The sequence below is a fragment of the Bordetella genomosp. 10 genome, assembly GCF_002261225.1.
Classification (GTDB): Bacteria; Pseudomonadota; Gammaproteobacteria; order Burkholderiales; family Burkholderiaceae_B; genus Bordetella_C.
Map to the genome: position 1 here is coordinate 55205 of NZ_NEVM01000001.1, position 56785 is coordinate 111989.

Here is a 56785-nt window from a genome sequence, read left to right on the forward strand (position 1 = left end):
TTTTCTACCTTAACCCCGAATGGTGGCCGCGCGACGGCAGCAACTATGGCGCCCTGGTCGAGCCGCAGCGCGACCTGCCCGGGCCCGCGCAACTGCCGCTGGCCACGCTGGACGGCCAGCCCTACGACCTGCGCCAGTTGCGCGGCAAGTGGCTGCTGATGGCCGCCGACGGCGGCGCCTGCCCGGAATCCTGCGCGCGCAAGCTGTTCATCATCCGCAACACCCACGCCAGCCAGGGCAAGAACGTGGACCGCGTGGCGCGCGTCTGGTTCATCACCGACGACGCGGAGGTGCCGCGCAAGGTGCTGGACGCCTACGTGGGCACGGTCATGGTGCGGGCGCGGCCCGAGCAACTGGCGGCGTTCCTGCTGGATGCCGGCGCGGGCAGTGGAAAGGGCAACGGGACCGGCGGCGGCGCGGACGAAGCAGCGGCGGCCGGCGCGCTGGCCGGGCCGATGTGGCTGGTCGATCCGCTGGGCCACCTGATGCTGCGCTTCCCGCCCGACGCCGATCCGGTCAAGGTGCGCAGCGACCTCAGCAAGCTGATCTACAACTCGCGCATCGGCTAGTATGCCGATCACGACGCAATTCGAAGTGACCGCAGAAGTGAATGCCTCCGCCCTGGACGCCATCGTCCTCCGTTACCGCAAGCTGGTTTTCTTTACCTGGTTCCTGACCCTGGACCTGATCATGTTCGGGGCTTTCGTGCGCCTGACCGATTCCGGCCTGGGCTGTCCCGACTGGCCGGGCTGCTACGGCAGCGCCTCGCCCCTGGGCTCGCTGGCCGACATCCACCAGGCCAACCAGGCCATGCCGTTCGGCGCGGTATCGCTGTCCAAGGCGTGGATCGAGATGGTCCACCGCTATGCCGGCTCGCTGCTCGGCATGCTGATCATCGCCATCGTCTACATGGCCTTCCGCTACCGCGGCCGCCTGGGGCGCTCGCCGCTGCTGGCCGTGGCCGCGCTGGTCATCGTCTGCGTGCAGGGGGCTTTCGGCGCCTGGACCGTGACCCATCAACTCATGCCGGCGGTGGTCACGGCCCACCTGGTGTTCGGCATGCTCACCCTGACCATGATGACCTGGCTGGCGGCGCGCGAGCGTCCGTACCAGGCGCTGGCGGCGTCGGCGGCGCGCTGGCGCGGGTGGATGACCGGCGGCCTGCTGCTGCTGTTCATCCAGATCACGCTGGGGGGCTGGGTCAGCACCAACTACGCCGCCCTGGCCTGCATGGACTTCCCCATGTGCCAGGGGCACTGGGTGCCGCCCATGGACTTCGCCGGCGGGTTCTCGGTCTTCCGCGCCCTGGGCGAGCTGCCGTCGGGTGAGATGATCTCGCAGTACGCCCTGACCGCCATCCACTGGACGCACCGGAATTTCGCCTTCGTGGTGTTCGTCTACATGGGGATCCTGGCCTGGCGCATGCGGGCCGAACCGGGCCTGCGCGGGCCGGCGACGCTGGCGCTGGCCCTGCTGGCGGCGCAGTTGCTGACCGGCCTGACCACCATTTTCTTCGAATGGCCCCTGCTGATCGCGGTCCTGCACAACGGCGGCGCCGCCGGCCTGGTCCTGGCCGGGGTGACGCTGCGGGTGCGCCTGGCCACTGCCGGCCGCGCCGCCCTGCGCAGCGCCTGAGCCCGCCGCGCCATGGGGCAGCCGCGGCGTGCAGGAGGGGCGCCGAGGTGGAAAGGCGGTCGAAAGTGGGAAAAAGGGCTGAAAAGGGCGGCAAAAGCGGCCGCGCTAACCGTTCCTGGGACAATTTGTCCAATGTAAACAGGCTCTTGCAACCCGTCCCCGACGCCCGCGACGGCGCCGAGCGGAGTTAGAATAACGCCACCATGACCAGCCTTGCCGCCCCAGACCAGGGATTGCTCCGTCAATACCTGGTGCTTACCAAACCCCGCGTTACCCAGCTTGCCGTCTTCTGTGCCGTCATCGGCATGTTCCTGGCGACGCCCGGCCTGCCCGACCTGAAGCGCGTGGCTTTCGCCACCCTCGGCATCTGGCTGCTCGCCGCGGCCGCGTTCGCCATCAACTGCCTGATCGAGCAGGAAGTCGACGCTCGCATGCTGCGCACCGCGCGGCGTCCCACCGCGCGCGGCACCATCCTGCCGCAGCAGGTGCTGATGCTGTCCGGCTTGCTGGGGGGCGCCGGCATGCTGGTGCTGTACAACCTGGTCAATCCGCTGACCATGTGGCTGACCTTCGCCACCTTCGTCGGCTACGCCGTCATCTACACCGTCATCCTCAAGCCGCGCACGCCGCAGAACATCGTGATCGGCGGCCTGTCGGGCGCCATGCCGCCCGCGCTGGGCTGGGCCGCCATCGCCAATGCGGTGCCGGCCGAGGCCTGGGCGCTGGTGCTGATCATCTTCATCTGGACGCCGCCGCATTTCTGGGCGCTGGCCCTGTATCGCAGCAAGGACTACGAGAGGGCCGGGCTGCCGATGCTGCCGGTCACGCACGGGCCGGAATACACGCGCCTGCAGATCCTGCTGTATAGCTGTGCCCTGCTGGGTTGTACGCTGATTCCCTACGCCTTGCGCATGAACGGCCTGTTGTACCTGGCCGCCGCGCTGGTGCTGGGCGGCATTTTCCTGCGCTATGCCTGGCGGCTGTATCGCAACTACAGCGATGCCTTGTCGCGCGCGATGTTCCGATATTCCATCTTGTACCTGGCGCTGTTGTTCGGCGCCCTGTTGATCGATCACTGGCTCGGCCTGCTGCTGGCGTAGGCAGGCGGTGGCGCGGCGCGCGCCCCGCGCGCCGATTCGCCGTTGCGCACCCCGTCCCAGGCCTTACCGGAGACCTCCCCCATGTCCATCGTTCCCGCCCGCCGCGCCGCCTTGCGCGCACTTGGCAGCGTTGCCCTGCTCGCCGCCCTGGCGGCCTGCAAGGACCGCCCGGCCTTCCAGGGCAGCAGCATCGAGGGCACGCACCTGGGCAAGGACGTGGCCATGGTCGACCAGGACGGGAAGCCGCGCGCCATGGCCGATTTCGCCGGCAAGGTGGTGGTGGCTTTCTTCGGCTACACGCATTGCCCGGACGTCTGCCCGACCTCGCTGGCGGAGTTGGCCCAGGTCATGCAGACGCTGGGGCCCGACGCTTCGCGCGTGCAGGTGGTGATGATCACCGTCGATCCCGAACGCGATACGCCGGAGGTGATGAAGCAGTACGTCACCACCTTCAATCCCGGCTTCGTCGGCCTGACCGGCAGCCTGGCGCAGTTGAAGACGGCGGCGACGTCGTTCAAGGCCTATTACGCCAAGGTGCCGACCAAGGACGGTTCGGACTACAGCATGGACCACAGCGCCGCCTTCTACCTGCTGGACCAGAAGGGCGAAGCCCAGGTGCTGGTCAACAACAACGCGGGCGCCGACGTGCTGGTGCACGACATCAAGCTTCTGTTGGGGTGATGCCGGCGGCCTCCAGCCAGGCGGCATAGGCCAGGCGGCCTTCGTCGCCCAGGTCGGCGGCGCGCAACTCGTGCGCGCCGGCATATATGAGCAGCGCATAAGGGGTCGCCAGGGCGGCCGCCTCCCGGCTCAGCCGCGCTTCTTCGCCCGTCGACGGCGAGCGCGCGCGCCAATAGTTGATGGCCTGTTCCAGTTGCGTGATCGAGATCGGCGTGGTGTCGTCCATCGGCCCATTCTCCCAGTAGCGCCTGTCCGTGTGGGCGGCCGTCAGAGTCTGGTCACAGGTGTTTCCGACATCTCTGAATAGCCTTGCAAATCTTGCAAACGGTCACCTTGCGCACGGCTTGTAAGCGGATACCGATGCTATACATCCGCCATGGATGGCTTTGCAAGGAAAACGACATGAACACCCATACCGTTCCCTCCCAATCGGAATCGCGCCGCGGCCTGCATCCGCTGGTGGCGACCGCCGCGGTTTGCGTCATCGTGCTGTGCGGCGTCGCGGTCGCCGCCATCGGCGGCTGGCTGCCCACGTCGAGCGGCCGGCAGGATGCGGCCAACCCGGCCGTCACGGCGCAGGCCGACCCCGCCAACGCCAACCTGGCGCCCGTGCCCGGACAGGCCTCGCAGGGCGCGATACAGCCGCAGCAGGGCGCGGCGCGACAAGCGCCGGCCGCCGCCGCGCAGCCCAACGTCCCGCCGCAGTACGCGCCGCAGCAAGGCGTGCCGCCCGCCGCCCAGAACGACGCGGCCCAGTGCCCGCAATGCGGCACCGTGGTGTCCGTGGGCCAGGTGCAGGTGCCGGTGCAGGATCGCAGCAATCACATCGTCGGCACGGTCGCCGGCGGCGTGGTCGGCGGGGTGGTGGGCAACCAGTTCGGCGGCGGTGGCGGCAGGACCGCGCTGACCGTCCTGGGCGCCGTGGGCGGGGCTTTGGCAGGCAGGGAAATCGAGCGTAATATGAACCAAAAAACCGTGACGCGTTATCAATTGGTTGCCCGCACCAATGATGGCCGCACCCATACTTTCCGCAGTGATACGCCGTTCCAATATTCGACGGGCCAAGCCATACGCGTGGAAAACAACCAACTGCTGCCGCGGTGAGCGCCGGCAGCAGGCCACGCGGCGGGTCTCCGAACGCGCGGGACGGTCAGGCCCCACGAGAGAGACAGATGACCGACCCGCAAAACAATCCCTTCATCCTCCCCGGCTTGGGGCAATCCGGCGACGCGGCCGGCAACCCCTTGCTCGCCAGCATGGAAATGATGCGCAAGGCGTGGTCCGGCCTGATGGGGCCGGGCGGCCTGGCGCAGGTCATGCCGATGACGCCTCCCTTGAACCTGGAAGATCTCGACCGCCGCATCGCGGAACTGCGCACGGTGGAAAGCTGGCTGCGCCTGAACCTGTCCATGCTGGGCAGCACCATCCAGGGGCTGGAAGTGCAGCGCTCCACCATCAACACGCTGCGGTCCTTCGTCGATAGCGTGGGCAGCCAGGTGGCGTCCGGCGGGCAATGGGGCGATGCCTCGCCGCTGGAGGTGGCGCTGGGCCTGAAGCCGATGGGACAGCGCGCGCGGCCGGGCGCCGATGCGGCTTCCGGCACGGCGCCGGCCGGCGGCCGTCCCTATGGACAGGCCTTTTCCGCCGCCGATCCTCCGGGGGCCAACGACGAACCCGAGGACGAAGACATCGAGATGCCGGAGGATCACGCCCGGAACGCCGCCGCCGGACCGGGAACCATGGCTGACGAAAAGCTGTCCGCGGCCGCCGACAAGCTGGCCGAATCCGGCGCCGCCGCCGAGTCGGGCGTGGGCGCGACGCCGGCCTTCCTGGGCAACGCGGCGCAATCCGCCTCGGAGGCCTGGTGGAATCTGCTGCAGCAGCAGTTCGGCCAATTGGCCGCGGCGACGGCGGCTTCCATGCCGGCCGCGATGGCGGGCATGGCTCCCCCTGCGCCCGACGCTGGCGCCGCGCCTGCCGGCGATGGCGCCGGCGCGGGCAAGTCGGCCTCCAGGAAGGCAGGCGCCGCGAACGCGGCCCCTGCCAAGGCGGCTGGAAACAAAGCGGCTGGGACGAAGACAGCCGCAACGAAGGCGCCCGCCAGGAAGACCGCCGCCAAGCCGGGCGGGGACGCCAAGGCCGCCGCCGTCACCGGCACGCGGGCGCATGCCTCCGCCCAGCCTGCCCGGCCCGCCGGCGCCAAGGGTTCGAGCAAGCCGTCGCCGGCCGCGCGAGCGCCCGCGAAGAAACCCCTTTCCAAGACCGCGGCCAACGGCGCGCCGCGCAACGCGGCCCATGCCGCGGGCGCGCGCCGCCGGCCGCTTTCGTAAAATGCCATTCCGCCCGGGCCGCATCGCGGCCCTTCTCCCGCCCCGCCGCCTGCGGCACGGGGCGCTCTTGCGAAGTTTCTCCCTATGCTGAACATCGTCATTCTGGCCGCGGGGCTGGGTAAACGCATGCAATCGGACCTGCCCAAGGTCCTGCATACCCTGGCCGGACGGCCCATGCTCGATCATGTCCTGGACAGCGCCCGCAGCCTGCAACCCGCCCGCATCGTGGTCGTGGTCGGCCATGGCGCGGACCGGGTGCGCGCCGCCTATGCCGGCCAGGACGACCTGCACTTCGCTCTCCAGCAGCCCCAGCACGGCACCGGCCACGCGGTGGCGCAGGCCGCGCCGCTGCTGCTGGAAGGCGATGCGGACGACGCCACGCTGGTGCTTTACGGCGACGTGCCGCTGGTCCAGCCCGAGACCTTGCGCCGCCTGCTGCAAGCGCGCGGCCAGGGCATGGCCGTGCTGACCGAAACCGTGGCCGATCCCACCGGCTACGGCCGCATCGTGCGCGACGCGCAGGGTCAGGTGACGCGCATCGTCGAGCACAAGGACGCCAGCGAGCAGGAACGCGCCATCCGCGAGGTCAATACCGGCATCATCGGCGCGCCCACGGCCCGCCTGAAGAACTGGCTGACCCGCATCGGCAACGACAACGCCCAGGGCGAGTACTACCTGACCGACACCGTCGGGCTGGCCGTGGCCGACGGCGTGCCGGTCGGCGCCGCGCAACCGGCCGCGGCGTGGGAGACGCTGGGCGTCAACAGCCGCGTGCAGCAGGCCGAACTGGAACGCATCTGGCAGCGCGAACAGGCGCGCCGCCTGCTGGAGGCCGGCGTCACGCTGGCGGACCCGGCCCGTTTCGATCTGCGCGGCAGCATGGCCGTGGGCCGCGACGTCTACATCGACGTCGGCTGCGTGTTCGAAGGCCGCGTCGAGCTGGCCGACGGGGTGCGCATCGGGCCGCATTGCGTACTGCGCGACGTCAAGCTGGGCGCCGGCACCCAGGTCGAGGCCTTCAGCCACCTGCAGCAGGCCCAGGTGGGCGCCGAGGCGCGCATCGGTCCTTATGCGCGCCTGCGCCCGGGCGCCGACCTGCGCGACCGGACGCACGTCGGCAATTTCGTCGAAGTGAAGAACGCGGTGATCGGCACCGACAGCAAGGCCAATCACCTGACCTATATCGGCGACGCCGACATCGGCGCGCGCGTGAACGTCGGCGCGGGCACCATTACCTGCAACTACGACGGCGCGAACAAGCATCGCACCATCATCGAGGACGACGTCTTCGTCGGCTCCGACACGCAACTGGTCGCGCCGGTGCGCGTGGGCCGCGGCGCCACGCTGGGCGCCGGCACCACGCTCACGCGCGACGCCCCCGCCGAGCAATTGACGGTCTCGCGCGCGCGCCAGGCCACCATCCCCGGCTGGACGCGGCCCGTCAAGAAGAAACCATGAAGGACACCTCCGATTCCCCGGCCGGGACGGCGCCTGGCGCCGCGTCCGGCGGCCCGGCTTCGACCCCCCCGGGCAAGGCCGCCGTCCAGGACGGCCTGCCCACCCCGCGCCGCTACTGGGCGGCCAGCGTCGTGTTGTTGGGCATCAGCCTGTCGGTGCTGGACAGCACCATCGCCAACGTCGCCCTGCCGACGATTTCCCATGACCTCGGCGTCGATCCCGCGGATTCGGTGTGGATCGTGAACGCCTATAGCGTGGCCCTGGTGGTCATGCTGCTGCCCCTGTCGTCGCTGGCCGAGCGCGTGGGTTTTCGCCGCATGTTCGCCATGGGGCTGGGGTTGTTCACCGTGGCGTCGCTCGGTTGCGCCATGGCCAATTCGCTGGTGACGCTGACGCTGGCCCGCATCTTCCAGGGCGTGGGCGCGGCCTCGCTGATGTGCATGTTCGGCGGGCTGGTGCGCCATATCTATCCGCATGCCAAGTTGGGGCGGGGCATCAGCCTGAACGCGACGACGGTGGCCGTGATGTCGGTGCTGGGGCCGACCATCGGGTCGGCCATCCTGTCGGTGGCCGCCTGGCCATGGATCTTCGCCGTCAACGTGCCGCTGGGCATACTCGGCATGTTCTGGCTGCGTTTCCTGCCGGACGTGCCGCGCACCAATACGCGCTTCGACGCCATCAGCGCGCTGCTGAACATGCTGACGCTGGGCGTCTTCATCATCGGCGTCGACAAGCTGGTCGCCGACCCGGTGAAGGGCGTGGGCCTGATCGCGATCTCCCTCGTCACCGGCTATATCCTGGTGCGGCGCGCCACGAAGCAGACCGCGCCCCTGGCGCCGGTCGACCTGTTGCGCATACAGCCCATCGCCTATGCCGTGGCGGCGTCCGCCTGTACCTTCGCGGCGCAGATGGCCTCCTATGTCTCCCTGCCGTTCTTCTTCCAATCGGTGCTGGGGCGCCCGCAGTTGCAGGTGGGTATGCTGATGGCCGCCTGGCCCATCGGCACGGCCGTCGTCGCGCCGCTGGCGGGGCGCCTGTCGGACCGCTTTTCGGCGGCCACGCTCAGCGGCGTGGGGGCCGCGGCCATGGTGCTGGGCCTGGTGGCGATGACGCTGCTGCCGCACGACGTGGGCAACACCACCATCATCGTGGTCATGTTCGTGTGCGGCCTGGGCTTCGGCTTTTTCCAGACGCCCAACAACCGGTCGATGATCGGCTCGGCGCCGCGCTCGCGCAGCGGCGCCATCGGCGGCCTGCAGGCCACCACCCGGGTTTTCGGGCAGAGCTGCGGCACCGCGCTGGTGGCGACCGCCTTCGGTCTGAGCACGGCCCATGGCCCGTCGCTGGCCCTGATCCTGGGCGCCGTCTGCGCCGGCGTGGCGGTCCTGGTCAATACGGTGCGTTTCAAGGCGGTGGCGCCCGTGGCCTAGGTCCCTGGGTCGCGTCGACACGGCGTCACGCCGCGGCGACGCTGGAAAGCAGCGCGCGGGCGGACCTGGGCCGGCTCGCGCCGAGGCGGCTTCCGCGCGAGCCGTCGCCGCGAGGGCGGGCCCTATAATCCCGTGCATCGGGCGCGTGCTTCGTCACGCGCCATGTTTTCTAGGGCGAATGCGATGAAGATTACCGTGGTGGGTACGGGCTACGTGGGCCTGGTGTCGGGTGCCTGTCTGGCTGAAATGGGCAACGACGTCATGTGCCTGGACGTGAATAGCGCCAAGGTGGCCTTCCTGCGCGAAGGCGGCATCCCGATCTACGAACCGGGCCTGGAAGACCTGGTGCGCCGCAACGTCCAGGCCGGCCGCCTGCATTTCACGGACGACGTCCCCACCAGCGTGGCGCATGGCGACGTGCAATTCATCGCCGTCGGCACGCCGCCGGGCGAAGACGGCTCGGCCGACCTGCAATACGTCCTGGCCGCCGCCCGCGGCATCGCGCGCCACATGGCCGGCCGCAAGATCATCGTCGACAAGTCGACCGTGCCGGTGGGCACCGCGGACAAGGTGCGCGCCGCCGTCAGCGAAGTGCTGGCGGAGCGCGGCGTCGATCTGCCCTTCAGCGTCGCGTCCAACCCGGAGTTCCTCAAGGAAGGCGCGGCCATCCATGATTTCATGAGCCCGGACCGCGTCGTCGTCGGCGCCGACGACGATTACACCATCGGCGTCATGCGCAGGATCTATGAGCCCTTCCAGCGCACGCACGATCGCCTCATGGTGATGGACGTGCGCTCGGCGGAGCTGACGAAATACGCGGCCAACGCCATGCTGGCCACGCGCATTTCCTTCATGAACGAAATGGCCAACCTGGCCGAAGCCGTCGGGGCCGACATCGAGCAGGTGCGCCGCGGCATCGGCGCCGATCCGCGCATCGGCTATCAGTTCCTCTATCCGGGCGCTGGCTACGGCGGTTCCTGCTTCCCCAAGGACGTGCAGGCCCTGGGCCGCATGGCCGGCGAGCACCAGTTGCCGATGCGGGTGATCGAGGCGGTCGAGGCCGCCAACGACGAACAGAAGTTCCGCCTGGCGCGCAAGATCGTGCGCCGCTATGGCGAGGACTTGAGCGGCCGCAGCTTTGCCTTGTGGGGCCTGGCCTTCAAGCCCAACACCGACGACATGCGCGAGGCCCCCAGCTTGACCGTGATCGAGGAACTGACGCGGCGCGGCGCGACCATTCGCGCCTACGATCCGGTGGCCATGGACGAGGCCGCCAAGGTCCTGGGCAAGAATCCGCGCGTGAGCTTCGTGGCCGACATGTACGATGCCCTGGAAGGCGCCGACGGGCTGGTGCTGGTCACGGAATGGAAAGTCTTCCGCGCGCCGGACTTCGAGCGCGTGCGCGCCTTGCTGAAGACGCCCCTGATCCTCGACGGCCGCAATCAGTACAACGCGGCGGACGTGAAGGCCGCGGGCTTCGAATACGAGGGTATCGGCCGCGCATGAAGATCCTGCAGCTTAATTTCGAGAAGGGCTGGCGCGGCGGCGAGCGGCAAACGCTGTACTGCATGATGGCCTTCCGGGATGCGGGGCACGAGGTGGAGCTGCTGGCGCGGGCCGGCGCGCCGCTGGCGCAGCGTGCCGCGGAGCAGGGATTCAAGGTGCATGCCGTGTCCGGCGTGCCGGGGCAGATCGGCTTTCTCGCCGGCCGTGGCCGGCGCTACGACATCATCCACGCGCAGACCGCCAATACGGTGACCTGGGCCGTGCTGACCAAGCCGGCGCACCGGCGGCCGGTGGTCTTTTCGCGGCGCACGTCCTTCGTGGTCAAGCCCAACGAGGAATGGAAGACCGGCTTCAAGTGGCGCCACGTCGATCTCTTCGTGGCGATCAGCGACATGGCGGCCACCGAGCCGCGCCGGCTGGGCCTGGCGCCCGTGATCATCCGCAGCGCGGTGGCGCCCATGCCGCCCGACGCGGCGAACCAGGCGCGGCTGGCGGCGGAATTCAAGGTGCCGGGCAAGCGGATCATCGCCACGTCCGCCGCCTTGATCCACGACAAGGACCCGCTGACCATGATCCGGGCGGTGGCGGAACTGGCGCGGACGCGGCGGGACTTCCTGTTCGTGCATTTCGGCGCGGGCGGCAACGAAGAAGCGCAGGCGCGCGCGCTGGTGGCCGAGCTGGGCGTGAAGGATGTCTACCTGTTCGCCGGTTTCCGCAAGGGGGTGGAGGATTTCTATCCCTGCATGGACGTGTTCGCCATGACGTCGCGCGAGGAAGCGCTGGGCAGCAGCGTGTTCGATGCCTTCCTGCAGCGCGTGCCGGTGGTGTCGACGGACGCCGGCGGCCTGAAGGAAAGCCTGGCCGACGGGCGCGGCATTCTTTGCGCGGTGGAGGACTACCGCGCCGTGGCGCGCGGCATGGCGGCCTTGCTGGACGACGATGCCCTGCGCCAGGCGATGACCGCGCGCGCCTACGACTACGTGCGCGTCGAGCACGACGTCGGCACGATGGGCGGCCGCTACCTGGACCAGTTCGAGCGCCTGTTGCGCGAACGGGGCGAGGCGGCGCGCCTGGAAGGCTGAGCGGATCCCGCCGCATCACATCGCATCGCATTGCGTGTCGCGTGCAATGCGCAAGGCGTTACGGTCCGGGGCCGCCTACGGTTCCAGCGGCGTCACCGCCATGCGGGTTTCGAACTTCGAGCGGTGCACCGAAAAAAAGGTCCGCACGTTGCGCACGTTGGCCTGCGCGGTGAACGCCCGATGCACCAGCGCATGGTAGGCGGGCATGTCGCGCACCTGCGCGATCAACACGAAGTCCGGGCCGGGCGATACGCGATAGCACTGGAGGATGGCGGGTTCGTCCCGCATGCGCGCCTCGAATTCCGCCATCTTTTCCGCGGCCTGGACGTCCAGCGTGATTTCCACGATGGCGGTCAGGGTGCTGCCCAGTTGCGCGGGATCCAGGATGGCGACCTGTTTTTCGATCACCCCGGTCTCCACCAGGCGGCGCACGCGGCGCAGGCAAGTGGGCGGCGAGGCGTGGACCTTGCCGGCCAGTTCCTGGTTGGTCAGGGAGGCATCCTCCTGCAACTGGGCGAGGATGCGGCGGTCGAGGTCATCCAGAGGGATGGCGGCGGGGAGCACCATGTTGCGATAGAAAATTCCATAATCTTCGGTATGTATTTCTTAAATTTCATACGTACCTAATCATTGAATATTAGTTCATTTTCGTCGGAACAAAGAAATCTTATTTCTCCTTCACCCGCCCACAATGGCGCCTGTCTTTCTTTTTTCCGGAGCCAGCCATGTGCGGAATCGTCGGTGCCGTCGCCCAACGCGACATTACTCCTGTCCTGGTCGAGGGCCTGCGTCGCCTTGAATACCGCGGCTACGACTCCTGCGGCGTGGCGGTCTACGCCGACGGCGAACTGCGCCGCACGCGCAGCACGGAGCGCGTGTCCGAACTGGCCGCGCTGATCGCCCAGGAACACCTGACGGGCTACACCGGCATCTCCCACACCCGCTGGGCCACGCACGGCGCGCCGGCCACGCACAACGCCCACCCGCACTTCTCGGCGCATGGCAAGGACAAGCCGCGCATCGCGCTGGTCCACAACGGCATCATCGAGAATCACGACGAGCTGCGCGCCGAATTGCAGGCGGCCGGCTACGTCTTCGAAAGCCAGACCGACACCGAAGTCATCGCGCATCTGGTGAATCACCTGTATTCCGGCGATTTGCTCGAAGCCGTGCAGCAGGCGGTGCGCCGCCTGCTGGGGGCCTATGCCATCGCGGTGTTCTGCCGCGACGAGCCGCATCGCGTGGTGGGCGCGCGCCAGGGCTCGCCCCTGGTGGTCGGCCTGGGCAAGAACGAGAACTTCCTCGCCTCGGATGCCTTGGCGCTGGCGGGCACCACCGACCAGATCATCTATCTGGAAGACGGCGACGTCGTCGACCTGCAGTTGTCGCGCGTGTGGATCACGGACGACCAGGGCCGCGCCGTCGAGCGCAAGGTCAACACCGTGCAGGTTCACAGCGGCGCCGCCGAGCTGGGGCCGTATCGCCATTTCATGCAGAAGGAAATCTTCGAGCAGCCGCGCGCGGTGGGCGACACCTTGCAGGACATCGAAACCATTACGCCGGAGCTGTTCGGTGACGGCGCCTACAAGATATTCAAGGAGGCGGACTCCCTGCTGATTCTGGCTTGCGGCACCAGCTACTACGCGGGCTTGACCGCCAAGTACTGGATCGAGTCCATCGCCAAAATTCCCGTGGCGGTGGAGATCGCCAGCGAGTATCGCTATCGCGACAGCGTGCCCAATCCGCGTTCGCTGGTGGTGACGATTTCCCAGTCGGGCGAAACGGCCGACACCCTGGCCGCGCTGAAGCATGCGCGCAGCCTGGGCATGGAGCACACCCTGACCATCTGCAACGTGGCGACCAGCGCCATGGTGCGCGAATGCCGGCTGGCCTTCATCACGCGCGCCGGCGTGGAAATCGGCGTGGCCTCGACCAAGGCCTTCACCACGCAACTGGCGGCGCTGTTCATGTTGACGCTGGCGCTGGCGCAGGTGCATGGCCGCATCACCGATGAAGAAGAGGCCGAGCACCTGAAAGCGCTGCGCCACCTGCCGGCCGCCATCAGTTCGGTGCTGGCGCTGGAGCCGCAGATCATTTCCTGGGCGGAGCGTTTCGCGTCCAAGGAACACGCGCTTTTCCTCGGCCGCGGACTGCACTATCCGGTGGCGCTGGAAGGGGCCTTGAAGCTGAAGGAAATCAGCTACATCCACGCGGAGGCCTATCCGGCCGGCGAACTCAAGCACGGCCCGCTGGCCCTGGTCACGGACCAGATGCCCGTGGTCACCATCGCGCCGAAGGATGCCTTGCTGGAGAAGCTGAAATCCAACATGCAGGAAGTCCGCGCGCGCGGCGGCGAGTTGTACGTGTTCGCGGACGCGGACAGCCAGATCGTGCGCGACCCGGGCATGCACGTGATCCGCATGCCCGAGCACTACGGCAAGCTCTCGCCCATCCTGCACACCGTGCCGCTGCAGTTGCTGGCGTATCACACCGCCTGCGCGCGCGGCACGGACGTGGACAAGCCGCGGAACCTGGCGAAGAGCGTGACGGTGGAGTGAGGGGGCTGTTCAAGCTGGGCGGCCGGGGAACGGAGGTGCTGTCGGTCTGCGCGAGGCGTCTCGGCGGCGTCACGGCGCGGCGGGCGGGCCGACACGTCATACACTGCACGTGACGGGCTCATCCGAATAGCGCGGCCGAGGCGACCAGCGAGCATATGAAAATCAACTGCGACTTCTCCGATTTAAGACTCATCCTCAACATAGCGGAAACGTCCAGCCTGACCGTCGGTGCGGAACGTTCGCACCTTTCGCCGCCGGCGGCGAGCGCGCGCCTGAAAAAGGTGCAGGAGTCGATAGGGCAGGCGCTGTTTCACCGCACCGCCAATGGGCTGATGCCGACGGCCGCGGCGCATACATTCATCGGCGGCGCGCGAGCCATTCTCCAGCAACTGGAACGCCTGGAGCAGGAGATGGAAAGCCAAGCCAAACGGGTATCGAGTTGCATACGCCTGTTGTCTACGGTTCTGGCCGTCAATGGCCTGGTCAGGGATGCGATAGAAGCATTCATGCTCACGCATCCGGATATAAGCTTCAACCTGCAGGAGCGCTCGTCGCGGGACATATCGAGCGCGCTGAAAGCGAAGCAGGCGGAAATCGGCGTGCTGTCGCTGAACGATATTCCCCGCGATGACCTGCTGGTCTACCACCCGTTGAAAATCGAGGACTTGGTATTGATAGCGTCGCCGGCCCATCCCCTGGCCGCCGAGGACTCCGTCGAATTCGCACAGGCGCTGAAGTTCGATTTCATTTCCCTGTACGAGAAGTCGCCTTTCTATCAATTCATAAAGGGCGCCGTCAGCCAGGAAAAAGCGCTGATGAAAATACGGATCCATACCCAGAACTTCGAGGCACTGTGCGACCTGGTGGCGGCGGGTCTCGGTATCGCATTGATTCCCCATAGCGAAGCCATCCAGAAATCGAAATACTTCAACTATCGCATCATAAGAATGATGGATAAATGGGCGGTCCGGGAGGTGTATATAGCCACCCATCGGGACAAAACCGCCGACCCGGGGATCAAGGCCCTGGTGGACTGGATCCTGCAGTCCCAGAACATGAAGAACGATGTGAGCGGGCTCGCGTTTCCGAAAACCTAAAAACGATCCCGATCTGGCGGTCGACGGGCCGCATTGCAAGTCGCCGGTCCTTCGGGGCGGCAAGCCGCGTGAATTCCAAAGATTTGAAAACGCGGCTGATAATTTGCGAATTGATTCCTCCATTTGCCTATGCAACCATCGAATCGCGAACCGGCAGGAGACCGGACTTCGTCATCGATCTGATTTTGCTTTCGTCCCGCTTCCCTTGCCCATGGGATTTCGCCATTTTCGGCGGCCCTGGAACAGGACTGCGCAAAATCAGGGATGGTTCAAAAATACATAAGCCCAAATCGAGGAATTTTCATGGCCGACCCTATCGACGGCGCCCAGACCCGCAATTCCGGCACGGATTCCCTTGTCGCGTTCATCATGGCAGCAGGCACGGCGGAATTAACGGCCGACGTGGTGGAGAAAACCAAGCACCATATCGTGGACACGGTCGCCGCCATGATTTCCGGCCTTACCCTGGATGTGGGCAAGCGCGCGCTGCAGATCGTGCCACTACTCGAGGGCCGCCCGGAAGCCGGGGTGGCGGGCAGCCCTGTCCGGCTGCCGTTTCAGCATGCCGCGATGGTCAACGCCATGTTGGCCCATGCGGATGAAACCGACGACTCCCACGAGAAATCCAAATTTCATCCCGGCTGCGGCATCGTGCCCGCCGCCCTGGCATTGGCCGAGCGGCAGAAGGCAGACGGCCGCGACATCGTTCGCGCGGTGGCGCTGGGCTACGACGTGGGCGCCCGTGTGTTGGAAGCGCTCGGGCCCATGCCGCTGAACATGGCCGGGCACGCTTCCCACGCCATCGGGCCGCTGTTCGGCTGCGCAGCGGTAGCGGCCAATTTGCTAGGCTTCGACGCCTCCAGGACAGGGCATCTGCTGTCATACGCCGGGCACGAGACATCAGGGTTATCGTGCTGGATGTCCGATTCGGATCACGTGCAGAAAGCCTTCGTATTCGGCGCCATGGCGGCGAAGAATGCGCTGTTCTCGGCATTGCTCTGCGAACAGGGCTGGACCGGATGTCCCGAGGTTATTTCCGCCGAGCGGGGATTGCTGCACGCCTACGGCACGGGAGAAGGCGGGCGATCGCTCGATGAACCGATGATCCTGGGTAACGAGATTCTCCATTCCGATATCAAGAAATGGTGCGTCGGCTCTCCCATTCAAGCGTGCCTGGACAGCCTGGAGGCGATGCTGCCCTCGATACCTGCCGACGTGGAACAGATACGCTCGGTGGACGTTGAAATCCAGGCCAACGAGGTGTTCATCGTCGAAGCGAGGGCCATGCCCAATATATCCTTGCAACATCTGCTGGCGCTGTTCCTCGTGGACCGCGAACTCACATTCGACTCGGTGCACGATGTCGGCCGAATGCAGGACAGCCGAGTGCTGGCGGTGCGCAAGCGCATCTCTCTGATACCCAGCATCGAGTTGCAGGAAGCGGGCGGCCGCCAAGCCATCGTTCGCGTCAACCTGGCCGACGGGCAGACGCTGCGCCATCACACGCCTTGCGTCAGGGGCACCTGGAAAAACCGCATGTCTCGCGATGAAATCGACGCCAAGGCATTCGGACTTGTCGAACCGATACTGGGCCGGTCGCGCGCGCGCGACCTTCTGGACGGTCTGTGGAAGCTGGAGACCTTGAGCAATGAGCGTTGGGTGGCACTTACCGGCCTGTTTACCGGGGAACTGCCCAGGGGCTGCTAACACGGCCAGTGCGTGACGCCTTCCCGTGTTGACAGCCCCTGAATCCCCTTCCTGATTCGACCGCGAGCACGGGTGGCCGGAATGCCTTGATTCCGGCGCCAGGAACATCAAACGACGCCGGACCCACGCAATTCGGCGACATGCGCCGCCGACAGACCGAGTTCGCGTAGCACCTCGTCCGTATGCTGTCCGGGCGTGGGGGCAAGCGAGCGGACGCCGCTGGATGTGGCGCTGGACCTGATGGGCTGGCCGACCAGCCCGATGTTGCCGAGCACGGGATGCATGACATCCCACCGCGTGCCCAGATGGCGCACTTGCGGATCGTCGAATGCCTGCGAGACTGTGTTCACCGGCCCGCAGGCCAGGCCTTCCCGGCTGAGTTTGTCTATCCAATGGGCGCTGGTATTGCCGGAGAAAATAGCCTGCAGCGCTCCGTTCAAAATATGCCGGTTGGCCGAGCGCTCCCGGTTGCCGACGAAGCGCGGATCGGCCAGCCACATGGGACGGTCCAAAGCCCGGCACAGGCGCTGCCACATGGTCTGTCCGGACGCGCAGATGGTGATCTTGCCATCCTGCGTGTCATAGACCCCGGTAGGAATGATGGTCGGATGGTCGTTGCCGGCCTGGACGGGAAGCTCTCCTGCCACCAACCAGCGGGCGGCCTGGAAATCCATGACCGCCAGCAGCGACTCCAGCAGGGACGTCTGAACCCATTGTCCCGCGCCGGTCCGTTCGCGCTGCAGCAAGGCCATCAAAATGCCGAGCGCGCAGTAAAGGCCGGCCGTGGTATCGGCGATTGCGACGCCGGCGCGCACGGGCCCATGGGCGGGCAACCCCGTTACCGACATCATTCCCGTCATCCCCTGGATTATCTGGTCGTAAGCGGGACGTTTGACATACGGGCCATCCTGGCCGAATCCCGAAATACTTGCGTAGATCAGCCCTGGATGGTTCTTCTTCAAGGTTTCGTAATCGATCCCCAGGCGATGCTTTACCTCGGGCCTATAGTTTTCAACTACGACATCAGCCGTTTCGACCAGGCGCCGGAATATCTCTACGCCGGCCTGTTTTTTCAGGTTCAAGGTCAGGCTGCGCTTGTTCCGGTGCAGATTCTGGTAATCCGGTCCCAGATGGGTTCCTCCCATTTCCGTCTCGAGATTCGGCTCGACCGGCAATTCGACCTTGATGACATCGGCACCCCAGTCGGCCAATTGACGCACCGCCGTCGGACCCGAGCGCACCCGCGTCAGGTCGAGAATTCTGTAGCCGTGCAAGGGTAGCGAAGCATTTTCGGTCATGGTCGTCTCTCCAGTCCGCCGGGGCTATAAAAAGACAGGGTCTTGCCCGGGGCTTTACAGAATCGCATGCCGGTAAACAAGGCACAATTCGCGAATATTGAGATTGAAATTCTAAAATTCGGAATCGAGGGCTTCCATTTATTTCGCCGGCCCGTTCCTTCCGGGCACGATCCTGGAATTTCAAAAAGACAAAGTTGCTTTTCCAGAATTGCGAATTTTTATCCGCAATGCATTCTGGGAGAATCGCCACATCGCATTGCGGTCAGCCGATGTGGTCATGCCGGTGCCTCGCATTCCAAAAAAGAACAGGCAACTTCCGGCGCTCCTCCGCTATCCAGGGTCGCTGCATCAAAACAAAGGACACGATATGCCTTCGTCTTCCGAGCCACGTCTACACGTAAGCCGGCAAGGGCCGCTGGCCCTCGTCAGCATGGATAACCGCGCCAAGCTGAACGCGCTTACCTTCGATATGTGGAACAGCCTGCCCGATATATTGGCCGGCCTCGATCAAGACCCGGGGGTCCGTGCGATCGTGCTGCAGGGGGAGGGAGACAAGGCATTCGCCTCCGGCTCCGATATCTCGCAATTCGAAAAGAAGCGCAGTTCGCCCGAAGACACCGCGTTGTACAACGCGACGGTCGAGCGGGCCGTCGACGCAGTGCGCCTGGTCAGCAAACCCACGATCGCGCGCATTCGCGGATATTGCCTGGGCGGGGGCTTGGCGCTGGCTTTGCACTGCGATCTGCGCTATGCGACCGCAAACGCCATATTTTCGATACCCGCCGCCAAAATCGGCGTGGCTTACAACCCGCTCTGGCTACATCGTCTGGCGTGGCTGACAGGGCCGGCAGCCGCCAAGGAAATCCTTTATACGGCGCGGCGTTACGACAGCCAGACTGCGCAGCGCATCGGCTTGGTCAACGCCGTATTGGAAGGACGGGAAATCGACGATCTGCTGGACAGGATCTGCGAACTCGCGCCTTTGACGCACATCGCTTCCAAGCTGGCTATCGACCAGGCCTGCTCGGTCAAGGGCATGGACGTATCGGTTTGCAGGGACGCCGTCGATCTGTGTTTCGGCAGCAGCGACTATATCGAAGGGCGCAAGGCTTTCGCGGAAAAGCGCCCGCCCCGTTTTACGGGTTCCTGAGCCTCTGGTCAAAACTTTTTTTAAGAAATCGCGGCCCGGCAACCATTGCCGGAAACCAGGTGGCGGTCATCTTCCGACGAGTCGGAAGGAGTCCGATACTGCGCAAAAAAAACCACGCGATTGTCCCGCTGATCACCAACGCGGTAAATCCCCGCCGCTTTTCATATAACAATTGATGGAGACAAAATGAAGAACCTGTTATTGGCAATATCCGCCACCGCGATAGTGACCGCGGCGCCCCTGGGGGCCCAGGCGGCAGACGACTATCCCAGCAAGCCGATCACCATGCTGATAGGTTTCGCGCCGGGAGGCGGTTCCGATATCGTGGGCCGTGTGATCGCCAGCCACATGGCGCGGACCTTGCACACGAAAGTCATCGTCGAAAACAAGGTCGGCGCGGGTGGCGGCATCGCGGCGCAGGCCCTGACCCGGGACCAGCCGGACGGCTACACGATCATGCTCTCGACCATCGGCGCACTGGCTGTGAACCCGCATCTGGACACGCATGCGGGCTACAACCCTGAAAAGGACTTTAGCTGCATCTCGCTGGCCGCCGAACTGCCCGTGGTGATCGTGGCGAATACGGCGACGGGGCTGAATTCGCTGGAAGACCTGGATGCCGCGCTCGAAAAGACGAATACGCTCAGCTACGGTTCGTCCGGTATTGGCAGCGCGGGTCACCTGGCAGGCGAGCTGTACAAGCAGATGCGCCATATCCAGGGCTTTACCCATGTGCCTTATCGCGGCGGGATGCCAGCAATGAACGACCTGCTGGGCAACAACGTGCCCATTCTGTTTTCCGCGATCAGCGAGGTCGTGCCGCATATCCGCGGCGGAAAGATCAAGGCCCTGGCAGTCACAAGCCTGCATCGCGCACCCCTGCTTCCGGAGGTCAAGACCCTGGATGAAAGCGGCCTGGCCGGGTTCAACGCTACGAGCTGGTACGGATTCGTCGCACCTGTCGGGACGCCGGCGCCCATCATCGACAAGCTGAACAAGGCGATCGTCGCCGCCCTTGCCGATAAGAAAGTGGTGGAAGTCATGTCCCGTTCCGGCATGACGCCGCTGCCTTCTTCTCCCAAGGAAATGCAGGACTATATGACCAGTGAAAGCGAGAAGTGGGGCAAGTTGATCGAGGACGCGCATATCCGGCCTTGATGGCAGCCCTTCGATCCGCTGTTTCGGCATGCCCTAGAAGTCGAACTGCGCCGACACCATGACGGTGCGGGGCGATCCTTCGGCCAGACTATTGGTGAAGGAATACGACGACCAGTACCGCCGGTTGGCCACGTTGAGCACTTGCGCGCGCAGGGTGACCGGTTTGCCGTTGGCTCGTTCCCAGACATACCGCGCACCCACGTCGAAGCGCGTCCAGCCGGGGATTTTCTGCTGGTTCGTCGCGTCTATGTACTGCGACGAGGTATAGACCGCGTTGCCGGTCAAGGTCAGCCTGGAAATAAAGGGCGTGTCCCATTCAAGACCCATGTTCGCCTGGAACTGCGGCACGCCGTAAGGACGGTTGCCTTGCGTGCCGGGCGAGTTGGTCTTGGTAAGGCGCGCGTCGGTATATGCCATGCCGCCCTGCAGCCGCACGCCGGTCGCGGCTTCGCCGAATGCCTGGAATTCGATGCCGCGATTGCGCTGTTCGCCATCCGCCGAATAGGTATTGCTTGCCGTGTCCACGGTTCCGCTCGGCTGCTTGACCTGAAACAGGGCAACGGTCGTGGTGACCTTGCCCCAATCGACTTTCGTGCCGACTTCGTATTGGCGCGAGACGTAGGGCGCCAGCGTCTGGCCGCCGTTGGCGTAGGCCGCGGGAACGACGATGCCCGGCTGCAGGCTTTCGATGAAGTTGGCGTAGAGCGAGACGTTTTGCCAGGGCTTGACGACGAACGCCACGGCGGGCGTCAGGACACTGCGCTTGTAGTTGGACGAAACCGCTCCCGTCGTCGCATAGTTTCTCGTGTCGATGCGCTGCGAGCGAAGCCCTGCCGTCAACTGGATGCGTTCATCGAGGATGGAAAGCGTGTCCGCGGCGGCGATGGATGAATGGGCGGTGATGGACGAGAGCGGCGCATCCGGCGCGTAGGTGGAGAGGTTCGGCGCCGCGAAGCTGCCGGAATCGTGGATGTTCCCGCTTTCGGAGGCGAAGAGCGTCTGGCCGAAGGAAGCGCGGCGCCGGTAGTAGTCGCCGGTGAACGAGACCTGATGGTTGACCGGACCCGTATCGAATTTTCCCCTGATGCCGACCTGGGCGGAGGCGCTATCCTCCACGAACTTGGTGGCTCGGGGAAAGAACAGCGCATCGCCGGCCGGATTTTCCAGCAGCCCTATGCCGCCGAGAATATCGGACGTGTTGTGCGCGAAACCGGTGGCGGCGAACGCCGTCCAGTCGGGCGCGAAGTCGTACTCGGCCTTCGCCATGCCGAACGTATCCTCACTGTTGAAACGGGTCCAAGACGGGTAGTTGTCGGTTGCCTTGGGCGGAGAAGGCACCTTGAAGTCGTTGGACAGGAAGTCGAGGGTGTCGTAGAACCCCTTCAACTTCCGCTTCTGGTAGCCACCGTCCAGCGAGAACCGGAATCTGTCCGCCCGGTAATCCAGGCCCAGTATCCCGGCCGTGAGTTGTTCCGATGTGCCGTTGGCGCGCATGTCGCCGTCGCGCAGCGTGCCGTTGAAGCGGATGCCCCATTGCTTGTTTTCGCCGAATCGCCGCCCGATGTCGACGTGCGTGCCGAATTGGGAATCCGAACCGTAGGTCGTGGTCAGGCGGGTGATGGGATCGTCCGTCGCGCGCTTGGGAACGACGTTGATGGCGCCGCCCACCGCGCCATTTGGCGAGATGCCATACAGCAGCCCGCTGGCGCCCCGCAACAACTCCACCCGTTCGACGAAGTCGGTGCCGACGAAGTTGTAGGGCAGGACGCCGGCCAGGCCGTTGAGGAACACCTCGGGGTTCATCAACGGAAAGCCCCGGATGTAGACCTCGTCGGCATAGCTGCCGGCGGGCCTGTCGACTCTCACGGCGGGATCGTTCATGAGGACATCGCCGATGCTCTGGGCCTGGCGGTCCTCGATGGTCTTGCTGGTATAGCCGACGACGCTGAAGGGCGTGTTCATCATGTCGCGGTTGCCCAGCATGCCGACCTGCGCGCCCGTGGCTACCTGGCCGCCGGCATAGGCGGGCGGAAGTGCGCTCGCGGGAGCCCTTCCTTGCACCGATACGACCGGCAGCGTTACGGGCTCGGCGCCGGGGCCCGATTGCGTGGCCGGGGCGCGGCGCAATATATAGCCGGCCGGCGTTTTCGCGATGGTGTAGCCGCTGCCTTGCAACAGAATGGCGAATCCCTCGTTCACGCCGTACGCGCCTTTCAGCCCCGGCGAGCGCAAGTCCTGGATCTGGTTCGCGTCCATGGCGATGGCCACGCCCGATTGCTGCGCGAAGTGATTCAGCACGACAGCCAAGGGCCCGGGCGCCACGTCGTACTGGATGGTCTGAGCCGGCGTTTGCGCCTGGCCGGGAGATACCGCGCCCAGCATCAGCGTCGCGACGAAAGCGAGATGGACAGCGAGGGAAAGCGGCTCCGGACGGGTGCGGAGAGGCGATGCGGCCAGCGGTTGCGCCGCGGCAGGCGACACGGACATGATGGAAGTTCCAGGGTTCGTTGATCTTCAAGGCCCGGGACGGGCATCGAACGCCAATGAACCGCGGGGACATGAGGGCATCGCCCCTGGCCAGCGCGCGGTAATTGCCGTTCTCATGGTCATGACGGATGAGAACGGACAAGCGGAACCGGTCCTGGCGTTTTTTTTCGACTATTGGGCGGGAGGCGCATCGACCCATACCAGCCATGGCGACAGGGTACGGATGCGCAAGGCTGGGAAATTCGCCTGCAGCAGTTGCAATGCGCGGTCGGGATCGTCGAGCGGCAGCACGGCGCTGACCTTGAAACGCTCGATCTGTGCGCGGTCGTAATGGATGTGCCCGGTCCGGTAGCGCGCAAGTTCGTCCAGCACCTCGTTCAGCGGCCGGCCCTCCACCACGAGCTGGTGGTACTTCCATGTGTCGGACAAGCTGCGCGTATCGACGGATTCCGCCGGCCCGACGGCGTCGGCCGTGATGCGCACGCGCTGGCCCGCGGCGACTTCCGTGCTTGCGGCGCTGCCCGCCGCCCGCTGTTCGGCGGTCTGCACCGCGACGCGCGATTCGATCATGCTCAGGATCGTATCGTCGTCCTCCTTGTCCACGACGAAGCGGGTGCCGAGGGCGCGGATGCTGCCGTGCGCCGTTTCGACCACGAAGGGACGGTTTGCGTCCTTGGCTACATCCACCAGGATTTCGCCTTGAACCAGTTCAATGGTGCGCCGGCGAGCGTCGTAGCGCAGGTTGACGGCGCTGGCGCTGTCCAGCGTGATGCGGGTGCCGTCCGCGAGCAGGCGGGTTTCCCACTTTCCGGTCGCGGTGCGGATGTCGGCCATGAGATACCCGGGCGGCCAGGCGCGCATCGCCATCCACGCCGGCGCGCCGATGACGAGGGCGGCCAACAGCGCGACGCCGGCATGTTTGATCCGGCGGCGTTTTCGCTTGTTGGCGACGACCGCGTCGATTGCCGCCCGCGCGGGACGCGGATTGCCGTTCGCCGCATCCCGCACACCGCGAAGCTGGTCGATGATCCGTTCAAGCTGGTTCGCCTCGGCGGCATGACGAGGGTCCGCCTGTTTCCATGATTCGAACTCCAGGCACGCCTGCTTGCGCGTGGCCTCGTCGTCGTCAGTAAGAAGAACGATCCATGCCGCCGCTTGTTCGGCGATCGTGTCGGCTGCATCCGGCGTGGGAGAAGCGGAGGCGGGGCGGCCCATGAAGCGTCTTGCCTGGCGTCGCGTCATGCGCCGTGTTCGGCCAGGGCCGGACAGCGAGCGCGAAAGGACAGCAGGGCCTGGACCAGGTATTTCCTCACCATGCGCGTGGAGACGCCGAGGCTGGCGGCGATGTCCGCATGGGTCTCTCCGTCCAGGTAGTGCCGCAGGAAGGCTTCGCGCACCTTGGCGGTCATGTCTTCCACGGCGGCGCCGATCTGTTCCAGGGCCTGGACGGCCATCAGCACGCTTTCAGGCGAGGGATAGGTGGGCAGGCGTTCGGCTAGCCTGGCCATTTCGGCCAGATAGGTTCGTTCGACGACCGCCCGGCGGGAGCGATCCACCAGCAGGCGCTTGGCGATGGTGGTGAGGTAGGCGCGCGGTTCCTCGATGCCGACCAGCGCGTCCCGGGTCGCCAGGATACGGACGAAGGTGTCCTGGGCGATGTCGGCGGCGTCCTGGGCGCCGCCCAGCTTGCGCCGCAGCCATCCCAGCAGCCAGCGTTCGTGGTCGGCGTACAGCGTTTCGATCTGCTGGAGGGGATTGAGTTCGGATATGGGCACGGCGACCTCTCCCACTGGCTCCACGGGAGGGGACGCCCGGCGTATGGCATAAGTTTGAGAATCGTTCTTATTCTATATGTCTGTCTCAGGCTTGCACAATGCGGGGAGTGTCGATTGCCCTTGGCGGCGGCCCAGCCAGCAGCGAAAAAAGCCCCCACGCCGCGCGGCTTACGCCGCTTGCTGTCCCCCGAGGGGGCGGTTTTGCCTTGGGGGGCCCGGCAGCGAAAAAACGTGCGGCGCGGCACGTTTTCAGCTATAAATAGCAACCATTCTCATCTGAAGTGGTCTGTTAATAGGGGTCGTCTCGTGTCGCCTGTGGAATCCGCCGAGCAACGAGGATTGCACGCGCTGTACCGTGATCATCATGGTTGGCTGCAAAACTGGCTGCGCAAGAAACTGAACAATACGTTCGAGGCGGCCGATCTGGCCCAGGATACTTTCGTCCGGGTCCTCGGCGCCTGGCGCAAGCAGGGAGACCTGCAACTGCGCGAGCCGCGGGCGTATCTGACGTCGGTGGCCGGCCGCGTGCTGCTCAACCACTGGCGGCGGCTGTCGCTGGAGCAGGCCTATCTGGAGGCGCTGGCGGGGCAGCCGGAGGCCTTGTCGCCCTCTCCCGAAGCGCGCCTGCTGGTCCTGGAGGCCCTGCACGAGATCGACGCCCTGCTCGATACCCTGTCCCCCAAGGTGCGCACCGCCTTCCTGTACGCGCAACTGGAAGGGCTGACCTACGCCGAGATCGCCGTGCGGCTGGGCGTGAGCGAGCGCACCATCAAGCGCTACATCGCCACCGCCTATGAAGAATGCCTGCTGGCGATGGCATGAGGATGCCAGGGTGAGCCCCATCTCATGAACGCCTCCTTGCCCGCGCGTCCTTTGGACCGGGCCGTCGCGCGCGCCGCGGCGGCGTGGCTGGTGCGCCTGCGGGAAGCCGCGACGCCGCAGGATATCGAGGACTGCCTGCGCTGGCGCAACGCCGATCCCGAGCACGAGCGCGCCTGGCGCCTGGCGCAGCAGCTCGACGCGAAATTCGAGGTCGTGCCGCCGCGGATCGGCATGGCCGCCATCGGGCGCGCGCGGCGGGCGAGCCGGCGGGCCGCGATCAAGTCGCTGGCCGCGCTGCTGGTGGCCGGTTCCTCCGGCTATCTCGCCTATTCGTCGGTGCCATGGCGGACGTGGGTGGCCGACGAGCGCACGGCCACGGGGGAGCGGCGCCAGGTCGTCCTGGCCGACGGCACGCGCGTCGACCTCAATACCGCCACCGCCATCGACGTGGCCTTCAGCGAAACCGAACGGCGCATTTTCCTGCGCGGCGGCGAGGTCCTGGTCGAAACCGGGCATGATGCCGGCCGCGCCGGCGCCGCCTATCGCCCCTTCATCGTCCAGACGCGGCAGGGGCGCATCCGGGCACTGGGAACGCGCTTCGTCGTGCGCGACGGCGCCGACGATACCCTGGTCGCGGTGCTTCAGGGCGCGGTGGAGCTGACCCCCGACGGCGCGCCCTCGGCGCGCCGCGTCCTCGACGCCGGGCAGCAGGCCCGGTTCACCGCCGCCCGGGTCGGCGCCGTCGCGCCCGCCGACGCGCACGCCGCCGACTGGGCGCGCGGCATGTTCGTCGCCGACCAGATGCGCCTTGCCGACGTGGTGTCGGAACTGAGCCGTTATCGGCCCGGGGTGCTGCGCTGCGATCCCGCCGTCGCCGACCTGAGGCTTACCGGCGCCTTCCAGCTCGACAACATCGACGTCATCCTGGACGCCTTGCCCAGGACGCTGCCCGTGCGCGTCGTGTACCGCACCCGCTATTGGGTCACCGTGGCCGCCGCCGATACCCCCGCGGGACGGTGAACGCTTTGCCCATCCTTCCGGTCCGCCAACGCCGCCCCCTTGAGGGGGCCCGCGAAGCGGGTACGGGGTGGGTTTCCCCTGAAAAAAATCCGCGAATCCTGTCCCCTTTCCTGCGCTCGCGTTTCATAGCCATAGAAGCCGCTCCGAAACCGATCGATTCCAAGGAAAGTCCATGGCTGCTCGCCACCCCTGCCCGCCGGCCCGCCGCTCCGCCGAGAACGGCGCGCCCCTCCGCTCCCTGCGCCTGACGGCCCTCGCGCTGGCGCTGCGCGCCTTGCCCGCGGGCTTCGCCCTGATCGGCCTGGCCGCGTCCTCGTTCGCCCATGCCGCCGGCGATGCGCCCGCCGCGGCTGGCCGCAAGGTCTATGCGGTGCCGGCGGGCGCGCTGGGCGCCGCGCTGGCGGAATTCGGCGGCCAGGCCGGCGTGACGGTGCAGGTCGATTCCCGCATCGTGGCCGGCCGGCGCACGTCCGGGCTGAGCGGCGCCTATACCGTCAGGGAAGGGTTCGCCGCCCTGCTGGCAGGCACCGGGCTGGAGATCGTCGACGAAGGAACGGGCGTGTTCCTGGTCCGCCGGCGCCTCGCCACGGGACCGGACGGCACGCCGACGACGCTGCCCGAGGTCTCCGTGCTGGGCGCCGCGGTGGACGCCACCACCGAGGGTTCGGGTTCCTACGCCGCGAACGCCGTGACGATGTTCGGCAACACGCAATCCCTGAAGGACATTCCCAGTTCCGTGTCGGTGCTGACGCGCCAGCAGATGGACGACCAGAACATCACGACCATCCGCGACGCGATGCGCTATTCCACGGGCATCGCCTCGATCAACTACACGGGCAACAGCAGTAGCAGCAGCGGCGCCACGGCGTACTACAACGCGCGCGGCTTTCCGGTGAACGTGTCCCTGGACGGCTTGTCCATCCTCAACGGCATCCAGTATTCGACGCTGTTCGATATGGCCATGTACGACCGCGTCGAGGTGTTCCGCGGACCCGCCGGCCTCCTCGATGGACAGGGCTCCCTGGGCGGCAGCGTCAACCTGGTGAGCAAGCGGCCCACCGACACCCTGCAACTCAAGAGCGAGACCTCCATCGGCTCGTGGGCCGACTATCGCCAGATGATCGACGTGTCGGGCCCCTTGAATGCCGCCGGGACGCTGCGCGGCCGGGTGGTCGGCGTCGCCGCCAAGGCCAACTCCTTCCTCGACGGCGAGCACTCCCGCGAAGGCATGGGCTATGCCGTCCTGGAATACGACATCACGCCCCGCACCACCTTCTCGGTGTCGGCGGGCTATCAGGACACGCCGACCTACGAGACGGACTGGGGCGTGGGCTATGACACGGCGGGCCAGGTCGTGCGCGGTCCGCGCGGCCGTTCGCAGAACTTCGCGCCCGACTGGTCCTATTCCTTCAACACGATCCAGGAAGGCAAGGCGGCGCTGACGCACCGCTTCGACAGCGGGTGGAAGGCGGAAGCCGCCGTGCTGTCGCGCGAGAACCGCACGCACGCGAAATACGCCTTCGCGCTGCAACCGGACGGGGCCACGCGCACCGCGGATTATTTCGGCCAGAACCAGTTGATCGACGACGACTGGCTGGCCACGGACGTCCGCGTGTCCGGTCCGATCACCATCCTGGGCCGCCGCAACGACGTCCTGCTGGGCGCGAACTACACCACCTTCCACCAGCGTTTCCGGGGCGGTTCGGAAGACCTCGGCACCTACGACATCTTCAAGGTGGATATTCCGGAGCCCGCGATGCCCTATACGTCGGGAACACGGCAGCGCGTCGGCCAGTTCAGCCTCTACGGCCACGTGAACTCGCACCTGACGGACGATCTTTCCCTGGTGCTGGGCGGCCGGGAGATGTACTTCCGGCAGCAATCCAAGACCACCATGCCCGCCGGCGGCGACTGGACCACCACCGCGAAGGAGAACGGCAAGTTCGTGCCTTATGGCGGCTTGGTGTTCGCCATTACCCCGCAGGTCTCCGCCTATACCAGCTACTCCAAGATATTCTCGGTGCAGACGGACACCACCGCCTCGGGCGGCGCCATCGCGCCCTTCACCGGCGAGCAGTACGAGGTCGGCTTGAAGGGCAGTTTCCTGGAGAACCGGCTGAATGCGACCCTCGCCGCCTTCCGCATCAACGGCGACCACCTGGCGGTGGCCGACCAGGCCCATCCGGGATTCTCCGCGGCCAGCGGCGCCGTGCGCAGCCAGGGATGGGAGGCCGAACTGTCCGGCGAGCCATTGCCGAACTGGAACGTCGTCGCGGGCTATACGCTGACCAATACCCGGTACACGTCCAGCCCGACCGACCAGGGCGCCTCCTACGACGGCGAAACGCCGCGGCACCTGTTCAAGCTGTGGAACACCTACCGCTTTACCCAGGCGCCATTGCAGGGACTCAGCGTGGGCGCGGGCATGTACGTGCAAAGCAATACCTACCGGCTGTCTCCGCAATACCATCAGGCCGGCTATGCGATCTATTCGGCCAAGGTGGGCTACCAGTTCAATTCCCACCTGTCGGCCGACGTGACGGTCAACAACCTCTTCGACAAACGCTATTACTCCCGCGCCCCGGCTTCGCTTTTCGCCGAGTACGGGGCGCCGCGCAGCGTCATGCTCACGGTGCGGGCCAGCTATTGATCCATCAATGGCCGTCGGCGTCGTGCCGGCTCCGCCGCAACATAAGCAGATTTAATGCTTAGGTGCAGCTTTGCTTCATCCGCCGCGCGCATCGTTGACGGCTCGCGCGGCGCATCCCTACCCTTTGCGATGTCAATCACCAACAGGAACGGCATCACATGGAAACGCGGGTAGATGTTGCGGTCATCGGCCTGGGCGCGATGGGCAGCGCGACGCTGTACCAGCTCGCCAAGCGCGGCGTAAAGGCCATTGGAATCGAGCGCTACGCGGCGCCGCATGCGCTGGGCTCCAGCCATGGGGAGACGCGCATCACCCGGCAGGCGGTAGGCGAAGGACCGGATTACGTCCCGCTGGTGCTGGCGTCGCACCGCATCTGGCGGGAACTCGAGGCCGCCACGGGCGCTTCGCTGCTGAATGCCTGCGGCACCTTGATCATGTCGCCGCGCGACAACAAGGCGCTTCATCACGGCATGCCGGATTTCGTCTCACGCTCGATAAAAAGCGCCACCGCCTTCGATATTCCCCATGAGGTGATCGACAGCGCGGAGATCGCGCGCCGCTTTCCCCAGTTCGTCGGCCTGTCCGGCCGGGAATGGGCCTGCTACGAACCCGGCGGCGGCTATGTCCGCCCGGAGGCCTGCATCGAGGCCCAACTGGGGCGCGCGCGGGCGCTCGGCGCGGAGATCCGCAGCAATACCGTGGTGCAAAGCGTCGCGCAGGAGGCCGGCGGCGTGCGCATCGTCACCGACCAGGGCGTCATCCTCGCCGACCGGGCCGTGGTTTCGGCCGGTAGCTGGTGCGCCGACCTGCTCGGGGGACCGTTCGAGCGTCTCCTCACCGTCACCCGCCAGTTGCTGCACTGGTATGAAATCGAAGACGTGAGCGCCTATGGCGCGGCCGCGTCCCCCGTGTTTATCTGGATGCACGGCGAACGCGAAACGGATTACTTTTACGGCTTCCCGCCCTCGGCGGGAGATCCGCGCCTGAAGGTCGCGACGGAGCAATATGCCACCAGCACCACGCCTTATGCGATGGACCGCGAGGTCGCGCCGGAAGAATCGGCGGCGATGTACCGGGACCATGTCCAGGGCCGCCTGGCCGGCGTGACGCCGCGCGTGGCCAAGGCGGCGGCCTGCCTCTACACCGTCACGCCCGACCGCCGCTTCATCATCGACCGCCATCCGGAGCAGGATCGCATCACCGTCATATCCGCCTGCTCGGGGCACGGTTTCAAGCATTCCGCCGGCATCGGCGAGGCCGTGGCGCAGTCCGTGGCGGAAGGCCGCAGCGACGTCGACCTGGCGCCGTTTTCCATCGCGCGCTTTCGCCAGGCGTGAATTGCAGGAAAGCCCGCGCGCGACGAGCGTGGCGCGCGGGAAACACAAAAGCGTCGCTACAGGCGCATCCATATCGACAAGGGGTAGTCATGATGAAATCGTTTTTGCGCGGCGCGGTTTTCTCGGTCGCACTCGCCGGTCTTATGAATGCGGCCATGGCCGCCGATGGCGTCGACGCCATCAAGAAGCGAGGCACGCTCGTGGTGGGCGTGAAGGCCGACTACAAGCCTTTTGGATTCCGCTCGCCGGAGGGCGCGATCGTCGGCATCGAGCCCGACCTGGCCGCGGACATCGCGAAGCGCTTGAACGTGAAGCTCGAGCTCGTTCCCGTCGTGGCGTCGAACCGCATCGAATTCCTCCAGCAAGGCAAGATCGACGTGCTGATCGCGACCATGTCCGACACGCCGGAACGGCGCAAGGTCGTCCAGGCGATCGATCCGCCGTACTACTCCGATTTCGTCAACGTGCTGATGCCCAAGTCGACCCAGGTTCACGATTGGCCCGACCTCAAGGGCAAGACGCTGTGCGCCACCTCGGGCTCCTGGTACAACAAGGACGTCGCCCGCACCTATGGCGCCGAGCTCTCCGCGTTCGACGGTTCGGAGAAACCGCTGCTGGCGCTCAAGCAGGGGAATTGCGTCGGCTATGTCTACGACCAGACCTTCATCCAGGGCCGCCTGCTCGAGGCCGACTGGAACGGCGCCTACGCCATGCCTTTGAAGGGCGTCCTGCCCACCCGCTGGATCATGGCCGTGGCGCCGGGGAACGAGACGATGAAGGCCTTCCTGGAAGGCGCCACCCGGGACTGGATGAAAACAGGCCTCATCGTGGACGAGGAAAAGAAGTTCGGCATCACGCCGACGGAATACGCGCGCACCATGCACGAACAGGCGGCAGCCGCCAAATGATCCGGCTCATGGCGGCGAGCTTGGTCCGCCACGAGGCATGAACGAGGGGCCGCGACGCACGCGCGTCGCGGCTGCCAGGCTGGCCACTTCGGGATCGCGACATGGATTTCATCGCGGGATGGTTTCGCCGCCTGTACGACACGACCGGTCTCAATTTCACGGTCTTCTACGACCCTTACGACTGGCATCGCTACGTAGACGGCTTGAAGACGACGGCGCTGCTTTGCGTCGTCACGATTTTTCTCAGCCTGCTGATCGGCGCCGTGGGCGCGCTGCTGCAGGGCGCGTCGTCGCGCTTCGTGCGCAATGCGGTGCACGTATTCGTGGTGGCGTTCCGCAATACGCCGCCGTTGGTGCAGATCTTTTTCTTCTATTTCGGCATCGGGGCCATTCTTCCCGCCGGCCATAACGCGGACGGCATGCGGCTGCCCCTGATCGGCAATCTGCAATGGGCCATCGTGTCCCTGTCGCTGTTCGCCGGCGCCTTCAATGTGGAGATATTCCGCTCCGGCATGGAGGCCATTCCCAAGGCCAGCATCGAGGCCGCCGAGGCGCTGGGCTATACCCGCACCCGGGCCTATGTCCACGTCATCCTGCCGCTGGCGTTGCGGGTCTGCCTGCCGGCGCTCAACAACAACCTGGTCAATCTCATCAAGACCACGACGCTGGCTTATGCGATCGCGGTGCCCGAGACGCTTTATGAGACGAAACAGATATGGGGCGAGTCGCAGAACGTGCTCGAGATGATGCTGGTGCTGTTCGTCACCTACGGCGTGCTGGTCGGCATCCTGGTGTGGATCATGCACGGGTGGGAACGCATGCTTCGTATTCCGGGGTACGGACGATGAGGCCGGGTTCCCCTGTCTCCGCCGCCGCCGCGCCCGTCGAGCCGGCACCGCGCGCGCCGTTCGCCGTCCTGCTGCCGTTCGAGATCAAGCGGACCCGGTATGCCGCCGGGCCGCGGTCGATCCGCCTGCTGAAGTGGGGCGGCGCGGCGGCCGTGCTCGTGGCGGGTTCGGCCTGGGCGCAGGCCCGCGCGGTGCCGTTGCCGCCGCTGGAGGTCGTCGTCAAGTGGGCGCCGTTGCTGTTGCAGGGCTTCGCCTTCAACATCCTGATTTCGCTGATCGCCATGTCGCTGGGCACCGCCGCCGGGCTGGGATTGGGCGTGGGCCTGCTGTCGGCGAACCGGGCCGTGAAGCGCGGCTCGTGGGCGACCACGCAGTTTTTCCGCAACGTGCCCTGGCTGGTCCTGCTTTTCTGCGTCATGTTCCTGGTCCCGTACCAAGTCACGGCGTTCGGCCTGCGCATCCCGCTGCCCGACTGGATCAAGGCGACCGTCGGTTTCGCGCTGCCGGTGATGGCGAACGTCGCGGAGATCGTGCGCGGCGCGGTCCTATCCGTGCCGCTGACGCAATGGGAGGCGGCCGAGTCGCTGGCCTTTTCTCCGCGACGGACGTTCTGGCGCATCATCCTGCCGCAGTGCCTGAAACGCATGACGCCGCCCTGGATGAACCTTTATTCGCTGGTCGCGATGGCGACCGTGGAGGCCTCCATCGTCGGGGTTTCGGAAATGCTCACGCTGACCGCCGACGTCCATTCGTCGGAAGGCAGCCGTCCCGAGCTGTTCGCGCCGCTGTACGGCTTCGCGCTGATCTGCTTCTTCCTGTACTGCTATCCGATCGACCGTCTCACGGCTCGGCTGGAGCGCCGTTTCCATGTTCACTGAGCATACGGACCCCGCATGGCTGAATCCCCTGTCGCGACTTTTCCCTGGACGCCGGCCGATCCCATCGTCCAATTGATCGGCGTGCGCAAATCGTTCGGCGCGGTCCAGGTGCTCAAGGGCATCAGCCTGGACGTGATGAAGGGCGAGGTGGCATGCATCATCGGGCCCTCCGGCTCCGGCAAGTCCACGTTGATACGCTGCATCAACGCGCTGGTCCCGCTGGATGCCGGGACCCTGCGCGTGGAAGGCCTGGAAGTGGCCGATCCCAAGGTGGACAAGCTCGCCCTGCGGCGCAAGGTGGGCATGGTGTTCCAGCAATACAACCTTTTCCCGCACAAGACCGCCTTGCAGAACGTGATGATGGCGCCCGTGCAGGTGCTGGGCCAGGACAAGCGCGAGGTCGAGGCGCGTGCCAGGGCGCTGCTGGAAAAGGTGCGCCTGTCGGGCAAGGAGAACAGCTATCCGGGGGAGTTGTCGGGCGGGCAGCAGCAGCGCGTGGCCATCGCGCGTTCATTGGCGATGCGGCCGGCGATCATGCTGTTCGACGAGGTGACGGCGGCGCTGGATCCGGAGATGGTGAAGGAAGTGCTGGTCACCATACGCGAGCTCGCGGAAGAGGGCATGACCTGCCTGTTGGTGACGCATGAAATGGCGTTCGCGCGCGAAGTCGCCGACCACGTCTACTTCATGGACCAGGGCGTGGTGGTCGAACATAGCGAGCCGGAAGCGTTCTTCACGTCGCCGGGCGATGCGCGGACACGCCGTTTCCTGTCGCAGGTGCTGTAGCGTCCGGCAGCGTGATGCCGCTGGCCAGGCGCGGGTCGAGCTTTTCCAGGCGGGGCAGCAGCTCGGACACCACGAGTTCGCGGCACAGGCGCCAGATGTCCGCGACGAAGCCTTCGTGCTGGTCGGCGCGCGCCAGCAGGTACAGCGTGCGCGAAGCCTGCAGCTCTTCCACGTAGGAAAAGCTCACGCCGCGGCACAGGTGTTCCGCCTGCAGGATGCACAGCGGCGTGGTCAGCGCCCAGCCCAATCCCTCGGACACCATGGCCGTCAGCGTATCGGCGGTTTCGAATTCCAGCAGCGCCGCCGACCGGATCTGGTGCCGTCTCAACACTTCCTCGACCTGCGTGCCGACGTGCGATTCGGCGTTGTAGCGGATCAAGGGCAGGCCGGCCGTCAGTTGCCGCAGTTCGGCGACGGTGGATTGGCCGCGGTGGAAAGCGGAGGGGATAATGGCGACGAAGGGTTCGGTGAACAGCGGATAGCTGGCGAGGGCGGAGCGGTCGTCCATGAACTCCGATGAAATGACCAGGTCCAGCTCCCGGTCCAGCAGTTGCTGGTCCAGCGCCGGCGTCAGGCCCGTCCGCACGGCCAGCCGCGTGGTGCGCGCGGCCAGCGCGCGCGCCAGGCGGCCGCCGCAGGTTGCCGCGAAGGAGTCGATGAGGCCCAGGCGGATGCTGGGATTGACGCCCTTGGCCCGCTCGGCGACCGCGTTGGCCAGGTCCAGCACGCTGTCCAGGACGGCGCTGCCGCGGTCCGCCAGGACATGGCCGGCGGGCGTCAGCGAGAGCGGCCGCTCCGTGCGATTGACCAGGATCGCGCCGAGTTGGTTTTCCAGGTTCCGTATGGTCTGCGAGACGGCCGATTGGCTGATGCCCAGGCGCGCCGCGGCGGTCGACATATTCCGTTCCTGCGCGGCGATCGTAAAGGTGCGCAGCGCGTGCATGTCGATGAGGGGTAGCTGCTTCATGAATCGTGTCGGCGCCTTCGTTGCTACGAGTTTTACCCGACCGGCGCGCGGCGAGGGATGCGATCTAGGGTAAATCCCCGGTCCGGCCTGCATCGCCGCCTGGAGAATGTTGTCCAGCGGCGGCGTATTTCGCGCATCGGGATAGTCCCGGCTCGACGTTGCTAACGATAATGTTTATCATTACGTTTCAATCGGACCCCCTCACCCGCTTTCGCCATGGACCCGCATGCCACCGCCGGCGCGCACGCAGCGCGGCTCTTCGCCAGTCACCAGCCCTGGCTGTTGCGACGACTGCGCCGTTACCTGGGCTGTGCAGAGGACGCCCAGGACGTGGCGTCGGATACGTTCGTGCAGGTCATCCTGCATCCGGACCCGCGCGCCATCGCGCAGCCCGAGGCGTTTCTCACCACGGTCGCCAAGCGCCTGGTGGCGCGGTTGTGGCGGCGCCGCGCCATCGAGCAGGCGTATCTCGAACGCTTGCAGTGGCAATGCGAGGAAACCGCGCCTTCGACTGAACACCAGTTGATGGCGGTCCAGGCCTTGCAGGAAATCGACGCCTGGCTGAGCAAGCTGCCCATACCCGCCCGCCTGGCCTTTCTCTATCGTGTCATGGACGATATGAGCCACGAGGGCATCGCGGCCCGGCTGGGCGTCTCGGTGCGCACCGTGGGCCGCTATCTGCGCGAGGCCATGCTGGTCTGCGCCTCCATGGACGACGGCGCGGCGAGGGGCGGATCGTGAAAGGGATGACGCCGGAAATGGACCGGGCGCTGCTCGCGCGGGCCGCGGACTTCCGCGTGCTGCTGGATTCGGGACGCGCCACGGCCGCCGACCGGCAGGCCTGTGCCGCGTGGCGCATGCAGTCGGAGGCGCACGAGCAGGCATGGATGGCGCTGGAGCGCCGGCTGGCCGCCTGTACGGAAAGCCTGCGTCTGCTGGCGGGCCAGTCGCCGGGCCAGGGCAAGACCGTCAAGGACGTGCTGACGCTGCCCAATCGCTCGCGCCGCATCGCCCTGCTGGCATTGGCCGGCGCCGCCGGGACGCTGGCGGCCGGCGCCGTGGCGGATCGCTGGACGCCGCTGGCGGCCCTGGCCGCGGCCTACAGCACCGGCACCGGGGAAAGGCGCAGTTGGCGCCTGGCCGAGGGCAGCACCTTGACGCTGGACGCGCGTTCCAGCGCCGACGTCGAGCTGGAGCCCGCGCGCCGGATGCTGGTGCTGCGCGCCGGCCAGGCCATGCTGGACGCCACTGCCGGCGCGCCCTTCGTTGCCCGCTCCTCGCAATGCCGCGCCGAGCTGCCCGCGCAAACCGCGGGCGGCTTCATGATCCGCTGCGCGGACGGGCGCACGCTGCTGGTGGCGATGAAGGGCGACCTGGCCGTGCAGCCGGCCGAGGGCGAGCGCTTCGTGCTGGCGCAAGGCCGGGGCTGTTGGGTGGAAGGCGGCCGCGTCACCTTGCTCGACGCCATGCAGGCCGCGGCGGAGACGGCCTGGCGGGGCGGCCGGCTGGAGGTCCTGGACCAGCCCCTGGCCGTCGTGGTCGATGCCTTGCGCAATTATCGGCCGGGCTATATCCGCGTCAGCGACCAGGCGGCCCGCCTGCGGGTGCAGGGCGTGTTCTCCCTGGACGATCCCGAGTCCGCCCTGCACGCGCTGGCGGAGACCCTGCCGCTCCAGGTGCGGCGCTACGGCCCCTGGCTGGTCGATATCCGGCTGCGGGAAACGCCGGCCGGCCCGAAAGGTTACAAGACGTAAATTATTGTCCGGTCCGGGCGGCTCGCGGCACATGCCAGGGAAGACCAACGCGCCCTCCGAGCCCTTATGTCCATCCGCAAGTTCGCCCCCCTGCCCGTCGTCGCGATCCTCGCGACCTCGCCCTTGAGCGCCGCCTTCGCCCAGCAGGCGGCGCGCCATCACTACGATCTGCCCGCCGGCCCCCTGGGCGCGACGCTGAACGCCATCGCGGTCCAGGGCGGCCGCACCCTGACCCTGGATCCCGCCCTGGTCAGCGGCCGCAACGCGCCGGCCATCCACGGCGACTACACCGTCGAGCAGGCGCTGGACGCCGCCCTGGACGGCAGCGGCCTGCAATGGGCGATCGCCCCGCACGGCGCGCTTACCGTGCAGGCCGCGGCCGCGCGCGGGGGCGCCGCCACGCTGCCCACGGTGCGGGTGGCCGGCAACGCGCTGAACGACGGCTACCAGCCCATCCTGGCCGCTTCGCCCAAGTTCACCGCGCCCTTGCTGGATACGCCCAAGACGGTCGACGTGATCCCGCAGGCGGTGATCAAGGACACGGCTTCCTCCTCCTTGCAGGACGTCATGCGCACCATGCCCGGCATCACCTTCGCGGCCGGCGAGGGCGGCGTGCCCCTGGCGGATCGCCCGGTCATCCGCGGCTTCAATTCGACGTCCAACCTGCTGGTCGACGGCATGCGCGACATCGGCGCGCAGACGCGCGACGTGTTCGACCTGGAGCAGATCGAGGTGACCAAGGGCCCGGACTCCGTGTATTTCGGCCGCGGCGGCGGCGGGGGCAGCATCAACATGGTGACCAAGGCGCCGAAGCTGGACAATTTCGCCGAGGGCCAGTTCTCGCTGGGCACGGCGGACTACTGGCGGCTCGCGGCCGACGGCAACTGGCAGTTGTCCGACCATTCCGCGTTCCGGCTGAACGTCATGGGCAACGGGGGCCACGTGGCGGGGCGCGACAGCGCGGTGGACTTCGACAAATGGGGCGTGGCGCCGTCGCTGGCCTTCGGGCTGGGCACGCCCACCCGCGTGACGTTGAACTACTACCACTTGCAGGACAACGGCATGCCCGATTACGGCGTGCCCATCGATCCGCGCACGGGCTCGCCCTACAAGGACGTCAGCCGCCGCACCTTCTACGGCCTGAAGGACCGCGATTTCCGGCATACGCAAACGGATATCGGCACCATCGGGCTGGAGCACGACATCAACGACAGGCTCACCATCAAGAACATGACGCGGTATGGCGAGTCCACCAACAGCTATGTCGCCACCGCGCCCAACGGCGCATCGCCGGTGTATGCCGACGTCAACCTGCCCGGCACGCTCCAGGGATCGGTGTTCCGCATGGCCAAGAGCCAATGGACCCGGACCTCCACGCTGGCCAACCAGACCGATCTTTCCGGCAAGTTCGACACGGGTCCGTTCAAGCACAGCTTCGACCTGGGCATGGAGCTGAGCCACGAGAAGTGGACCGTCGACGGCTGGACGGTGACCAGCAGCAATCCGCACGCGGCGATCCAGAGCGGCAGTTCGCCGCAGTGCCAGGCCTATGCCGATCTGTGGGCGTCGTATGACTGCACGACGCTGGACGATCCCAACCCGGGCGACGCCTGGCAGGGCACGGTCAAGCGCAACCGCAACCCCACCTACTACAAGACCGATACGCGGGCCTTCTACGCCTTCGATACGATCGAGCTGACGGAGAAGTGGCTGGTCAACGCGGGCGTGCGCTGGGACCACTACGATACGCAAAGCAGCAAGAATGGCGACACGATCGCCCGGCAGAAGGACGACTTCTTCAACTACCAGTTCGGCGTGGTCTACAAGCCGGCGCCCAACGGCAGCATCTACGCCAGTATCGGCACCGCTTCCACGCCGGCGGCCCTGGGCAGCAGCGACTACGACAAGGTCAGCGCGGCCAACAGCGCGTTGAAGCCGGAGCGCAGCACCAGCGTGGAAATCGGCACCAAGTGGAACCTGTTCGACGAGAAGCTGGCGCTGACCTCGGCGCTGTTCAACATCGACCGCAAGAACGCCAACATCCAGGTCGACACCGGCGTCTACGAGCAGGCCGGCAAGAGCCGCGTGCGCGGTTTCGAGCTGGGCCTGGCGGGCGACGTGACGCCGAAATGGAAGGTCTACGGCGGCTATACCTACATGGACAGCGAGATCAAGCGCGGCGCCTACAACGACGCCACGGTCGGCCAGCCCCTGCCCGACACGCCGCGCAACAGCTTCAGCCTGTGGTCGACGTATCGCGTCCTGCCGCAATGGACCGTGGGCGGCGGCGCTTACTACGTCGGCAAGCGCTTCGGCACGGCGTGCGACCGCGACTGCTGGGCGCCTTCGTATTGGCGCTTCGATGCCCTGGTGGGCTACCAGGTGAACAGCCATCTGGACCTGAAGCTGAACGTGCAGAACGTCTTCGACAAGGTCTACTACACCAAGGTGCATTACTTCATGGGCGACCTGGGCCCCGGCCGCTCCGCCATCCTGACCGCGACGGTGCGTTATTGAGCGAGGGGAAGGGCACACCCATGAGCGCGCCGGGCCGCCCCAAGCGCGAATCCTCCCTTGGGGAGGAGGCGCGTAGCGCCAGGAGGGCACACCCATGACCGGTACGCCTCGCCTGCGCGGCTGGGCCTTCGTGCATCGCTGGTCCAGCCTGGTATGCACGCTGTTCCTGCTGATGCTGTGCCTGACCGGCCTGCCGCTGATCTTTCACGACGAGATCGACGACATGGCGGGCGATTCGCCCTTTGCCGCGGAGGGGCCGGCGCAGACGGCCTCGATGGACGAGCTGGCCGCCATGGTGCGGCAGGCCTATCCGGGGCGGCGCATCCAGTTCGTCGCGTGGCTGGAGCAGGAAGGCACGTATCGCTTCGGCCTGACCCGTCCGCGGGACGGCGGCGCGCAGGTGCAGCCCTTCGCGCTGGTCGACGGCCGGCATGCCCGCATCGTGGGCGGCGCCTGGAGCGAGAAGGACTGGCGCCACGGCGGGGTCATGTCCTTCCTGCTGCGCCTGCATACGGACATGCTGGCCGGCACCGCCGGCAGCCTGGCGCTGGCCGCGATGGGACTGCTGTTCCTCGTTGCGCTGGTGTCGGGCGTGGTGCTGTACGCGCCGTTCATGCGCAAGCTGCCTTTCGGCACCGTGCGCTACGGGCGCTCGCGCGCCTTGCGCTGGCTGGACCTGCACAACCTGCTGGGCATCGCGACCCTGGCCTGGGCGGCCGTCGTGGGGATCACCGGCATCGTCAACACGCTGGACACCTTCGTCTTCCAGGCCTTCCAGGCGCGCATCGACGAGCGCTCGCGCGCCAGGCCCGCTCCATCGGAAGGCGCCGCCGCGGCCGGCGGAATCGGCTTGCAGCAGGCCGTCGACGCGGCCCTGCGCGCCTTGCCCGACGGCAAGGTGGACATGGTGGCCTTCCCGGGATCGATGTTCGCCGGCGCGCGGCATTTCGTCGTCTACCTGACGGGCAGCACGCCCTTGACGTCGCGGCTGCTCCAGCCCGTCGTGGTGGACGCGGCCAGCGGCGAGGTCGACGAGGTCGAGGCGCCGCCCTGGTACCTGTGGGCGCTCGAAGGCGCCCGGCCCTTGCACTTCGGCGACTACGGCGGCCTGCCCTTGAAGGTCATCTGGGCCCTGCTGGACGTGATTTCCATCGTCGTCCTGGGCAGCGGCGTCTATCTATGGCTGCGGCGCGTGCGAGGCCGGCGGGGCCGCGCGCCCGCGCATGGCGGGTGAACACGGGTACGAGGGAGACCCGAGGGGCCGCCTTCCCGGCTGTTGTTATCTGGCTGCATCGGACCGGGCTGTTACACCCGGCCCCCGCCGCGATCGCCGGACAGGCGGCAAGCGCGCCTGAAAGACAGGGTATGCTTGCGCCTCGCTATCGATAACCCCGTAAAATGCGCCCGCCGCCGCGATGTATCGGCGCAACGCTTTTACGCCTGCGATGTACGTCGACCTTCTCACCCTCTATTTCCTGGCCATCGGAACGCTACTGGCAAGTGCCGGATTGACGGTCTGGGAGAGCAAGACCAATCCGCCGCGCCGCAAGGAACTACGAATCCTGGCGGTGGGATACGCTACGCTCGCGCTCGGCTGCGTGGGGGTCATCCTGCGCAGCCACCTGCCGGGCATCAGCGGCGGCGCGATCTGCAATCTGGTGTTCCTCAGCGGCTACCTGCTCATCCTCGACGGGGTGGCCATGCTGGGCGGCAGGCAGTACCGCGCCTTTTCGGTGGGACTGGTGGTGGCGATGGCGCTGATCTGGGTGGGCGGCGGCCCGCGCTGGCAGGACGTCGTCTGGAACTATGTCAGCGCCTTTCCCATCGCTATCGCCAGCGGGCTGACGGCGCGCGAGATGCTTCGCTGCGAAGGGATGGAGACCCTGCATTCCCGCCACATCGTCGTGGCGGCGACCGCGATCCATGCCGGGCTGTATCTCTTCAGGGCGATCATCCTGCCCTGGCTGGTCCTGGCCTACGGGCCGCAGATGCAGGCGCTGGCCAGCAAGGCCACGCTTTACGAGGGCGTCCTGTATTCGGTGATCCTGCCGATGACCCTGCTGAAGCTGATCCGCGAGGAAAGCCATGGCCACCTGTTGCGGGAATCGCGCACGGACTACCTGACGCGGCTCGGCAACCGCCGCTGGTTTTTCGAAGAAGGCGCGCGCGTCATCGCCCGCCGCGGCGGCCAGGGGCCCATCGCCGTGCTCGCCTTCGACCTGGACCAGTTCAAGGGCATCAACGACCTGTACGGCCACAAGACGGGCGACCACGTGCTGAGGGCGTTCGCCGAAATCGCCCAGAGCGTGCTGGGCCACAAGATCGTGCTGGCGCGCATCGGCGGCGAGGAGTTCGCCGCCTTGCTGGTGGGCCACGACGCGCTGCGCGCCGAGTCATTGGGCGACACGGTCGGCAAGTATTTCTCCGAGATCATCGCCACCGGCACCGCCGGCATCGCGCTGCGCGCCACGGTCAGCGTCGGCCTGGCGCGATACGAAAAGAAGGTGCCCGACCTGATGGACATCCTGTCCGCCGCCGACCAGGCGCTGTACAGCGCGAAGTCGATGGGGGGGAATCGTCTTGAGGTGGCCCCTCCCGGCCTGGCGCTCAAGAGCGCCTAGACGGGCGCCTGTCCGCCGCCGCGCCGGCAGGCGCCTTGCCGGAAGAACGGGCATGGCCCGCCCCCGCGATGATCGGGGCCAGCCGCGCGACGGCTTGCGCCAGGTCCGCCGCCGCGAAACCGCCGAAGCCCAGGATCAGGCCCTGCCGCACGGGCGCGGCGTCGCCGGCGTAGGTCGGCGAAAGCGCCCGCACGGCGATGCCTTGCGCCGCGGCCAGGCGCGCGACGTCGACGTCGCGCAGGCTGTCGTCCAGCCATACCACCAGGTGCATGCCCTGGTCGCCCGGCTGCAGCGTGGCCAGCCCCGGCGGCAGGTGCTTTTCCAGCAGTCCTATCAATAGCGCGCGGTTCTCGGCGTAGGCGCCGCGCACGCGCCGGATGTGCCGGTCCAGGTGTCCTTCGGCGATGAAGGCGGCGAGCACATGCTGCTCGGCGGTGGGCGAGAAGCGGTCCATGAGTGTCCGCGCGCCGCAGAACGCCGGCACCAGGTCGTGCGGCGCGATGAGATAGCCCAGCCGCAGGGACGGGAAAAGGATCTTGCTGAACGTGCCGAGATAGACGACGCGCTCGCAATCCAGCCCCTGGAGCGCGGGGAAGGGATGCCCCGCATAGCGCATCTCGCTGTCGTAGTCGTCTTCCACGATCCAGGCGTTGCGCGCCCGCGCCCATTGCAGCAGCGCCTCGCGCCGCGGCATGCTCATGGGCATGCCCAGCGGATACTGGTGCGACGGCGTGACGAAGGCCACGCGCGCCCTGGGCGCCTTGCGCAGGCCTTCCTCGACCATCAGGCCCTCGTCGTCCACGGGAACGCGCACCATGCGTTCGGGCGGACCGTTGGCCGCCAGCGTCGACGTGATTCCCAGGTAGGCCGGATCTTCCACCCAGGCCTGGTCGTGCGCGTCCAGCAGCACCTGGCAGGCGAGGTGCAGGCCCTGCTGCGTGCCGGCCGTGACGATGACCTGGCCGGCGTCGCAGCGCACCGAGCGCGAGCGGCGCACGTAGTCGGCGATGGCCAGGCGCAGCGGCCGCAGTCCCTGGGGATCCGAGTAGCCCGACGGGGCGCCGATGCGCGAGGCGCGCACGCGGTTGCCTATCTTGCGCCAGGTGTCGTCCGGGGCGATGGCGCCGAGCGGGACCGAGACCGAGAACGGCACGTTGGGCACCGGCTGCATGGTGCTCGCGATGGCGGCATAGCGGTGCGCCGGCGCGGGCAGCGGACGCAGCGGCGCCGATGCGGGCACGGGCGGCCCGCCGGCCTTCGCGGCCGGTCCGCCTGCTCCGGCCATTCCCGCCGACCGTCCGGCTCGCCTTGCCGTTTCCGCCAGCGCGCCGGAGACCACCGTGCCCGCGCCGCCGCGGGCATCCAGGAAGCCTTCGGCGACGAGCTGTTCGAAGGCCTCGACCACCGTGCCCCGGGCCACGCCCAGCGCGGCGGCCAGCACGCGGGTGGAGGGCAGCGGCTCGCCCGGACGCAGCGCGCCCTTGCCGATGGCGTCGCGCAGTTGCCGGGCCAGTTGGCGGCCCAGTTGGCCGGCCGCCCGGTCCAGCGGGGCCAACACCGGCAACTCCACCGTCCTGGCCGTTCTTCCCATGCCGCTTCCCGCTTCCGCTTCTATCCGGCGGCCGTGGGCGCGGAGCGCGCCAGGCCGTCGTGGGCGTCGAGCAGACGCTCGCGCCACGCATGGATGGGATCCTCCGGTTCGAGCAGCGGAGTGGCGCTGACGCATCTTGCCCACATGAACATGCCGAAGACGCAATAGTCGGCGTACGCCGGCGCGTCGCCGTCGACGAACGCCCGCGCCTGGAGGATCTGGCGCAGCGGCGCCAGCGCCTGTTTCAGCGCGCGCAGGTGCGCCGCCTGGTCCGCGACGACCGCTTCGAGCGGCTTGCCGAAGGCCTGCTCGCGGGAAGTACGGAAATACGCCTGGTCGACGGGGTCCAGGCAGGCGTGGATGTCGAGCAGGATGATGCGGGCGATGGCGGGCAGCAGCGCGCGGTCGGCCCACGCGTTGACGAAATTCGCCAGCGGCATCGGCGCTTTTTCCAGGAACAGGGGCGGACGGTCCGGATAGCGCGCTTCCAGGTGTTGCGCGATGCGCCATGAGTCGTGCACGGCCTGGCCGTCGTCGACGAGCACCGGCACCTTGCCCTGGCCGGAAAAGGCGATCGCTTCCCGATCGGTGAAACGCCATGGGCGGCACTCGGCGCGCAACTGTTTATGGGCCAGCGCCATGCGGGTCTTCCAGCAGTGGGGACTGAAACGCACGGCGGGATCGGCCGCCGCCAGTTCGTACAGGATCAATGCCATGTTCCGCGCTCCGTATGGGGTCGGCGCGCGTCCATCCCGGCGCCGCCGCTGCAAGGTTAGCACCGCCCGCCGCCTGCGGCGACCCGATTCTGGTCCAGAAAAACAGGCCCATAACGGACCTGTGTGCTGGTCCGCTATGGTGGCATGATGGCGCCTGGATCTGGAGCCCCGCATGTACATACCCGAACATTTTTCCGTCGAGGACCCCGCTGCCCTGCATGCGCTGGTCCGCGCCCATCCCCTCGGCGCGCTGGTGACCCACGGCGCGGGCGGGCTGGACGCCAACCACATTCCCTTCGAACTGGAGGTCGCCGCCGACGGGCAGGCCACCCTGCTGGCCCACGTGGCGCGCAAGAATCCCGTGTGGCGGGACGCGCGGGACGGTGACGAGGTCCTGGTCGTATTCCGCGCCGATGACGCCTACATCTCTCCCAACTGGTACCCCAGCAAGCACGAGTTCCACCGGCAGGTGCCGACCTGGAACTACCTGGTGGTCCACGCGCATGGCCGCATACGCATCCGCGATGACGAGAAATTCGTGCGGGGCGTGGTGGCGCGCCTCACGCGCGCCCACGAGAAGTCGCAGCCCAAGCCGTGGAAGATGACCGACAGCGCGCCCGAATACATCGATGCCATGCTGCGCGAAATCGTCGGCGTGCAGGTCGACGTGACGCGCCTGGTCGGCAAGGCCAAGCTCAGCCAGAACAAGGACAGGCGCGACCTCGAATCCGCCGCCCGAGGCGTGCTGGCCGCCGGCGCCGTCGAACTGGGCGAACGCATGATGGCCTGTGCCCGCGACGGCGAGCCCGGCTTAGGCCGCCGCGGCCTGGACATCAAATTTTCTTAACTCATTCCTCAAAAAGAGTGGCTGTCGCCACGGGAGCGATGTACTTAGACTCGCTGCACCCTTGCCGTCATCGCCGGGGGCGTCGGCGGGTAGCCTGAGTGTTGTCGGTATGGAGCCCGGCCCGGCGCGGACCGGATCGGACAGGGCCCTGCACATACCTATAAATCCAATGGAGACAACATGAAGCTGTTGACTCGTTTCCTCGCCGTCCTGGCGTGTTGCGCCTGTACGGCCGCCCATGCCCAATATCCGGAAAAGCCGCTGCGCCTGATCGTTCCTTTCCCGCCGGGCGGCAATATCGATGCGACGGCGCGCATCATTTCCGCCGGTCTTGGCGCGCGGCTGGGCGGCACGGTCATCGTCGAGAACCGTGCCGGCGCCGCCGGTCTCACGGGCTCGGAATTCGTCGCCCGGTCGGATGCGGACGGCTATACCGCCCTGCTGGGCTCCACCGGCGCGCTGGCGCCGGCGCGCGCCCTGCATCCCGGCACGCCGCTGCACCCCACCAAGGACTTCGTGGCCGCCGGTCCCCTGGCGCGCGCGCCGCTGGTGCTCGCGGTGCGGCCCGACCTGCCGGCCGGGGACCTCAAGTCGTTCATCGCGTATGCCAAGGCGCATCCCGGCAAGCTGACGATGGCCTCGGCGGGCGTCGGCACCGCCGCTCACCTGACGGGCGAGCTGTTCCAGAAACTCAGCGGCACCCGGTTCCTGCACGTGCCCTACAAAGGCAGCAGCCTGGCCGTGGCGGACCTGCTGGGCGGGCACGTGGACCTGACGTTCGACCAGTTGGCGTCGACGCTGGCGCAGATCAAGGCGGGCAAGCTGCGCGCGCTCGGCGTCACGACGGCGCAGCGCACGAGCATCATGCCGGAACTGCCCACGCTGGCCGAGTCCGGCCTGCCGGGCTTCGAGGCCAGCACGACCACGGGCTTGCTGTTCCCGGCCGGGACGCCCGCCGCGGTCATCGCCAAGGTCAACGCCGCCTTGCAGGAAGTGCTCAAGCAGCCGGACGTGCAGCGCCAGTTCCGCGACCTGGGCTCGGACGTCCTGCCCGGATCCGGCGCGGACTTCGACCGCATCCTGCGCGACGAGACGGCCAAGTGGGACGGCGTGATCAAGGATGCCGGCATTGCCCCGATGGAATAGCGCACGGAAGCACAGCCGGAAACACAGCGAGAGGAAAGAAGATATGCAGCATACCGATGATTCCGCGGCCCCCGTCTGCCTGCCCCCGCTGGCTCGCGCATCGCGGCCGCGCCAGCCGTTGCCGGCCAACGCGACCGACTGCCACTGCCACGTCTACCAGGACTTCGACCGTTATCCGCTGAACGCGCAACGCTCCTATACGCCCGCGCCGGCGACGCTGGAGCAATATGCCGCCATGTGCGAGCAGGTCGGCATACAGCGGACCGTCCAGGTCAGCGCGAGCGTCTATGGCACGGACAACTCGCTGACGCTGGCGGTGATCGCGGCGCTGGGGCAGCAGCGCGCCCGCGGCGTGGCCGGGCTGGCCGCCGACGTGACGGCGGCGGATCTCGACCGGCTGCACGCCGGCGGCATGCGCGGCGTGCGCCTTTCCACGCACGTGAAGGGCTATGGCGGCACGGCGGGCCTGGCGGCCATGGCCGAGCGTATCCGGCCCTACGGTTGGCACGTGCAGGTGCACGTGGCGGACATCGCGGAACTGGTCCCGCTCCAGGACACGCTGCTGCGCGCGGCCGCGCCGCTGGTGTTCGATCACCTGGGCGCGGTGCGCGGCGGCCAGGGGGTGGACCATCCAGGATTCCAGGCGCTGCTGCGCATCCTGCGCGAGCGCGACGATTGCTGGGTCAAGATATCCAGTTGGTACCGGCGCTCGGATAGCGGCGCGCCCGGCTATGCCGATATGGCGCCCATCGTGGCCGCGCTGGTCGAGACGCGGCCCGATCGCCTGGTCTTCGGCACCAACTGGCCCCATCCCGCGTTGTTCGCGCCGTCCGCGGTGCCGGACGACGGCCATCTGATCGACCGCTTCTGCGACTGGGTGCCCGACGCGGAGGCGCGGGAACGCATCCTGGTCCGCAACCCGGCCAGGCTCTACGGCTTCGAGGAGTGAATCCCCGGCCCCGCGTCCGCCCGCGCCTGGTGCAGCATGTGCAGCGTGATCTTCCGCACCTCGGCCTTGCTCGCCTCGATGTGCGCTTTCAATAGCGCGCGGGCGCCGGCCGTGTCGCGGGCGAAGATGGCCCGCAGCAGGGCCGCGTGCTCGTCGTAGGTGGCGTCCACGCGAAAGTCCCGGGTGAAATCCAGGCGCCGCACGAGGCGGATCTTTTCCGTCACGTCGTGGTGGATCTGCGTCATTTCCTCGTTGCCCGCCGCGGCGACCAGCGCCTCATGGAAGGCTTCGTCCAGCAGGCCCACCAGGCGCCAGTCGCGGATGCGCTGTTCCGGCGCGACCAGCCAGGCCTCGTGCAACGCGCCGAGGATGCCCGAAGGGTCGATGGACTCGCGCTGGCATAGCGCCTCCACCGCGGCCAGTTCGAGCACGACGCGCACGTCGTAAAGATCCTCGAAGCGTTCGAACTCGAACGGGCGCACCTGCCAACCCGCCCGCTGGCGCGGGATCAGGAAGCCTTCGCGCTGCAGCCGCACCAGGCCCAGCCTGACCGGCGTGCGGCTGACGCCGAGCCGCGCGCTGATGTCCGCCTCGGAAAACAGGTCGCCCGGCAGCAGGCGGAATTCGAAAAGATCGCTCTTGATCCGTTCATACACGGCCTCCGCCAGGGAGTTCGACGCCGGCGCCGCGCGCCGTGGAGAGGGGCCAATTTGGACGGAAGCACGCATGCGCAAACCTCGATGTAGATCGTTATGCCTCCCGGGGGTCCTGCCCGTGGATTCCCATGTCGCGATGCTGCTTGCGGCGCGCCTCGATGGTGCGCTCGGCATCGGCATTCTTCGTGGGATTCCACCTCCCATACGGATGCGGATTCCTCAAGCAATACGTATGCCATGACGGGCGCCGGCGGCCGCCGGCCCTTGAATTCGCTGAATTTTCGCTGTACGCGACGGTCCGGCGCCGGCGCGATGCCGGTCTCCGAGCCAGCCTGCGGACTGGTATCCGGGCGCGCGCCCAGGCACCAATAGGGTGCGCGCGGTTCATAACGGCGCACGCGCATGGGCCGTTTCGGTGCGCGGGCCGCGCGCGGCGCCGTTGCCGCCGTCCCGCCCGCGCGCTCGGCCGCAGAAAATCGCCCGAGGAAAAATTGGCATGCCTATTGCTTTGTCCCTGTAGCCGACCCAAGCGCGCGCATCACGGAGACAGCGTCGTGCGCCGCGCGCGGCATCGGATAACACCGGTTCTTCCATCGCTGCAAGGGGAGATGAAGCGCCGGCCCGACACGACCGGCCCGTGGGGCCCAACGAAGACCATCCATCCAGGAGCTGTTCATGCAACGCAGACTCGTACTCAAACAATTGTCCGCCGCCACGATGCTGGCCGCCATGGGTTGGGTTCCCCAGGCCTTCGCCGCGGGCGACACGATCAAGGTGGGGATACTGCATTCCCTGTCCGGCACGATGGCGATCTCGGAAACGGCGCTCAAGAACGTGGCGCTGATGACGATAGACGAGATCAACAAGCAAGGCGGCGTGATGGGCAAGAAGCTGGAGCCCGTCATCGTCGATCCGGCCTCCGACTGGCCCACCTACGCCACCAAGGCGCGCCAGCTCCTGAGCCAGGACAAGGTCGCCGTGGTGTTCGGCTGCTGGACCTCGGTGTCGCGCAAGTCCGTCCTGCCGGTGTTCAAGGAACTGAACGGCCTGTTGTTCTATCCCGTCCAGTACGAGGGCGAAGAGCTGGAGCACAACGTCTTCTACACGGGCGCCGCGCCCAACCAGCAGGCGATTCCCGCCGTCGAATACCTCATGAGCAAGGACGGCGGCGGCGCCAAGCGCTGGGTGCTGCTGGGCACGGACTACGTGTACCCGCGCACCACCAACAAGATCCTGCGCGCCTTCCTGCATTCCAAGGGCGTGAAGGATGCGGACATCTATGAGGAATACACGCCTTTCGGCCATTCCGACTACCAGACCATCGTCGCCAAGATCAAGGAATTCTCCGCGGGCGGCAAGACCGCCGTGGTGTCGACCATCAACGGCGATTCCAACGTGCCGTTCTACAAGGAACTGGGCAACTCCGGCATCAAGGCGACCGACATTCCGGTGGTGGCGTTCTCGGTGGGCGAAGAGGAACTGCGCGGCGTCGACACCAAGCCGCTGGTGGGCCAACTGGCGGCATGGAACTACTTCCAGTCCATCAAGAACCCGGTCAACGCCGAGTTCGTGAAGAAGTGGAAGGAATACGCCAAGGCGCAGAACCTGCCCAACTGGCAGACCGCGGTGACCAACGACCCGATGGAAGCCACGTATATCGGCATCCATATGTGGAAGCAGGCCGTCGAACAGGCCAAGACCACCGACGTCGAGAAGGTGATCGCCGCCGTGGGCGGGCAGACCTTCAAGGCGCCGGACGGCTTCACCATCGAAATGGACAAGACCAATCACCACCTGCACAAGCCCGTCTATATCGGCGAAGTGCAGGCCGACGGCCAGTTCAGGGTTGTGTGGAAGTCCAAGGGCCCGATTCGCGCGCAACCGTGGAGCCCCTACATCCCGGGCAACGAAAGCAAGCAGAACATGTAAGGGAACCAGGGCGACCATGCTAAAGATGCTGTATTTCGAACGGCTGCGCCGGTGCTTGTCCGGCTTGACGCTGGGCGTGGCCGCCCTGGCCGTCTGCGCGCATGCGCAGACGCCTTCCGCCTCCACGGCGGCGCCGCAAGGCGCCGCCGCGGCGGGGCAGAACGCCGCGCCCGCGGCCATGCCGCAAGGCGCCGTCGCGCAGGCGCCTTCGCCTACGCAGGCAGCGGCGCCCGCCGGCCTGGACGAGGCCTTGCTGGCCCTGCTGGCCAGCGACGACAACGATGAAAAGATCGAGGCGATCGGCAAGCTGGCGCGCTCGACCGATCCCAAGGCCGCCGCGCTGTTGCTGGCGCTGGGCCAGGACCACGTCTATCTTTCCCCGGAAGGCAAGCTGCTGATCAGCGACGACGACGGCGCCACCGGACGCGATCCCTTGAGCGGCGCCGCGGCGCCGATGCCCGAAGGCTCGGACACCCTGACCATCAACAACCGCGTTCGCGGCGCCATCGACGACGCCCGCGCCATCGCGCAACTGCACGCGCCGGATCCGGCCGCGCGCCTGGCCGCGGCGCAGCAACTGCAGCAGGCCGGCGACGAGACCCTGCTGCCCGTGCTCGACGACGCGATCGGCAAGGAAACCGACGCCCAGGTGCGGTCCGCGCTGCAGACCGTGCGGGCGCGCCTGCAATTGAGCGCCAGCGACCCCGCCGCGCGGGCCGCCGCGGCCCGCACGCTGGGCGAGACCGGCAATCCCGCCTTCCGCGCGATGCTGGCGGCGGTGGCGCAGCCCAGGCCCGACGGCAGCTACGCGGAGCCGGACGCTTCCGTGCGCGCCGCCGCCACGCAGGCGCTGCGCGGCATCGACCGCCACATGACGACGGTGGAATGGGCCGGCAACGTGTTCTATGGCCTGAGCCTGGGCAGCGTGCTGCTGCTGGCCGCGCTGGGGCTGGCCATCACCTTCGGCCTGATGGGCGTCATCAACATGGCCCACGGCGAACTCATCATGATCGGCGCCTACGCCACCTATACGGTGCAACTGGTGTTCCGCCAGTACCTGCCCGGCTGGATCGACTGGTACGTGCTGGCGGCGCTGCCGGTGGCCTTCATCGCCACGGGACTGGTGGGCATGGCGCTGGAGCGCACGGTCATCCGCTGGCTCTACGGCCGTCCGCTGGAAACGCTGCTGGCGACCTGGGGCATCAGCCTCATCCTCATGCAGGCGGTGCGTTCGCTGTTCGGCGCGCAGAACGTCGAGGTGGCCAATCCCGGCTGGATGTCCGGCGGCATCACCGTGATGGACGGCCTGGTGCTGACCTACAACCGCATCGTCATCGTGCTGTTCGCCTTCCTGGTCGTGTTCTTCGTCTGGCTGCTGCTCAACCATACCCGCCTGGGCCTGTTCGTGCGCTCCATCACCCAGAACCGCGCCATGGCCGATTGCCTGGGCGTGCCCACCGGACGCATCGACATGCTGGCCTTCGGCCTGGGGTCGGGCATCGCCGGCCTGGCGGGCGTCGCGCTGTCGCAACTCGGCAACGTGGGGCCGGCGCTGGGCCAGGGCTACATCGTCGATTCCTTCATGGTGGTGGTGCTGGGCGGCGTCGGCCAGTTGGCGGGCACCGTCATCGCCGGGCTGGGCCTGGGCTGGGTCAACAAATTCCTCGAACCCTATGCCGGCGCCGTGCTGGCCAAGATCACCATCCTCGCCCTCATCGTGCTGTTCGTCCAAAAACGCCCGCAGGGCCTGTTCGCCCCCAAAGGCCGGAGCGCCGAATGAATCCTGCCACCGACCTTCTGGCGCTGACCCGGCGCCCCTTGTTCCCGCCCAAGGTCTGGGCGCTGCTGATCGCGGCCTGCGTGGCGATGGCCGCCATGCCCGCGCTCAACCTGGCGTTCCCGGCGGGCCATCCCCTGCACGTGTCTTCCTACATGGTCGCGCTGGGCGGACGCTTCATGTGCTACGCCCTGGCCGCCCTGGCGCTGGATCTCGTGTGGGGCTACGCCGGCATCCTCTCGCTGGGGCATGGGCTGTTCTTCGCGCTGGGCGGCTATGCGCACGGCATGTACCTGATGCGGGCCATCGGGCATGACGGCGTGTACCAGAGCGACCTGCCCGACTTCATGGTGTTCCTGAACTGGAAGCAGTATCCCTGGTACTGGGCCTTCACCGATCATTTCGCCTACGCGATGCTGCTGGTGGTCCTGGTGCCGGGCGTGCTGGCCTTCGTGTTCGGCTACTTCGCGTTCCGCTCGCGCATCAAGGGCGTGTATTTCTCCATCATCACGCAGGCGCTCACCTATGCCGCCATGCTGCTGTTCTTCCGCAACGATACGGGTTTCGGCGGCAACAACGGCTTCACCGACTTCAAGCGCATCCTGGGCTTTCCCATCACGGCGCCCGGCACGCGCGCCGCGCTGTTCTGGATCACGCTGGCCGTGCTGTTCGGCTCGCTGATCGTCGCCCGGCTCATCACCCGCTCCAAGCTGGGCCGCGTGCTGACCGCCGTGCGCGACACGGAAAGCCGCGTGCGCTTCCTGGGATACGAGCCCCTGGGCTTCAAGCTTTTCGTCTGGACCCTGTCGGCCGTGCTGTGCGGCATCGCCGGCGCGCTCTACGTGCCGCAGATCGGCATCATCAATCCCGGCGAAATGTCCACGGCCAACTCCATCGAAATGGTGATCTGGGTCGCCATCGGCGGGCGCGGCACCCTCATCGGCCCCATCGTCGGCGCGGGCGTGGTCAACAGCCTGAAGATCTGGTTCACCAGCGTATTTCCCGAGTTCTGGCTGTACGCCCTGGGCCTGGTGTTCGTCCTGGTGACGCTGTTCCTGCCGCAGGGCATCGTGGGCCTGGTGCGCGCCTGCGCGCAGCGGCTGGCGCAAGGCAAGTCCGGCAAGACCGGCATGGGCGGCGCCGGCATGGCGCAGGAGGAGGGCACGCCATGAATACGCCCAATCGCGTGAATCCGGGCGGCCTGGACACCACCCACGGCGCCATCCTGTACCTGGAGGACATCACCGTCAGCTTCGACGGCTTCAAGGCGCTGAACAACCTGACGCTGGATATCGGCGTGGGCGAGCTGCGCTGCATCATCGGGCCCAACGGCGCGGGCAAGACGACCATGATGGACGTGATCACGGGCAAGACCCGGCCGACGTCGGGCACCGTGTTCTTCGGCCAGACCATGGACCTGACCGCCATGACGGAGGCGCAGATCGCCCATGAGGGGATAGGCCGCAAGTTCCAGCGCCCGACCGTCTTCGAACACCACACCGTGTTCGAGAACCTGGAGCTGGCGATGAAGACGGACAAGCGCGTGCGCCCCACCCTGTTTTCGCGCCTGTCCTCCGAGCAGGTCGACCGCATCGCGCAGACGCTGGACCTGATCCGCCTGCGCCCGCTGGCGGGACGCGGCGCCGGGCTGCTGTCGCACGGCCAGAAGCAGTGGCTGGAGATCGGCATGCTGCTGATGCAGGAACCCAGGCTGTTGCTGCTGGACGAGCCGGTGGCGGGCATGACCGACGCCGAGACCGAACGCACCGGCGAACTCCTGAACGAATTGCGCGGCAAGCATTCGCTGATGGTGGTCGAACACGATATGGATTTCGTCACGCAGATCGCCGGGCAGGGCAAGGTGACGGTATTGCACGAGGGCTCGGTCCTGGCGGAAGGCACGATGGCCGCCGTGCAGGCCGACCCTCGCGTGATCGAGGTCTACCTTGGACGTTGAACGGGGTCCCCATGCTTGAAGTCAAAACGATCAACCAGTACTACGGCGGCAGCCACACCTTGCGCGGCGTATCGCTGTCGCTGAAGCGGGGCGAATGCCTGACGCTGCTGGGCCGCAACGGCGTGGGCAAGACCACGCTGCTCAAGTGCCTGATGGGCGTGCTGCCGGTGGCCAGCGGCGGCATCGCGCTGGACGGCGAGGACATCACGCGCCTGGCGCCGCACCAGCGCGCCGCGCGCGGCATGGCCTACGTGCCGCAGGGCCGCGACATCTTCGCGCGGCTGACGGTGGAGGAGAACATCCTCATGGGCATGGCGACCAAGCCGGCCGCCCGCGCCCGCCGCATCAAGGAGGAAGTGTTCGAACTGTTCCCCGTGCTCAAGGCCATGCTGGGCCGGCGCGGCGGCGACCTGTCCGGCGGCCAGCAGCAGCAACTGGCCATCGCGCGGGCGCTGGTGGCCGAACCGAAGCTGATCATCCTGGACGAGCCCACCGAAGGCATCCAGCCTTCGATCATCAAGGACATCGGCCGGGTCATCCACATGCTGCGCCAGCGCGGCGATATCGCCATCCTGCTGTGCGAGCAGTATTTCGATTTCGCCAGGGAGCTGGCCGACCATTTCGTGGTGCTGTCGCGCGGCGAGGTGGTCGCGCGCGGCGACAGGACCTTGATCGACGGCGACGACGTGCGCCGCCATCTGTCGGTCTGATTATCGGCCTGATGGCTGGTCCGATCGCCGGTCCGATGCCGCCTATTTCGCCTCGGCCTCGGCGCGCGCGATGGAGCCGACCATGTCGTACTCCTTGCCCACCCATTTGCGGCCCAGCGCCTCGATGGTGCCGTCCGCCTTCATGCCGGCGATGGCCTTGTCCACCGCCTCGCGCAGCTCGGGTTCGCCCTTGCGCAGGGCGGCGGCCGACAACTGGTAGGTGAGCGGATCGCCCACTTCCTTGATGGGCAGCTTGCGTTCCGTGGCGTAGCGCAGGCCGCCGAAGTGCGAAATGATGACGGCGTCGATGCGGCCGATGCCGAGGTCGGCGAAGATCAGGCTGCCGTTTTCATACGTCTGTATCGTGGCCTGGGGCAGGTGCGCGCGCGACCACGATTCGTTGGACGAGCCCGTGGTGACGCCCACCCGCTTGCCGGTCAGGTCCTTGTCGCCGTGGATGTCCTTGTTGTCCTGGCGCACGAAGATGCGGAAGTCCTCGACGCCGTAGGGCGCGGAGAAGTCCACTTGCAGCATGCGTTCCGGGGTGGGCGTCAGGTCGTTCATCACCAGGTCGTATTTGTCGGTCTTCAGGCCGGCGACGAAGTTCTTGAAGGAGTCGGCCACGAACTCGACCTTGGGGATGCCCATGCGGCGCGCGACTTCCCGCGCCATGTCGACGTCGTAGCCGGCGGGCTGGTTCTGTTCGTTGAGGAAGGACCACGGCGGCGAACTCTGGGTGTTGGCGATGCGGATGACGCCGTTGGCGCGGATGCGCTCCAGCGCGCCGCCGGCCTGCGCCGCCAGGGGCGCGGCCAGGGTGGCAAGGGCGACCAGGGCGGCGGCCGGGAGCAGCGGCAGGCGGATCTTCGACAAGTAGCGCTTCAACGGATGGATCTTCGGCAGCATGATGGATTTCCCTTGAGGATGTCCCGCCGCTTGCCGCGCTTGTGCGGCCGGGGCGGTCGTGGTTGGATTGGACGGCTGGGTCAATCGCCGAGGCGACCGAGGAACTGGCGGCAGCGTTCGCTGGCCTGGTCGCCGAAGAATTCGGCGGGCGGACAGTTGGCGAGGATATGGCCTCCTTCCATGAAAACGACGCGGTCCGCGGCGTCGCGCGCGAAGCGGGTCTCGTGCGTCACGACCAGCATGGTCATGCCTTCGGCGGCCAGCTCGCGCATGACGTGCAGGACGTCGTCGCGCAGCTCCGGGTCCAGCGCCGAGGTCGGCTCGTCGAAGAAGATGACTTCCGGCGCCATCGCCAGCGCGCGGGCGATGGCCACGCGCTGCTTCTGTCCGCCGGACAGCTTGCCGGGATACTGCGCGGCTTTTTCGCTCAGGCCCACGCGGTCGAGCAGCCGCATGCCGGCCTGGATGGCGGCGTCGCGCGCCACGCCCTTGGCCAGCAGGCCCTCGATGACGTTCTGCAACGCCGTCATGTGCGGGAAAAGGTTGAACGACTGGAACACCATGGCGGTGCGGCGGCGGATGTCCTGCACCGCGCGGCGGCGGTCGCGATCGCCGGTCCCGCCGTCGCAGGCCACGCCTATCCCGCAGATCTCGACGTGGCCGTCGTCGGGCGTTTCCAGGAAATTGAGCGAGCGGATCAGCGTCGTCTTGCCGGAGCCCGAGGGCCCCATGATGACGACGACCTCGCCCGTCCGCACCTCCAGGTCCACGCCGCGCAATACCTGGTTGGCGCCGAAGGCTTTTTTCAGTCCGCGCACGCGCACGGTGTGGGAGAGATCGCCGTTCATTGGTAGCGCCTCGACAGGTGGGTCTCGAGCACGGTCTGGAGGATGGTGAGGATCTGGTTGATCAGCCAGTAGATGGCGCCGACCATGACGAACATCTCCATGTAGCGGAAGGTCGTGGCGCCGATCTGGTCGGCCACGCGCGTCAGCTCGACGACGGTGATGGTGGAAGCCAGCGAGGTGTCCTTCATCAAGGCGATCAGGCGGCTGCCCAGCGGCGGGATGGCGATGCGCAGCGCCTGGGGCAGGATGACGCGCCGCAGGGTGCGCGCGTAGCCCATGCCCATGGACCAGGCTGCTTCCCACTGGCCCCGGTCCACGCCGGAAATCCCCGAGCGGAAGTTCTCGCTCAGGTAGGCCGCCGAGAACAGCGTCAGCGCCACCAGGGCGGCGGCCACGGGGCCCACGACGATGCCGTAGGCGGGCAGGCCGAAGTACACCAGCAGGATCTGGATCAGCAGGGGCGTGCCGCGGAAGACGGACACGTAGGCGAAGGCGAACCAGCGCAGCACCCTGATGCCGGAGATGCGCGCCAGGGCGATCGCCATGCCCAGCACGCAGCCGCCGATGAACGACGTCGCCCCCAGGAACAGGGTCATGAGCAGCGCCGGTCCCAGCAGGGGCGCGGCGCGTTGGAAGAGTTCCCACATGGATTTTTTCCCCTTGTCTTGTGGGTTTGGGTGGGTCGGACGGGCGCCGGTCCCGCGCGGGCGGCGCCCTTTCCGTCATGGCCTCATGCCGTCATGCCTCACGCCGTCATCGCGTCATGCATGCTGGCCGTAGGCTTCCAGGGCGCGTTGCAAGTCCTCGCGCAGCAGCTCGCGCGACTCCAGCCCGATGGAGAGCCGGATCACCGCCTGGTCGGTCCGCGCGTACACGCGGTCGGCTTGCAGCGGCGCGGGATAGTAGGCCGCCAGGCTGTGCGTGCCGCCCCAGCTCGCGCCGATGGAGAAATGCGTCAGCGCGTCGAAGAAAGCGTGGTGGGCGCGCTCGCCGGCGGGTTGCAGGACCATGGAGAACAGGCAGCCGTTGGTGCGCATGTCGCGCTTCCACAGCGCGTGTCCCGGATCGGATTCCAGCGGCGGATAAAGCAGCTCGCGCACCTGCGGCTGCCCGTCCAGCCAGCGGGCGATGTCTAGCGTGGCGTCGCTTTGCGCGGCCAGGCGCACTTCCAGGGTCTCCATGCCGCGCATCAC

49 protein-coding genes and 1 pseudogene (2 of these 50 cut by a window edge) are annotated in these 56785 nt (G+C 67.0%); 36 read left to right on the forward strand and 14 right to left on the reverse strand.

Features of this window, described 5'->3' with window-relative positions; all coding sequences use genetic code 11:
- The 4 genes from CAL29_RS00275 to CAL29_RS00290 all read left to right on the forward strand — a co-directional run.
- Positions 1 to 569: the 3' portion of an SCO family protein gene (locus CAL29_RS00275; protein WP_094851026.1), read on the forward strand. The gene continues 109 nt to the left of window position 1, outside the view; only the last 569 of its 678 coding nucleotides appear in the window; the start codon falls outside the window, past its left edge; its stop codon occupies positions 567 to 569.
- Between the two features lie 52 nt (positions 570 to 621).
- The gene (locus CAL29_RS00280) at positions 622 to 1635 is read left to right on the forward strand and encodes a COX15/CtaA family protein (RefSeq protein WP_094852616.1); all 1014 of its coding nucleotides are present in this window, start codon (positions 622 to 624) and stop codon (positions 1633 to 1635) included.
- Positions 1636 to 1838: 203 nt separating this feature from the next.
- Positions 1839 to 2735 (forward strand): heme o synthase, encoded by an 897-nt coding sequence (gene cyoE / locus CAL29_RS00285; protein WP_094851027.1) that lies wholly within the window; start codon positions 1839 to 1841, stop codon positions 2733 to 2735.
- 81 nt (positions 2736 to 2816) lie between these two features.
- Positions 2817 to 3416 carry an SCO family protein gene (locus tag CAL29_RS00290; protein ID WP_094851028.1) on the forward strand — a complete coding sequence of 200 codons (600 nt, stop codon included), beginning with the start codon at positions 2817 to 2819 and terminating at the stop codon, positions 3414 to 3416.
- On the opposite strand, the gene CAL29_RS00295 is transcribed toward CAL29_RS00290, so the two are convergent.
- Entirely contained in the window at positions 3397 to 3642 is a 246-nt protein-coding gene (locus CAL29_RS00295) for a DUF3717 domain-containing protein (protein ID WP_094851029.1), read from the reverse strand. The two genes, CAL29_RS00290 and CAL29_RS00295, sit on opposite strands and share 20 nt — an antisense overlap.
- A gap of 176 nt (positions 3643 to 3818) precedes the next feature.
- Here CAL29_RS00295 and CAL29_RS00300 point away from each other — a divergent pair, with 176 nt between their 5' ends.
- From CAL29_RS00300 to CAL29_RS00330, 6 genes and pseudogenes are all read left to right on the forward strand, one after another.
- On the forward strand, positions 3819 to 4520 hold the full coding sequence (locus tag CAL29_RS00300; protein WP_094851030.1) for a glycine zipper 2TM domain-containing protein: 702 nt from the start codon (positions 3819 to 3821) through the stop codon (positions 4518 to 4520).
- A gap of 68 nt (positions 4521 to 4588) precedes the next feature.
- Positions 4589 to 5080, forward strand: a pseudogene (locus CAL29_RS32235) (PhaM family polyhydroxyalkanoate granule multifunctional regulatory protein); the annotation flags it as partial.
- A gap of 750 nt (positions 5081 to 5830) precedes the next feature.
- Positions 5831 to 7204 (forward strand): bifunctional UDP-N-acetylglucosamine diphosphorylase/glucosamine-1-phosphate N-acetyltransferase GlmU, encoded by a 1374-nt coding sequence (gene glmU / locus CAL29_RS00315; RefSeq protein WP_094851031.1) that lies wholly within the window; start codon positions 5831 to 5833, stop codon positions 7202 to 7204.
- Entirely contained in the window at positions 7201 to 8634 is a 1434-nt protein-coding gene (locus tag CAL29_RS00320; protein ID WP_094851032.1) for an MFS transporter, read from the forward strand. Before glmU ends, CAL29_RS00320 begins: the two co-directional genes overlap by 4 nt.
- A gap of 183 nt (positions 8635 to 8817) precedes the next feature.
- Positions 8818 to 10140, forward strand: coding sequence for a UDP-glucose dehydrogenase family protein (locus CAL29_RS00325; RefSeq protein WP_094851033.1), 1323 nt, complete (start codon positions 8818 to 8820; stop codon positions 10138 to 10140).
- The gene (locus CAL29_RS00330) at positions 10137 to 11222 is read left to right on the forward strand and encodes a glycosyltransferase family 4 protein (protein WP_094851034.1); all 1086 of its coding nucleotides are present in this window, start codon (positions 10137 to 10139) and stop codon (positions 11220 to 11222) included. Before CAL29_RS00325 ends, CAL29_RS00330 begins: the two co-directional genes overlap by 4 nt.
- A gap of 75 nt (positions 11223 to 11297) precedes the next feature.
- Here CAL29_RS00330 and CAL29_RS00335 read toward each other — a convergent pair whose 3' ends face one another.
- Positions 11298 to 11789 (reverse strand): Lrp/AsnC family transcriptional regulator, encoded by a 492-nt coding sequence (locus CAL29_RS00335; protein WP_094851035.1) that lies wholly within the window; start codon positions 11787 to 11789, stop codon positions 11298 to 11300.
- A gap of 158 nt (positions 11790 to 11947) precedes the next feature.
- Between CAL29_RS00335 and glmS the strand changes: the two genes are divergently transcribed.
- From glmS to CAL29_RS00350, 3 genes are all read left to right on the forward strand, one after another.
- The gene (gene glmS, locus CAL29_RS00340) at positions 11948 to 13780 is read left to right on the forward strand and encodes a glutamine--fructose-6-phosphate transaminase (isomerizing) (protein WP_094851036.1); all 1833 of its coding nucleotides are present in this window, start codon (positions 11948 to 11950) and stop codon (positions 13778 to 13780) included.
- 155 nt (positions 13781 to 13935) lie between these two features.
- Positions 13936 to 14877, forward strand: a complete 942-nt coding sequence (locus CAL29_RS00345; RefSeq protein WP_094851037.1) for a LysR family transcriptional regulator — start codon at positions 13936 to 13938, stop codon at positions 14875 to 14877.
- Positions 14878 to 15180: 303 nt separating this feature from the next.
- Entirely contained in the window at positions 15181 to 16584 is a 1404-nt protein-coding gene (locus tag CAL29_RS00350) for an MmgE/PrpD family protein (protein ID WP_179283852.1), read from the forward strand.
- Positions 16585 to 16691: 107 nt separating this feature from the next.
- On the opposite strand, the gene CAL29_RS00355 is transcribed toward CAL29_RS00350, so the two are convergent.
- Positions 16692 to 17882 (reverse strand): CaiB/BaiF CoA transferase family protein, encoded by a 1191-nt coding sequence (locus tag CAL29_RS00355; protein ID WP_094851039.1) that lies wholly within the window; start codon positions 17880 to 17882, stop codon positions 16692 to 16694.
- A gap of 367 nt (positions 17883 to 18249) precedes the next feature.
- On the opposite strand from CAL29_RS00355, the gene CAL29_RS00360 reads away from it, so the two are divergent.
- On the forward strand, positions 18250 to 19032 hold the full coding sequence (locus CAL29_RS00360; RefSeq protein WP_179283853.1) for an enoyl-CoA hydratase-related protein: 783 nt from the start codon (positions 18250 to 18252) through the stop codon (positions 19030 to 19032).
- 186 nt (positions 19033 to 19218) lie between these two features.
- On the forward strand, positions 19219 to 20190 hold the full coding sequence (locus CAL29_RS00365; protein ID WP_094851041.1) for a Bug family tripartite tricarboxylate transporter substrate binding protein: 972 nt from the start codon (positions 19219 to 19221) through the stop codon (positions 20188 to 20190).
- Between the two features lie 33 nt (positions 20191 to 20223).
- On the opposite strand, the gene CAL29_RS00370 is transcribed toward CAL29_RS00365, so the two are convergent.
- The 3 genes from CAL29_RS00370 to CAL29_RS00380 form a co-directional block, all read right to left on the reverse strand.
- Complete coding sequence (locus CAL29_RS00370) at positions 20224 to 22677, reverse strand: TonB-dependent receptor (RefSeq protein WP_094851042.1); 2454 nt, start codon at positions 22675 to 22677, stop codon at positions 20224 to 20226.
- Positions 22678 to 22848: 171 nt separating this feature from the next.
- Positions 22849 to 23919 carry a FecR family protein gene (locus tag CAL29_RS00375; RefSeq protein ID WP_256977097.1) on the reverse strand — a complete coding sequence of 357 codons (1071 nt, stop codon included), beginning with the start codon at positions 23917 to 23919 and terminating at the stop codon, positions 22849 to 22851.
- On the reverse strand, positions 23916 to 24452 hold the full coding sequence (locus CAL29_RS00380) for a sigma-70 family RNA polymerase sigma factor (RefSeq protein WP_179283854.1): 537 nt from the start codon (positions 24450 to 24452) through the stop codon (positions 23916 to 23918). Before CAL29_RS00380 ends, CAL29_RS00375 begins: the two co-directional genes overlap by 4 nt.
- Before the next feature lie 306 nt (positions 24453 to 24758).
- On the opposite strand from CAL29_RS00380, the gene CAL29_RS00385 reads away from it, so the two are divergent.
- The 8 genes from CAL29_RS00385 (at position 24759) to CAL29_RS00420 (ending at position 33701) form a co-directional block, all read left to right on the forward strand.
- On the forward strand, positions 24759 to 25274 hold the full coding sequence (locus CAL29_RS00385) for a sigma-70 family RNA polymerase sigma factor (protein ID WP_094851044.1): 516 nt from the start codon (positions 24759 to 24761) through the stop codon (positions 25272 to 25274).
- Positions 25275 to 25298: 24 nt separating this feature from the next.
- On the forward strand, positions 25299 to 26294 hold the full coding sequence (locus CAL29_RS00390; protein WP_094851045.1) for a FecR domain-containing protein: 996 nt from the start codon (positions 25299 to 25301) through the stop codon (positions 26292 to 26294).
- A 172-nt stretch (positions 26295 to 26466) separates the two neighbouring features.
- Positions 26467 to 28944, forward strand: a complete 2478-nt coding sequence (locus tag CAL29_RS00395; protein ID WP_094851046.1) for a TonB-dependent siderophore receptor — start codon at positions 26467 to 26469, stop codon at positions 28942 to 28944.
- Between the two features lie 158 nt (positions 28945 to 29102).
- A complete protein-coding gene (gene solA / locus CAL29_RS00400; protein WP_094851047.1) occupies positions 29103 to 30281 on the forward strand; it encodes an N-methyl-L-tryptophan oxidase in 1179 nt (392 codons plus the stop codon).
- A gap of 155 nt (positions 30282 to 30436) precedes the next feature.
- Positions 30437 to 31189 carry a transporter substrate-binding domain-containing protein gene (locus CAL29_RS00405; RefSeq protein ID WP_256977098.1) on the forward strand — a complete coding sequence of 251 codons (753 nt, stop codon included), beginning with the start codon at positions 30437 to 30439 and terminating at the stop codon, positions 31187 to 31189.
- Positions 31190 to 31290: 101 nt separating this feature from the next.
- The gene (locus CAL29_RS00410; RefSeq protein ID WP_094851048.1) at positions 31291 to 32037 is read left to right on the forward strand and encodes an amino acid ABC transporter permease; all 747 of its coding nucleotides are present in this window, start codon (positions 31291 to 31293) and stop codon (positions 32035 to 32037) included.
- The gene (locus tag CAL29_RS00415) at positions 32034 to 32915 is read left to right on the forward strand and encodes an amino acid ABC transporter permease (RefSeq protein WP_094851049.1); all 882 of its coding nucleotides are present in this window, start codon (positions 32034 to 32036) and stop codon (positions 32913 to 32915) included. The genes CAL29_RS00410 and CAL29_RS00415 overlap by 4 nt, the downstream gene beginning before the upstream one ends.
- A gap of 15 nt (positions 32916 to 32930) precedes the next feature.
- Complete coding sequence (locus CAL29_RS00420) at positions 32931 to 33701, forward strand: amino acid ABC transporter ATP-binding protein (RefSeq protein WP_094851050.1); 771 nt, start codon at positions 32931 to 32933, stop codon at positions 33699 to 33701.
- Here the strand turns inward: CAL29_RS00420 and CAL29_RS00425 are convergent.
- On the reverse strand, positions 33649 to 34668 hold the full coding sequence (locus CAL29_RS00425; RefSeq protein WP_179283855.1) for a LysR family transcriptional regulator: 1020 nt from the start codon (positions 34666 to 34668) through the stop codon (positions 33649 to 33651). The genes CAL29_RS00420 and CAL29_RS00425 overlap by 53 nt on opposite strands.
- Positions 34669 to 34884: 216 nt before the next feature.
- Here CAL29_RS00425 and CAL29_RS00430 point away from each other — a divergent pair, with 216 nt between their 5' ends.
- The 5 genes from CAL29_RS00430 (at position 34885) to CAL29_RS00450 (ending at position 41560) form a co-directional block, all read left to right on the forward strand.
- On the forward strand, positions 34885 to 35409 hold the full coding sequence (locus CAL29_RS00430) for a sigma-70 family RNA polymerase sigma factor (RefSeq protein WP_094851052.1): 525 nt from the start codon (positions 34885 to 34887) through the stop codon (positions 35407 to 35409).
- A 5-nt stretch (positions 35410 to 35414) separates the two neighbouring features.
- The gene (locus CAL29_RS00435; RefSeq protein ID WP_094851053.1) at positions 35415 to 36422 is read left to right on the forward strand and encodes a FecR family protein; all 1008 of its coding nucleotides are present in this window, start codon (positions 35415 to 35417) and stop codon (positions 36420 to 36422) included.
- A 66-nt stretch (positions 36423 to 36488) separates the two neighbouring features.
- Positions 36489 to 38939 (forward strand): TonB-dependent siderophore receptor, encoded by a 2451-nt coding sequence (locus CAL29_RS00440; RefSeq protein ID WP_094851054.1) that lies wholly within the window; start codon positions 36489 to 36491, stop codon positions 38937 to 38939.
- A gap of 94 nt (positions 38940 to 39033) precedes the next feature.
- Positions 39034 to 40173: a PepSY-associated TM helix domain-containing protein gene (locus tag CAL29_RS00445; protein ID WP_094851055.1), complete on the forward strand. Its 1140-nt coding sequence runs from the start codon at positions 39034 to 39036 to the stop codon at positions 40171 to 40173.
- Positions 40174 to 40384: 211 nt separating this feature from the next.
- The gene (locus CAL29_RS00450; protein ID WP_094852619.1) at positions 40385 to 41560 is read left to right on the forward strand and encodes a GGDEF domain-containing protein; all 1176 of its coding nucleotides are present in this window, start codon (positions 40385 to 40387) and stop codon (positions 41558 to 41560) included.
- Here CAL29_RS00450 and pdxR read toward each other — a convergent pair.
- Both pdxR and CAL29_RS00460 read right to left on the reverse strand, forming a co-directional pair.
- Positions 41547 to 43151, reverse strand: a complete 1605-nt coding sequence (pdxR, locus tag CAL29_RS00455) for a MocR-like pyridoxine biosynthesis transcription factor PdxR (protein ID WP_094851056.1) — start codon at positions 43149 to 43151, stop codon at positions 41547 to 41549. The genes CAL29_RS00450 and pdxR overlap by 14 nt on opposite strands.
- Positions 43152 to 43171: 20 nt before the next feature.
- Positions 43172 to 43867 (reverse strand): glutathione S-transferase family protein, encoded by a 696-nt coding sequence (locus tag CAL29_RS00460; RefSeq protein ID WP_094851057.1) that lies wholly within the window; start codon positions 43865 to 43867, stop codon positions 43172 to 43174.
- Between the two features lie 172 nt (positions 43868 to 44039).
- Between CAL29_RS00460 and CAL29_RS00465 the strand changes: the two genes are divergently transcribed.
- From CAL29_RS00465 to CAL29_RS00475, 3 genes are all read left to right on the forward strand, one after another.
- The gene (locus tag CAL29_RS00465; protein ID WP_094851058.1) at positions 44040 to 44714 is read left to right on the forward strand and encodes an FMN-binding negative transcriptional regulator; all 675 of its coding nucleotides are present in this window, start codon (positions 44040 to 44042) and stop codon (positions 44712 to 44714) included.
- 180 nt (positions 44715 to 44894) lie between these two features.
- Positions 44895 to 45860 (forward strand): Bug family tripartite tricarboxylate transporter substrate binding protein, encoded by a 966-nt coding sequence (locus CAL29_RS00470; protein ID WP_094851059.1) that lies wholly within the window; start codon positions 44895 to 44897, stop codon positions 45858 to 45860.
- A gap of 43 nt (positions 45861 to 45903) precedes the next feature.
- A complete protein-coding gene (locus CAL29_RS00475; protein ID WP_179283856.1) occupies positions 45904 to 46809 on the forward strand; it encodes an amidohydrolase family protein in 906 nt (301 codons plus the stop codon).
- On the opposite strand, the gene CAL29_RS00480 is transcribed toward CAL29_RS00475, so the two are convergent.
- Positions 46791 to 47537: a GntR family transcriptional regulator gene (locus CAL29_RS00480; RefSeq protein WP_094851061.1), complete on the reverse strand. Its 747-nt coding sequence runs from the start codon at positions 47535 to 47537 to the stop codon at positions 46791 to 46793. The genes CAL29_RS00475 and CAL29_RS00480 overlap by 19 nt on opposite strands.
- A gap of 603 nt (positions 47538 to 48140) precedes the next feature.
- On the opposite strand from CAL29_RS00480, the gene urtA reads away from it, so the two are divergent.
- From urtA to urtE, 5 genes are all read left to right on the forward strand, one after another.
- Entirely contained in the window at positions 48141 to 49394 is a 1254-nt protein-coding gene (gene urtA / locus CAL29_RS00485) for an urea ABC transporter substrate-binding protein (protein WP_094851062.1), read from the forward strand.
- A 178-nt stretch (positions 49395 to 49572) separates the two neighbouring features.
- Positions 49573 to 51174 (forward strand): urea ABC transporter permease subunit UrtB, encoded by a 1602-nt coding sequence (urtB, locus tag CAL29_RS00490; protein WP_256977279.1) that lies wholly within the window; start codon positions 49573 to 49575, stop codon positions 51172 to 51174.
- A complete protein-coding gene (gene urtC / locus CAL29_RS00495; protein ID WP_094851064.1) occupies positions 51171 to 52343 on the forward strand; it encodes an urea ABC transporter permease subunit UrtC in 1173 nt (390 codons plus the stop codon). The genes urtB and urtC overlap by 4 nt, the downstream gene beginning before the upstream one ends.
- A complete protein-coding gene (gene urtD / locus CAL29_RS00500) occupies positions 52340 to 53128 on the forward strand; it encodes an urea ABC transporter ATP-binding protein UrtD (protein WP_094851065.1) in 789 nt (262 codons plus the stop codon). The genes urtC and urtD overlap by 4 nt, the downstream gene beginning before the upstream one ends.
- Before the next feature lie 11 nt (positions 53129 to 53139).
- On the forward strand, positions 53140 to 53838 hold the full coding sequence (urtE, locus tag CAL29_RS00505) for an urea ABC transporter ATP-binding subunit UrtE (protein ID WP_094851066.1): 699 nt from the start codon (positions 53140 to 53142) through the stop codon (positions 53836 to 53838).
- 42 nt (positions 53839 to 53880) lie between these two features.
- On the opposite strand, the gene CAL29_RS00510 is transcribed toward urtE, so the two are convergent.
- From CAL29_RS00510 to metC, 4 genes are all read right to left on the reverse strand, one after another.
- Positions 53881 to 54744: an ABC transporter substrate-binding protein gene (locus tag CAL29_RS00510; RefSeq protein WP_094851067.1), complete on the reverse strand. Its 864-nt coding sequence runs from the start codon at positions 54742 to 54744 to the stop codon at positions 53881 to 53883.
- Between the two features lie 80 nt (positions 54745 to 54824).
- Positions 54825 to 55592 carry an amino acid ABC transporter ATP-binding protein gene (locus tag CAL29_RS00515; protein WP_094851068.1) on the reverse strand — a complete coding sequence of 256 codons (768 nt, stop codon included), beginning with the start codon at positions 55590 to 55592 and terminating at the stop codon, positions 54825 to 54827.
- Positions 55589 to 56239 carry an amino acid ABC transporter permease gene (locus tag CAL29_RS00520; protein WP_094851069.1) on the reverse strand — a complete coding sequence of 217 codons (651 nt, stop codon included), beginning with the start codon at positions 56237 to 56239 and terminating at the stop codon, positions 55589 to 55591. The genes CAL29_RS00515 and CAL29_RS00520 overlap by 4 nt, the downstream gene beginning before the upstream one ends.
- 114 nt (positions 56240 to 56353) lie before the next feature.
- Positions 56354 to 56785 carry the 3' end of a cystathionine beta-lyase gene (metC, locus tag CAL29_RS00525; RefSeq protein WP_094851070.1) on the reverse strand. It continues 717 nt past the right edge of the window, so 432 of the gene's 1149 nt are visible here — the last part of the coding sequence; its start codon lies beyond the right edge, outside the window — the gene reads right to left on this strand; it ends in the stop codon at positions 56354 to 56356.

Bases quoted from the DNA above. Each gene is read 5' to 3' on its own strand.
- CAL29_RS00420 (WP_094851050.1), top strand. From the start codon at position 32,931: ATGGCTGAATCCCCTGTCGCGACTTTTCCCTGGACGCCGGCCGATCCC.
- pdxR (WP_094851056.1), bottom strand. From the start codon at position 43,151: ATGGGAAGAACGGCCAGGACGGTGGAGTTGCCGGTGTTGGCCCCGCTG.
- CAL29_RS00300 (WP_094851030.1), top strand. From the start codon at position 3,819: ATGAACACCCATACCGTTCCCTCCCAATCGGAATCGCGCCGCGGCCTG.
- CAL29_RS00325 (WP_094851033.1), top strand. From the start codon at position 8,818: ATGAAGATTACCGTGGTGGGTACGGGCTACGTGGGCCTGGTGTCGGGT.
- CAL29_RS00320 (WP_094851032.1), top strand. From the start codon at position 7,201: ATGAAGGACACCTCCGATTCCCCGGCCGGGACGGCGCCTGGCGCCGCG.
- CAL29_RS00450 (WP_094852619.1), top strand. From the start codon at position 40,385: ATGTACGTCGACCTTCTCACCCTCTATTTCCTGGCCATCGGAACGCTA.
- CAL29_RS00440 (WP_094851054.1), top strand. From the start codon at position 36,489: ATGTCCATCCGCAAGTTCGCCCCCCTGCCCGTCGTCGCGATCCTCGCG.
- CAL29_RS00415 (WP_094851049.1), top strand. From the start codon at position 32,034: ATGAGGCCGGGTTCCCCTGTCTCCGCCGCCGCCGCGCCCGTCGAGCCG.
- CAL29_RS00475 (WP_179283856.1), top strand. From the start codon at position 45,904: ATGCAGCATACCGATGATTCCGCGGCCCCCGTCTGCCTGCCCCCGCTG.
- solA (WP_094851047.1), top strand. From the start codon at position 29,103: ATGGAAACGCGGGTAGATGTTGCGGTCATCGGCCTGGGCGCGATGGGC.
- urtD (WP_094851065.1), top strand. From the start codon at position 52,340: ATGAATACGCCCAATCGCGTGAATCCGGGCGGCCTGGACACCACCCAC.
- CAL29_RS00430 (WP_094851052.1), top strand. From the start codon at position 34,885: ATGGACCCGCATGCCACCGCCGGCGCGCACGCAGCGCGGCTCTTCGCC.
- CAL29_RS00350 (WP_179283852.1), top strand. From the start codon at position 15,181: ATGGCCGACCCTATCGACGGCGCCCAGACCCGCAATTCCGGCACGGAT.
- CAL29_RS00360 (WP_179283853.1), top strand. From the start codon at position 18,250: ATGCCTTCGTCTTCCGAGCCACGTCTACACGTAAGCCGGCAAGGGCCG.
- CAL29_RS00445 (WP_094851055.1), top strand. From the start codon at position 39,034: ATGACCGGTACGCCTCGCCTGCGCGGCTGGGCCTTCGTGCATCGCTGG.
- CAL29_RS00410 (WP_094851048.1), top strand. From the start codon at position 31,291: ATGGATTTCATCGCGGGATGGTTTCGCCGCCTGTACGACACGACCGGT.
- CAL29_RS00460 (WP_094851057.1), bottom strand. From the start codon at position 43,867: ATGGCATTGATCCTGTACGAACTGGCGGCGGCCGATCCCGCCGTGCGT.
- CAL29_RS00355 (WP_094851039.1), bottom strand. From the start codon at position 17,882: ATGACCGAAAATGCTTCGCTACCCTTGCACGGCTACAGAATTCTCGAC.
- CAL29_RS00365 (WP_094851041.1), top strand. From the start codon at position 19,219: ATGAAGAACCTGTTATTGGCAATATCCGCCACCGCGATAGTGACCGCG.
- urtE (WP_094851066.1), top strand. From the start codon at position 53,140: ATGCTTGAAGTCAAAACGATCAACCAGTACTACGGCGGCAGCCACACC.
- urtC (WP_094851064.1), top strand. From the start codon at position 51,171: ATGAATCCTGCCACCGACCTTCTGGCGCTGACCCGGCGCCCCTTGTTC.
- CAL29_RS00370 (WP_094851042.1), bottom strand. From the start codon at position 22,677: ATGTCCGTGTCGCCTGCCGCGGCGCAACCGCTGGCCGCATCGCCTCTC.
- CAL29_RS00465 (WP_094851058.1), top strand. From the start codon at position 44,040: ATGTACATACCCGAACATTTTTCCGTCGAGGACCCCGCTGCCCTGCAT.
- CAL29_RS00290 (WP_094851028.1), top strand. From the start codon at position 2,817: ATGTCCATCGTTCCCGCCCGCCGCGCCGCCTTGCGCGCACTTGGCAGC.
- urtB (WP_256977279.1), top strand. From the start codon at position 49,573: ATGCCGCAAGGCGCCGTCGCGCAGGCGCCTTCGCCTACGCAGGCAGCG.
- CAL29_RS00390 (WP_094851045.1), top strand. From the start codon at position 25,299: ATGAACGCCTCCTTGCCCGCGCGTCCTTTGGACCGGGCCGTCGCGCGC.
- glmU (WP_094851031.1), top strand. From the start codon at position 5,831: ATGCTGAACATCGTCATTCTGGCCGCGGGGCTGGGTAAACGCATGCAA.
- CAL29_RS00470 (WP_094851059.1), top strand. From the start codon at position 44,895: ATGAAGCTGTTGACTCGTTTCCTCGCCGTCCTGGCGTGTTGCGCCTGT.
- CAL29_RS00335 (WP_094851035.1), bottom strand. From the start codon at position 11,789: ATGGTGCTCCCCGCCGCCATCCCTCTGGATGACCTCGACCGCCGCATC.
- cyoE (WP_094851027.1), top strand. From the start codon at position 1,839: ATGACCAGCCTTGCCGCCCCAGACCAGGGATTGCTCCGTCAATACCTG.
- CAL29_RS00520 (WP_094851069.1), bottom strand. From the start codon at position 56,239: ATGTGGGAACTCTTCCAACGCGCCGCGCCCCTGCTGGGACCGGCGCTG.
- urtA (WP_094851062.1), top strand. From the start codon at position 48,141: ATGCAACGCAGACTCGTACTCAAACAATTGTCCGCCGCCACGATGCTG.
- CAL29_RS00295 (WP_094851029.1), bottom strand. From the start codon at position 3,642: ATGGACGACACCACGCCGATCTCGATCACGCAACTGGAACAGGCCATC.
- glmS (WP_094851036.1), top strand. From the start codon at position 11,948: ATGTGCGGAATCGTCGGTGCCGTCGCCCAACGCGACATTACTCCTGTC.
- CAL29_RS00405 (WP_256977098.1), top strand. From the start codon at position 30,437: ATGGCCGCCGATGGCGTCGACGCCATCAAGAAGCGAGGCACGCTCGTG.
- CAL29_RS00480 (WP_094851061.1), bottom strand. From the start codon at position 47,537: ATGCGTGCTTCCGTCCAAATTGGCCCCTCTCCACGGCGCGCGGCGCCG.
- CAL29_RS00330 (WP_094851034.1), top strand. From the start codon at position 10,137: ATGAAGATCCTGCAGCTTAATTTCGAGAAGGGCTGGCGCGGCGGCGAG.
- CAL29_RS00345 (WP_094851037.1), top strand. From the start codon at position 13,936: ATGAAAATCAACTGCGACTTCTCCGATTTAAGACTCATCCTCAACATA.
- CAL29_RS00395 (WP_094851046.1), top strand. From the start codon at position 26,467: ATGGCTGCTCGCCACCCCTGCCCGCCGGCCCGCCGCTCCGCCGAGAAC.
- CAL29_RS00435 (WP_094851053.1), top strand. From the start codon at position 35,415: ATGACGCCGGAAATGGACCGGGCGCTGCTCGCGCGGGCCGCGGACTTC.
- CAL29_RS00515 (WP_094851068.1), bottom strand. From the start codon at position 55,592: ATGAACGGCGATCTCTCCCACACCGTGCGCGTGCGCGGACTGAAAAAA.
- CAL29_RS00510 (WP_094851067.1), bottom strand. From the start codon at position 54,744: ATGCTGCCGAAGATCCATCCGTTGAAGCGCTACTTGTCGAAGATCCGC.
- CAL29_RS00375 (WP_256977097.1), bottom strand. From the start codon at position 23,919: ATGACGCGACGCCAGGCAAGACGCTTCATGGGCCGCCCCGCCTCCGCT.
- CAL29_RS00425 (WP_179283855.1), bottom strand. From the start codon at position 34,668: ATGAAGCAGCTACCCCTCATCGACATGCACGCGCTGCGCACCTTTACG.